The sequence below is a fragment of the Siphonobacter aquaeclarae genome, assembly GCF_900103285.1.
Classification (GTDB): Bacteria; Bacteroidota; Bacteroidia; order Cytophagales; family Spirosomataceae; genus Siphonobacter; species Siphonobacter aquaeclarae.
The window spans coordinates 401,629-445,819 of record NZ_FNGS01000006.1 but is presented as its reverse complement, the minus strand read 5'-3'; the positions used below and the strand labels follow the sequence as shown (position 1 = coordinate 445,819).

At 54.2% G+C, this 44,191-nt stretch carries 43 protein-coding genes, 1 tRNA gene and 1 pseudogene (1 of these 45 cut by a window edge); 27 read left to right on the top strand and 18 right to left on the bottom strand.

Annotation, left to right across the window (positions count from 1 at the left end; translation table 11 throughout):
- Positions 1-374: pseudogene (locus BLR09_RS17900) on the bottom strand (hypothetical protein); the annotation flags it as partial.
- A 265-nt stretch (positions 375-639) separates the two neighbouring features.
- Positions 640-713: transfer RNA gene (locus BLR09_RS17895), tRNA-Ala, on the bottom strand.
- 233 nt (positions 714-946) lie between these two features.
- Here BLR09_RS17895 and BLR09_RS17890 point away from each other — a divergent pair.
- The 6 genes from BLR09_RS17890 (at position 947) to BLR09_RS17865 (ending at position 6,744) form a co-directional block, all read left to right on the top strand.
- Positions 947-1,582 carry a peroxiredoxin gene (locus tag BLR09_RS17890; RefSeq protein WP_093205310.1) on the top strand — a complete coding sequence of 212 codons (636 nt, stop codon included), beginning with the start codon at positions 947-949 and terminating at the stop codon, positions 1,580-1,582.
- Between the two features lie 136 nt (positions 1,583-1,718).
- Positions 1,719-2,498 carry a glycoside hydrolase family 25 protein gene (locus tag BLR09_RS17885; protein WP_143011149.1) on the top strand — a complete coding sequence of 260 codons (780 nt, stop codon included), beginning with the start codon at positions 1,719-1,721 and terminating at the stop codon, positions 2,496-2,498.
- A 45-nt stretch (positions 2,499-2,543) separates the two neighbouring features.
- Positions 2,544-3,131 carry a nitroreductase family protein gene (locus tag BLR09_RS17880; protein WP_093205305.1) on the top strand — a complete coding sequence of 196 codons (588 nt, stop codon included), beginning with the start codon at positions 2,544-2,546 and terminating at the stop codon, positions 3,129-3,131.
- Between the two features lie 122 nt (positions 3,132-3,253).
- Positions 3,254-4,900, top strand: coding sequence for a glucose-6-phosphate isomerase (pgi, locus tag BLR09_RS17875; RefSeq protein ID WP_093205374.1), 1,647 nt, complete (start codon positions 3,254-3,256; stop codon positions 4,898-4,900).
- A gap of 140 nt (positions 4,901-5,040) precedes the next feature.
- Positions 5,041-5,886 (top strand): hypothetical protein, encoded by an 846-nt coding sequence (locus BLR09_RS17870; protein WP_093205302.1) that lies wholly within the window; start codon positions 5,041-5,043, stop codon positions 5,884-5,886.
- Between the two features lie 75 nt (positions 5,887-5,961).
- Entirely contained in the window at positions 5,962-6,744 is a 783-nt protein-coding gene (locus BLR09_RS17865; RefSeq protein WP_093205300.1) for a hypothetical protein, read from the top strand.
- Here the strand turns inward: BLR09_RS17865 and hisS are convergent.
- Positions 6,741-8,102: a histidine--tRNA ligase gene (gene hisS, locus BLR09_RS17860; RefSeq protein WP_093205372.1), complete on the bottom strand. Its 1,362-nt coding sequence runs from the start codon at positions 8,100-8,102 to the stop codon at positions 6,741-6,743. The genes BLR09_RS17865 and hisS overlap by 4 nt on opposite strands.
- Positions 8,103-8,394: 292 nt before the next feature.
- Between hisS and BLR09_RS25555 the strand changes: the two genes are divergently transcribed.
- Positions 8,395-8,541 (top strand): hypothetical protein, encoded by a 147-nt coding sequence (locus BLR09_RS25555; RefSeq protein WP_176785597.1) that lies wholly within the window; start codon positions 8,395-8,397, stop codon positions 8,539-8,541.
- A 40-nt stretch (positions 8,542-8,581) separates the two neighbouring features.
- On the opposite strand, the gene BLR09_RS17850 is transcribed toward BLR09_RS25555, so the two are convergent.
- On the bottom strand, positions 8,582-8,974 hold the full coding sequence (locus BLR09_RS17850; protein WP_093205295.1) for a hypothetical protein: 393 nt from the start codon (positions 8,972-8,974) through the stop codon (positions 8,582-8,584).
- A 221-nt stretch (positions 8,975-9,195) separates the two neighbouring features.
- Here BLR09_RS17850 and BLR09_RS17845 point away from each other — a divergent pair, with 221 nt between their 5' ends.
- The 3 genes from BLR09_RS17845 (at position 9,196) to BLR09_RS17835 (ending at position 12,220) form a co-directional block, all read left to right on the top strand.
- Complete coding sequence (locus BLR09_RS17845; RefSeq protein ID WP_093205292.1) at positions 9,196-9,972, top strand: 3-keto-disaccharide hydrolase; 777 nt, start codon at positions 9,196-9,198, stop codon at positions 9,970-9,972.
- Between the two features lie 145 nt (positions 9,973-10,117).
- Entirely contained in the window at positions 10,118-10,882 is a 765-nt protein-coding gene (locus BLR09_RS17840; RefSeq protein ID WP_093205290.1) for a class I SAM-dependent methyltransferase, read from the top strand.
- 48 nt (positions 10,883-10,930) lie between these two features.
- Positions 10,931-12,220 carry an aminopeptidase P N-terminal domain-containing protein gene (locus tag BLR09_RS17835; protein WP_093205287.1) on the top strand — a complete coding sequence of 430 codons (1,290 nt, stop codon included), beginning with the start codon at positions 10,931-10,933 and terminating at the stop codon, positions 12,218-12,220.
- Positions 12,221-12,341: 121 nt separating this feature from the next.
- Here BLR09_RS17835 and BLR09_RS17830 read toward each other — a convergent pair whose 3' ends face one another.
- A complete protein-coding gene (locus tag BLR09_RS17830) occupies positions 12,342-12,836 on the bottom strand; it encodes a DUF1003 domain-containing protein (RefSeq protein ID WP_093205285.1) in 495 nt (164 codons plus the stop codon).
- Positions 12,837-12,840: 4 nt separating this feature from the next.
- Complete coding sequence (gene dacB / locus BLR09_RS17825) at positions 12,841-14,304, bottom strand: D-alanyl-D-alanine carboxypeptidase/D-alanyl-D-alanine endopeptidase (protein ID WP_093205282.1); 1,464 nt, start codon at positions 14,302-14,304, stop codon at positions 12,841-12,843.
- 230 nt (positions 14,305-14,534) lie between these two features.
- Here dacB and BLR09_RS17820 point away from each other — a divergent pair, with 230 nt between their 5' ends.
- From BLR09_RS17820 to BLR09_RS17790, 7 genes are all read left to right on the top strand, one after another.
- The gene (locus BLR09_RS17820) at positions 14,535-15,953 is read left to right on the top strand and encodes an MBL fold metallo-hydrolase RNA specificity domain-containing protein (RefSeq protein WP_093205280.1); all 1,419 of its coding nucleotides are present in this window, start codon (positions 14,535-14,537) and stop codon (positions 15,951-15,953) included.
- Between the two features lie 101 nt (positions 15,954-16,054).
- Positions 16,055-17,008, top strand: a complete 954-nt coding sequence (locus tag BLR09_RS17815; RefSeq protein WP_093205277.1) for an acetyl-CoA carboxylase carboxyltransferase subunit alpha — start codon at positions 16,055-16,057, stop codon at positions 17,006-17,008.
- A gap of 4 nt (positions 17,009-17,012) precedes the next feature.
- Positions 17,013-17,621 (top strand): HAD family hydrolase, encoded by a 609-nt coding sequence (locus BLR09_RS17810; protein ID WP_093205275.1) that lies wholly within the window; start codon positions 17,013-17,015, stop codon positions 17,619-17,621.
- 27 nt (positions 17,622-17,648) lie between these two features.
- On the top strand, positions 17,649-18,797 hold the full coding sequence (locus BLR09_RS17805; protein WP_093205272.1) for a site-2 protease family protein: 1,149 nt from the start codon (positions 17,649-17,651) through the stop codon (positions 18,795-18,797).
- A 63-nt stretch (positions 18,798-18,860) separates the two neighbouring features.
- Positions 18,861-19,421 (top strand): 1-acyl-sn-glycerol-3-phosphate acyltransferase, encoded by a 561-nt coding sequence (locus BLR09_RS17800; protein WP_093205270.1) that lies wholly within the window; start codon positions 18,861-18,863, stop codon positions 19,419-19,421.
- Positions 19,422-19,563: 142 nt separating this feature from the next.
- Complete coding sequence (locus tag BLR09_RS17795; protein WP_093205267.1) at positions 19,564-20,109, top strand: SRPBCC family protein; 546 nt, start codon at positions 19,564-19,566, stop codon at positions 20,107-20,109.
- A gap of 21 nt (positions 20,110-20,130) precedes the next feature.
- Positions 20,131-20,526 carry a VOC family protein gene (locus BLR09_RS17790; protein ID WP_093205265.1) on the top strand — a complete coding sequence of 132 codons (396 nt, stop codon included), beginning with the start codon at positions 20,131-20,133 and terminating at the stop codon, positions 20,524-20,526.
- A gap of 107 nt (positions 20,527-20,633) precedes the next feature.
- Here BLR09_RS17790 and lpxB read toward each other — a convergent pair whose 3' ends face one another.
- The gene (lpxB, locus tag BLR09_RS17785; protein ID WP_093205262.1) at positions 20,634-21,731 is read right to left on the bottom strand and encodes a lipid-A-disaccharide synthase; all 1,098 of its coding nucleotides are present in this window, start codon (positions 21,729-21,731) and stop codon (positions 20,634-20,636) included.
- Between the two features lie 36 nt (positions 21,732-21,767).
- Positions 21,768-22,190 carry a 6-pyruvoyl trahydropterin synthase family protein gene (locus BLR09_RS17780; RefSeq protein WP_093205259.1) on the bottom strand — a complete coding sequence of 141 codons (423 nt, stop codon included), beginning with the start codon at positions 22,188-22,190 and terminating at the stop codon, positions 21,768-21,770.
- Between the two features lie 320 nt (positions 22,191-22,510).
- On the opposite strand from BLR09_RS17780, the gene rfaD reads away from it, so the two are divergent.
- Together rfaD and nspC are read left to right on the top strand one after the other, a co-directional pair.
- Positions 22,511-23,476 (top strand): ADP-glyceromanno-heptose 6-epimerase, encoded by a 966-nt coding sequence (gene rfaD, locus BLR09_RS17775; RefSeq protein WP_093205257.1) that lies wholly within the window; start codon positions 22,511-22,513, stop codon positions 23,474-23,476.
- A 361-nt stretch (positions 23,477-23,837) separates the two neighbouring features.
- Positions 23,838-24,971 (top strand): carboxynorspermidine decarboxylase, encoded by a 1,134-nt coding sequence (gene nspC, locus BLR09_RS17770; protein ID WP_093205253.1) that lies wholly within the window; start codon positions 23,838-23,840, stop codon positions 24,969-24,971.
- A 65-nt stretch (positions 24,972-25,036) separates the two neighbouring features.
- On the opposite strand, the gene BLR09_RS17765 is transcribed toward nspC, so the two are convergent.
- From BLR09_RS17765 to lepA, 5 genes are all read right to left on the bottom strand, one after another.
- Entirely contained in the window at positions 25,037-25,417 is a 381-nt protein-coding gene (locus BLR09_RS17765; protein ID WP_143011148.1) for a hypothetical protein, read from the bottom strand.
- 51 nt (positions 25,418-25,468) lie between these two features.
- On the bottom strand, positions 25,469-26,008 hold the full coding sequence (gene hslV, locus BLR09_RS17760) for an ATP-dependent protease subunit HslV (RefSeq protein ID WP_093205248.1): 540 nt from the start codon (positions 26,006-26,008) through the stop codon (positions 25,469-25,471).
- 161 nt (positions 26,009-26,169) lie between these two features.
- Complete coding sequence (locus BLR09_RS17755; protein ID WP_093205245.1) at positions 26,170-27,810, bottom strand: pyruvate dehydrogenase complex dihydrolipoamide acetyltransferase; 1,641 nt, start codon at positions 27,808-27,810, stop codon at positions 26,170-26,172.
- Positions 27,811-27,989: 179 nt separating this feature from the next.
- Complete coding sequence (locus BLR09_RS17750; RefSeq protein WP_093205243.1) at positions 27,990-29,126, bottom strand: fatty acid desaturase family protein; 1,137 nt, start codon at positions 29,124-29,126, stop codon at positions 27,990-27,992.
- 200 nt (positions 29,127-29,326) lie between these two features.
- Positions 29,327-31,117: a translation elongation factor 4 gene (lepA, locus tag BLR09_RS17745; RefSeq protein ID WP_093205369.1), complete on the bottom strand. Its 1,791-nt coding sequence runs from the start codon at positions 31,115-31,117 to the stop codon at positions 29,327-29,329.
- Between the two features lie 258 nt (positions 31,118-31,375).
- Here lepA and BLR09_RS17740 point away from each other — a divergent pair, with 258 nt between their 5' ends.
- The 5 genes from BLR09_RS17740 to BLR09_RS17720 all read left to right on the top strand — a co-directional run bounded on the left by BLR09_RS17740 (position 31,376) and on the right by BLR09_RS17720 (position 35,368).
- The gene (locus BLR09_RS17740; protein WP_093205240.1) at positions 31,376-31,870 is read left to right on the top strand and encodes a hypothetical protein; all 495 of its coding nucleotides are present in this window, start codon (positions 31,376-31,378) and stop codon (positions 31,868-31,870) included.
- Between the two features lie 250 nt (positions 31,871-32,120).
- Positions 32,121-33,989 (top strand): CocE/NonD family hydrolase, encoded by a 1,869-nt coding sequence (locus BLR09_RS17735; RefSeq protein WP_093205238.1) that lies wholly within the window; start codon positions 32,121-32,123, stop codon positions 33,987-33,989.
- Positions 33,990-34,341: 352 nt separating this feature from the next.
- Positions 34,342-34,593, top strand: a complete 252-nt coding sequence (locus BLR09_RS25340; protein ID WP_143011147.1) for a hypothetical protein — start codon at positions 34,342-34,344, stop codon at positions 34,591-34,593.
- A complete protein-coding gene (locus BLR09_RS17725) occupies positions 34,565-34,834 on the top strand; it encodes a Txe/YoeB family addiction module toxin (RefSeq protein ID WP_218126685.1) in 270 nt (89 codons plus the stop codon). Before BLR09_RS25340 ends, BLR09_RS17725 begins: the two co-directional genes overlap by 29 nt.
- A gap of 144 nt (positions 34,835-34,978) precedes the next feature.
- Positions 34,979-35,368, top strand: a complete 390-nt coding sequence (locus tag BLR09_RS17720; RefSeq protein WP_093205234.1) for a hypothetical protein — start codon at positions 34,979-34,981, stop codon at positions 35,366-35,368.
- Positions 35,369-35,446: 78 nt separating this feature from the next.
- Here the strand turns inward: BLR09_RS17720 and BLR09_RS17715 are convergent, their stop codons facing one another.
- The gene (locus BLR09_RS17715) at positions 35,447-36,589 is read right to left on the bottom strand and encodes a DEAD/DEAH box helicase (protein WP_093205364.1); all 1,143 of its coding nucleotides are present in this window, start codon (positions 36,587-36,589) and stop codon (positions 35,447-35,449) included.
- A gap of 231 nt (positions 36,590-36,820) precedes the next feature.
- On the opposite strand from BLR09_RS17715, the gene BLR09_RS17710 reads away from it, so the two are divergent.
- Complete coding sequence (locus BLR09_RS17710) at positions 36,821-38,038, top strand: saccharopine dehydrogenase family protein (RefSeq protein WP_093205231.1); 1,218 nt, start codon at positions 36,821-36,823, stop codon at positions 38,036-38,038.
- A 156-nt stretch (positions 38,039-38,194) separates the two neighbouring features.
- Positions 38,195-38,755 (top strand): DUF4082 domain-containing protein, encoded by a 561-nt coding sequence (locus BLR09_RS17705; RefSeq protein WP_093205228.1) that lies wholly within the window; start codon positions 38,195-38,197, stop codon positions 38,753-38,755.
- Between the two features lie 3 nt (positions 38,756-38,758).
- On the opposite strand, the gene BLR09_RS17700 is transcribed toward BLR09_RS17705, so the two are convergent.
- From BLR09_RS17700 to BLR09_RS17685, 4 genes are all read right to left on the bottom strand, one after another.
- The gene (locus BLR09_RS17700) at positions 38,759-39,826 is read right to left on the bottom strand and encodes a class I fructose-bisphosphate aldolase (protein ID WP_093205225.1); all 1,068 of its coding nucleotides are present in this window, start codon (positions 39,824-39,826) and stop codon (positions 38,759-38,761) included.
- Between the two features lie 72 nt (positions 39,827-39,898).
- On the bottom strand, positions 39,899-40,108 hold the full coding sequence (locus BLR09_RS17695; protein WP_093205223.1) for a heavy-metal-associated domain-containing protein: 210 nt from the start codon (positions 40,106-40,108) through the stop codon (positions 39,899-39,901).
- Between the two features lie 14 nt (positions 40,109-40,122).
- Positions 40,123-42,330, bottom strand: coding sequence for a heavy metal translocating P-type ATPase (locus BLR09_RS17690; protein ID WP_093205220.1), 2,208 nt, complete (start codon positions 42,328-42,330; stop codon positions 40,123-40,125).
- Between the two features lie 74 nt (positions 42,331-42,404).
- On the bottom strand, positions 42,405-42,731 hold the full coding sequence (locus tag BLR09_RS17685) for a hypothetical protein (protein WP_093205218.1): 327 nt from the start codon (positions 42,729-42,731) through the stop codon (positions 42,405-42,407).
- A gap of 307 nt (positions 42,732-43,038) precedes the next feature.
- Between BLR09_RS17685 and BLR09_RS17680 the strand changes: the two genes are divergently transcribed.
- Positions 43,039-44,191, top strand: partial view of a CTP synthase gene (locus BLR09_RS17680; RefSeq protein ID WP_093205216.1) — the 5' portion only. It continues 494 nt past the right edge of the window; only the first 1,153 of its 1,647 coding nucleotides appear in the window; the start codon lies at positions 43,039-43,041; the stop codon falls past the right edge of the window.

Genomic DNA, 44,191 nt, shown 5'->3' with positions numbered 1-44,191 from the left:
GGGCCGTCGTCATAGGCTTTGACAGAAAAAAGGTAATACTGCCCCTCCCGGCCCGGAAAGGGAACGATGAGTGCAGACTGGGTGGAGGTCGGACTTCCTTTCAGACCAGTTCCGTTGGGAAGTAACTGATGGTCTTTTCCCCAGACACTTACGCCGTCGGAGTAAAAGAGGAGCTGCCCGCTTTGCGCATCCGAAACAACGGCGCTTCCTTCCAGTTGCCGCATCCGGCTTGCTTCTCCGGCCTGAGACAATCCGGACCCGAAGCGAAAGAAGGCGTAGTTACCGCATGCCCAGTGATCGGTTTCGTGCTGGGCAAAGCAGGGACTGCTCACCGACAGCCAACAGGCGCCTGCGAGGAATAAAAACTGCTTCATAGAGAGATTTGGTTGGTAATTTCGGTAGAAAACAGCACTGCCCGAACGGATGCAACGCCGACAGAGTAGCTTCTGGAAAACAATGGGACAAGATCTTCACGAGGGTTGGTCGTTTCGGACAGAAAGATACCAATCAACAGGTAAACACAAAGCAAAAAAGCTTATTTTTTACCTATATCAGCAGCAGGGAAATTAGTATCCGGTAAGACAACCCGGATCGACCGGAAACAAAAACGCCTCCGGTGAAAACCGGAGGCGTTTGAAGTGGAGAAGATCGGGCTCGAACCGACGACCTCTTGCATGCCATGCAAGCGCTCTAGCCAACTGAGCTACATCCCCGTCTGAAATGTGGGTGCAAAGATGGTGTTTCAAAGTACCGTTGTCAAGCAGCGGGGCTGAAAAATTTTGTATTTCTTTTCAGGAAAATGTCTTTTCCGATCCAGTAAACTGATAATCAGTCCCCGGGAAAATTTAATAGAAGTCTGGTAAACTTATAGACTATTCGGTTTGTTAATCCAGTTCAAACGTCCAAACTTTGCGGACGTACGTATAACCTTAAACTTTTTACGATTATGTCCTTACGGCTTGGAGACATCGCACCCGACTTTTCCGCAGATACTACTCAGGGTCCTATTCATTTTCACGAATGGCTCGGCAACAGCTGGGGTCTGCTTTTCTCGCACCCGGCTGATTTTACGCCGGTCTGCACCACGGAACTCGGAAAAACGGCACTTCTCAAGGGCGATTTCGAACGCCGCGGCGTGAAGGTGATCGCTATTTCGGTGGACGACCTCGATTCCCACAACCGGTGGACGCCCGATATCAAGGACGTGACCGGCACGGAAGTCAACTTTCCGATCATCGCCGATCCCGAACGGAAAGTCGCCGAACTCTACGACATGATTCACCCCAACGCCAGCGAAAAAGCAACGGTGCGGTCGGTATTCATCATCGGTCCCGATAAAAAAATCAAACTGACACTCACCTACCCGGCTTCAACCGGCCGGAACTTCACGGAGCTCCTCCGCGTCGTGGATTCCCTGCAACTGACCGCCAACTACCAGGTGGCAACGCCGGCCGACTGGAAAGACGGCGACGACGTAATCGTGACGCCGGCCGTTCCGAACGAGGCCCTCGCCGAGAAATTCCCGAAAGGCGTCACGCATGTGAAGCCGTACCTCCGGGTGACGCCGCAGCCAAATAAGTAGGTTTGCTGTTTTCAGTTTTCAGTTGGAGAACTGACCAATCACGGCGGCCCCCAACTGAAAACCGAAAACAGCAAACTGAAAACTGTAGACAATTTTTCCACGCTTGCCGGGTATTTTTGCCCGGCAAGTCTGGTTTATGGCCCGAAAAACAACTACTCTTTCTCCCAAAGCCCTGGTGACGGTCGGCGTGATTCTGGCCGGGTTTATCGCTGTCGCGGTCTGGTACAAGTATCGGCGCGGACAGGGTATCGACTGGAGCTATAGCCTCGACGCAGGCATTCGCCTTCCGACCGAATACGCCGTTCACGGCATCGACGTCTCCAAACACCAGGGCAGTATCCGCTGGGAAAGCATCCGGCAAACCGGCCTGCCCGGGGACGCACACCTCGAATTCGCCTACCTCAAGGCAACGGAGGGTATCTCCATTCAGGACAAGAAATTCAAAGCCAATTATACCGCCGCCCGCCAGGCTAACCTGAAAGTTGGCGCATACCACTTCTTTATTCCCTGGCGGGATCCGGTGCAACAGGCTACCAACTTCGTCAATACCGTGAAGCTCCGGTCGGGAGATCTCCCCCCTGTTCTCGACGTCGAATCGTCTCACGCCCTCAAGTCCGACGAGCAAACGATACGCGATATCGATACCTGGCTACAGCTGGTTGAAAAACACTATGGCGTCCGTCCTGTTGTCTATACCAACCGTCGCTTTTACCAGCGGTTTATCCGGGGGCATTTCGATGAATATCCCCTCTGGCTCGCCGATTACTCCTCTTCCGAAATCGCCGGAGATATTTCCGGCAAGCTCTGGTTCTGGCAATATTCCGAGACCGGCAAGGTCCGCGGCATCAAAGGCAAGGTAGATTACAATGCTTTCATGGGAGATTTGGATGAACTGGAACAAATCTGCCTGCCGTGAGGTTTATTTGTATGTATCTACATATAAATTCAACTTCCCTGAACCATGAGCATTAAAGTTCCGGCAACCGAACACCCTGTCAGCGATCTCGTACGCAACCGGTGGAGCCCCCGGGCATTTTCGCCGAAATCCATTGAACCTGCCGTTTTGAAGACGATTCTCGAAGCGGCTTCCTGGGCGCCAAGCGCCAATAACCTCCAGCCCTGGTCGTATGTCTATGCCACGAAGGAAAATACAGAGCAATTCGAAAAACTGAAGAGTATCCTCCTGCCCGGCAACCACCTCTGGGCGCAGCACGCGGATGTACTGATCCTCGCGTCAGCCATCACCGCATACGGCCCTGACAATACCCCGAACGCATATGCCTGGTATGATCTCGGTGCTGCCAATGCTACGTTGTTGCTGGAAGCCCGTCAGCACGACGTATTCGGGCACGTAATGGGTGGTTTCGACCGGAAAAAAGCAAAAGAAGTATTCCATTTTCCGGAGCACGTAGAGCCGGTGGTGGTCATCGCGCTGGGTCACCTGGGTGAAGCCGGTCAGCTCGACGAACCTTTTTATACCCGGGAAGTCACGCCGCGAAGCCGCAAGGCGCTCGGTGAGTTTGCATTTGCGGGCGACTTTCCTTCGTAACGTTTTGCCGGCCAATCCGGCGTATGGTATTTCTTCCTGTTGAAAAACTCCGGCCCGGACCTTCCTTCCGAACGGAGTTTTTTTCATTTTTGCCTCAAACTTTCCTTTTGGAGCTTATTCTCATGCTGAAATCGATCCCATTTAACCGGACGCTTGCCTACCAAAAGCTTCTCGCTCATTTCGAAACGGTTCAAACCGCCCAGATCAAAGACCTGTTTCAGGAAGATCCTGCCCGTTTCGAGCAATTTTCCCTTCGTTTCGAAGACATCCTGCTTGATTATTCCAAAAACCGCATCACGGGTGAAACCCGCCGGTTACTGCTGGAACTCGCGCAGGAGTGCGAACTGAGCGACGCCATCGGCAAACTGTTTTCAGGAGACAAAATCAACGCGACGGAAGACCGTGCCGTATTGCACGTTGCCCTTCGTAACCGCTCCAATACCCCGATCGACGTAGACGGCGAAGACGTCATGCCCCTCGTCAACGGTGTGCTGGAAAAAGCGCGTGTATTTTCGGAGAAAGTGATTTCGGGCGACTGGAAAGGCTACTCCGGCAAAGCCATTACGGACGTCGTCAACATCGGCATCGGCGGATCGGACCTCGGTCCGGTGATGGTTACGGAAGCCCTCAAGGCCTATAAAAATCACCTGAACCTGCATTTCGTCTCTAACGTCGACGGAACGCATATCGCCGAAACGCTGAAGGGCCTCGACCCCGAAACGACGCTCTTCCTGATCGCATCGAAAACCTTCACGACTCAGGAAACGATGGCCAACGCGCACTCCGCGCGCGACTGGTTCCTCAAAAGTGCAGCGGATGAGTCGGCAGTGGCGAAGCACTTCGTCGCACTCTCCACCAATGCAAAGGAGGTCGCCAAATTCGGCATCGATACCAACAACATGTTCGAATTCTGGGATTGGGTCGGCGGTCGCTACTCGCTCTGGTCTGCGATCGGTCTGTCCATCATTCTCAGCATCGGATTCGACAATTTTGTGCAACTGCTCGAAGGCGCACACGCGATGGACAACCACTTCCGTGAAACGCCTTTTGAACAGAATATTCCGGTAATCCTGGCCCTCGTCGGCATCTGGTACAACAATTTCTTCGGTGCGGAAAGCCACGTCATCCTCCCCTACGATCAGTACCTGCACCGGTTTGCCGCCTACTTCCAGCAGGGAGACATGGAATCGAACGGCAAGTATGTTTCCCGCGGGGGAGAGAAAGTTGACTACCAGACCGGCCCGATTATCTGGGGCGAGCCGGGTACCAACGGGCAGCATGCCTTCTACCAGCTGATTCACCAGGGTACCAAGCTGATTCCGGCAGACTTTATCGCTCCGGCCATCAGCCATAACCCGCTGGGCGACCACCACAAAATGCTTCTCTCGAACTTCTTCGCGCAGACAGAGGCCCTGATGAACGGGAAATCCCGGGAAGAGGTGATCGCCGAGTTTGAAGCGAAAGGAGTATCACCTGAGGTTTACGAACCGCTCGTGGCCTTCAAGGTATTCGAGGGTAATCGCCCGACCAACTCCATCCTCGTGAAGGAAGTTACGCCGCGGACGCTCGGCAGCCTGATCGCCGCCTATGAACACAAGATTTTCGTTCAGGGCGTGATCTGGAACATCTACAGCTTCGACCAATGGGGCGTGGAGCTCGGCAAGCAGCTTGCCAGCAAAATCTATCCGGAGCTTCAGGGAAGCGAAGCCGTTTCGAGCCATGACGGGTCGACCAACGGCCTGATCAATGCTTATAAAGCCTGGCGGTAACCCTGCCCCGCCGGTTTCTGACAGCCCCGGTTTCGAACCGGGGCTGTTCTTTTTCCGGAAATACTGAAAAAGGTAGCGGGGCGGTGAAACGCCGGCTTACCTTCGTGCGTAACGGTGAGTAACGTTTTCTCCCCTCTGACATGAAGTACCTTTTCCTATTCTTTTGCGTATTGGCCGGCTTTTCCTGCGCCGCCCAGGAAGTTCCGGAGATTCCCGAGTACTATTCCCCCGTCAAAAGCCAGCGGCTGAAAGCGCCGCGTATGGAAGAGGAAGTACTGCATCGCTGGTATGTCAATGCCGAAGGATTCATCCGAACCGACAACAGTACCCTGAGCAATACCTTCAATGACCTGATTTCATCGGGCTCCGTTAATAAATCCGGGTGGGGCGTACTGGTAGGTTATTCGTTTCGGGAAGTATGGGCGGCGGAAGCGGGTTATTCGCCCTCTCCGATCCATAATCAATTGACGATCAGCAACTCTCCCCGGGATTTTGTCTTCACCTATAAAAACGACTCCCGCGCGATTATCGGACGGGTAAAACGACAGCTTTTTTCAACAGGGCGCGTCAAAAACCGCTCCGGCTTCTGGATTTCCGGCGGCGCCTGGCTGATTCCGAATGCGGGCACGACGGTAGACGGCTTCGAAATCGACGGATACCTGTACAAACGCGGACAGCAGCACCCGGATACTGTCCAGATCACGTCGCTCACCAAAACTGCCACCTCCATGACCGCACTGCTGGAACTAGGCCTGGAGTACAACGTCCGGCTTTCCAACCGCCTGGGCCTCGGATTTTACTACCGGCATCTGTGGGGCATGGGAAATTCGATGTCTACGCACCTGACCTATACCGTTAATCACGCCAACACAACCACCTCCGATATCAAGGCTGACGGCAGCGGCTGGAGCCTCGGACTTTCCCTGCGGTATACCTATTCGCTGAAGCGGGATATCCGTGGCGCATACGGCGGGCGATCGGACTGATTTTTTTCAATTTCCGGCAGAAGAGAATTGAAAAACAAGCGGTAACTTTCTGATACAGCGTCAACCGGACCGGCTATGAAGCACGCCTACCTGTTTTTCGTTTTGCTCTGTTCTCTGACGGCAACCGCCCAGGTACACTATCCTGACGGGCCGTCGTCTCTCCGTAACGTCATCATCCGGGAAAAACGGGTATACATCGGCTTCGACCTCGGGGGCGGGTACCGCAATCAGGTACTGGTCCGGGACCGTACCGGGCGGCTTACCGCTTCGGGGCATGGTCCGGAGTTGGTGCCGGGCATTGTTGCCGGTTTTCAGCGCGGAAGCTGGTCATACGAAACCGGGATCTATAACCTACCCAGCACCATCGCCTATTCACTGGCATTCCAGCCTTCCCAGCGGGGCAGCGGTAGTCTGGGGATTCAGTATGCTCAGGTGCCTCTTCGCGTCCGGAAGAACCTTTTCGGCCCCGGGCAGCGCCTCAACATCGGACTATCGGGCGGAGTAGCCGCGCTTTTTAACTACAACTTACCCAAGGGAGTGATTCAGCTTCGGCAGGTACAGACGTCGCCGGATACGAGTGTGCTGCTGGTCGACCGCAGCAAGCTCTTCCGTAATTTCTCCGTTCTGCTGGAAATAGGCGGTGAAGTTTCGTACCGCCTGCATAAAAGCCTGTATGTATCCGGGTACTTGCGCCAGTTAATCGGCGTGGAAAGACTCTGGGGAAAGGAATTCAGCTCCGTACAGTATCCGGAGTATGGGACGACAACCGCCGAGACGCGGGCGTCAGGCCTGACGGCGGGAGTAGGACTCCGGTACCACTTCACCATCGGGAAGTCGTACCGGAGTATATTTGATTAAGCCAGTTTGGCCAGAATCTGATCGGCGGTGAGCTTTTCCTGCTCGCCGGTTGTCATATTCTTCAATGTGAGTAATCCCGATTCCATTTCTTCCGAACCGATCAGAACGACAAACGGAATACGCTTGCGGTCGGCATAATCCAGCTGCTTTTTCAGTTTGCTGCTTTCGGGAAATAGTTCGGCATTGATACCCGCCGCGCGCGCTTTCTGAAGCAGCGACAGGGAAAACTCCTCGGCCTGTGCATCGAAGTTTGTAAAAAGCAATCGCGTGGTCGTACCCGAATCAGACGGAAAGAGGTTGAGTTCTTCCATGACATCGTAAATCCGGTCGACGCCCAGCGAAATACCCACACCTGACAGGTTCGGCACGCCAAACGCAGCCGTGAGGTTGTCATAGCGGCCTCCGCCGGAGATCGAGCCGATCTGAACGCCGTTGGCCTTGACTTCAAAAATTGCACCGGTGTAGTAGCTCAGTCCCCGTGCCAGGGTAATGTCGAGCTGGAGTTTCTTTTCCGGAATACCCATGGTCCGGATGTACTTCCAGACCTGCTCGAGTTCCTGCACACCCTTCATCCCTACCTGGGAGTTCTGGAGCCAGTCTTTCAGGTTTTCGAATGCTTCCCGGTTAGACGTCGGCGCGCCGAAGAGCGGCTGGAGTTTTTTGATGGAAGCCTCGGACAGGCCTTTTTCCCGCAGTTCTTCCTCAACTTTTTCCTTTCCGATTTTGTCGAGTTTGTCGATCGCCACAAACAGCGCAGACTCCATACCGGCCACGCCGATTACCTCGGCAATACCGCTGAGGATTTTCCGGTTGTTGATTTTGATCGTGAAATCGCCGATACCGAGGCCGCCGAAGATTTCATGGAGCATGGCCACGATTTCGGCTTCACAGATCAGGGAAGTTGTTCCGACAACGTCGGCGTCGCACTGGTAAAACTCCCGATAGCGTCCTTTCTGGGGGCGGTCGGCCCGCCATACCGGTTGCAGCTGATACCGCTTGAACGGAAATGTCAGTTCGCCCCGGTTCATGACCACATACCGGGCAAAGGGCACGGTCAGGTCATACCGAAGGCCTTTTTCAGCGATTTTCGGCGTCAGTTTTTTGTAGCCTTCGTCGATATCGGCAGGTTGCAAACCATCCAGGAAGTTGCCGGAATTGAGGACTTTAAACAGCAGCTGGTCTCCTTCTTCTCCATACTTGCCCATCAGGACGGACAGGTTTTCAATCGTCGGGGTTTCCAGGGGCTGAAAACCATATTTCTGAAAGGTCCGCCGGATGGTGTCGAAAATGAAGTTCCGTTTCACCATTTGCTCGGGACCGAAATCGCGCGTGCCTCTGGGTAGTGTCGGTTTCTGTATACTCATCAGATGTGTATGTTCACGGGATGCCGCGGGGGAAGCGGCTATGCCCTTCTTCGCAAAACGAGCCGCAAAAATAGCATTCTAAACGCGAAGAGCGGGCAAAAACCCGAAAACAAGGCCGGTTTCTGCCGCTTTTCTTCTGCCATTATCTTTTTCGTGAATTTTGACCGGCCGACTATTGGATTTTACGCAAGGGAGGGCTATTTTTGCGGCTCAATTTCTGAAATTCCGGGTAATGTTATCAGGTTCGAGTAGTTCCTGAGTTACTCGAACCAAACTACCGAAAATCATGGGTGTATCACAACTGAAGCGCAAGGACCGGAGAAACAAGGCCGTTGCCAACAACCGGATCGCTACCATCAAGCGTCTGACTCTGAAGCCTACTATCAAGAAAGTAGACGTAGAAGCGATCAAAGCTTCTTTCGAAAAGAAATAAGGCGAAACGCGGTGAGATTCACCGCGTTTTCCGTACCCCGTCAGGCCTGAGGTCCGGCGGGGTTTTCTTTTTCCCTGCCTTTGGGAGATTGTTTTTTGCCGGGGGTATTTTCCTTTTTCGGCGCGAAGAGCCGGCGGTTTTTCCGGACAAAGCGCCGCAGCTCCCGCCGGAAGTCCATCTGCAGGCGGATACGCAGGGCATTGGCGAACAGCATCAGGCCGCCGAGGAGCAGAATCAGCGCATAGCCGCCCGTCAGCACCCACTTCACCGTCGGCTCGCCCGAGCCGTACAGCCAGATCGCCCGGCCGTAAACCGTCAGGCCATAGGCAATCATCAGCAGCGAAAAGAGCGTCAGCAGGATCCACTTGGTCCGCTGGTCCATCCGCTTGATCAACTGCCTTCCCGGGGCTTTTTTATTTTCAACAATTTTCATAGTCTTTTTGGGGAGAAGAGGGGTTGTATTGAGGAGTTCAAAGTTTAGTGTTTAGAGTTTAGTGTTCAGATCTGTTGGGAAGAGTCCTGTCCACCAACTCTAAACACTAAACTCTAAACTTCGAAACCTGCCGCCGCACTTTTTTCTCACAAAAAAATACACCTCCGCCCTGTTTCCGCTAATTTCACCCGCAATCTAAATCTCAAATTTTGCTTTGACCAATGCAAACAGCTCAAAAGCTTACGCTCTCCCTCTGTTTAAGCCTTGCGGCGCTGGGTTTTGCCTCTGCCCAGGACGGCCGCGCCGTGAAGAAAAACTACCTCGTCAAGCCGGATGAAACCGAATTCTGGGATCCTGAAGTACCCACCGTAACGCCCGGTAAAGAGTACGGCGCCGCTCCTTCGGACGCCATCATCCTCTTCGACGGTAAAAACCTCGACAACTGGGTAACAGTCAAAGACGGCTCTCCGGCGAAATGGGAAGTCAAAGACGGTGCGATGACGGTCGTCAAAGGCGCCGGCAATATCTCCACCAAGCAGGACTTCGGCGATTACCAGCTCCACATCGAGTGGCGCTCTCCCAACGAACCCGAAACCCTGAAAAGCCAGGGCAAAGGCAACAGCGGTATCTTCATGCAGGGCATGTATGAGGTGCAGGTACTCAACAGCTATCAGAACCGCACCTATCGCAACGGACAAGCCGGCTCCATTTACAAGCAATCGGCTCCGATGATCAACCCGATCCGTCCGATGGGTGAATGGAACACCTACGACATCATCTATACGGCGCCGCGCTTTAACCAGAACGGCGGTGTTGAAACACCTCCGTACGTGACCGTTATCTTCAACGGTATCATCGTACAAAACCATACCAAAATCCAGGGCTCAACTGAATACATCGGCGCACCGAAAAACCTGCCGCATGGCAAAGGACCCATCAGCCTGCAGGATCACGGCAACCTGGTGAGCTTCCGGAACATCTGGATCCGCGAGTTGTAGCGATTGGTTACCATTAAAAAAGCCGGGCAGCGACGCTGCCCGGCTTTTTTAATGGTAACCAATCTTGCACGGGGCACGGGGCATGGGGAAAAGCTCATGGCTGTATGCTCTTTGCCCTTTGCGCGTAATTGCTCAACTTTGCCGCATGAAACGTCTTATTTCTTTTGTTCTGCGTACCGTACCCCGCCCTGTACTCCAACGGGTTAGCTATATTCCCCTCAAAATCACTGCCCTTTTTCTGACCGGTAACGACAAGGAATGCCCCGTTTGCGGCAAGACGTTCCGCCGGTTTTTGCCATACGGTCGCCTGCAATCGCGCGCCAACGCGCTCTGCCCGAACTGCCTGGCACTGGAGCGTCACCGGCTGATGTACCTGTACCTCAGGGAAAAGACGGACTTTTTCCAATCAAAGAAGATGGTACTGCACGTCGCTCCGGAACACTGTTTTATGGAACGGTTTGAAAAAGTTCACGGCGACGGTTACATCACCGCTGATATCGAAAGTCCGCTGGCGAAGGTGAAAATGGATATCCACCAGATTCCCTTCCCCGACAATCATTTTGACGTTGCATTCTGTAACCACGTACTTGAACACGTGGACGATTACCACCAGGCTACCCGCGAACTATACCGGGTACTGAAACCCGGCGGCTGGGCCATTATTCAGTCGCCGCAGGACTGGAGCAAACCGCATACCTTCGAAGACCCGACCATCACCGACCCGAAAGAGCGGGAGCGTATTTTCTGGCAAAACGACCACCTGCGGCTCTTCGGACAGGATTACGGACAGGAACTCGCCAAAGGCGGCTTCCGGGTAACGGAAGACCGGTTTGTCCTCGAAATGCCCCGGGAGCGCGTCGAACGCTTCGCCCTACCCAGCAAGGAAATCATCTACCTCTGCCGGAAGTAACACCTCTTCATCAATAACCGGGACGCTACGCCCCCTTTTGTACCGCTTATGAAATACCAGCCGATTCCGAACGCCCTCTTTACCCGCAACCGGCAGCGCCTGGCCGGATTGCTGAAGCCTAAATCGATCGCGGTCCTGAACGCGAACGATGTACTGCCGACCAATGCCGACGGCACCCTCCGCTTCAAGCAAAACAGCGACCTGTTTTACCTTACCGGAATCGATCAGGAAGAGACCATTCTGCTGCTCTTTCCGGACGCGCCGGACGAAAAACACCGGGAAATTCTTTTTCTCCGGGAAACGAACGACCACATCGCTGTCTGGGAAGGCTACAAATACACCAAGGAGCACGCCCGGGAAGTTTCCGGTATCAAGACAGTCTACTGGACCCGCCAGTTCGAATCGGTCCTCCGGACGCTGATTTTCGAAGCCGAGCACCTGTATCTGAATACGAACGAGCATACCCGTGCCGACGTCGTTGTCGAAAGCCGCGACGCGCGCTTCATCCGTGATTTCCAGTCCCGGTTCCCGCTTCACAAATACGAGCGACTCGCGCCGCTGATGCACTACCTCCGGGCGATCAAGCAGCCGGAGGAAATCCCCTTGCTCGATGAAGCCATCCGGATTACGGAAGACGGCTTCCGCCGCCTCCTCGGATTCGTCAAACCCGGTGTGTGGGAGTATGAGATTGAGGCAGAATTACTGCATGAATTTGTTCGCCAACGGTCGCGCGGGTTTGCCTATGAGCCCATCATTGCGAGCGGCCCGAGTGCCTGCGTGCTTCACTACATTGAAAACAGCAAGCAATGCAAGGCTGGAGATGTCATCCTGCTCGACGTGGCAGCGGAATATGCAAATTATAACGCTGATCTGACCCGCTCGATTCCGGTTTCCGGACGTTATTCCGAACGCCAGCGCCAGGTGTACGATGCCGTACTCCGCGTCATGAACGAAGCGAAAGCCATGCTCGTACCGGGTGGTTTGTGGGACGAATACCACAAGGAAGTAGGCCTCATCATGGGAAGCGAGCTGAAAGGACTGGGGCTGATTACCCAGCAGGATATTGATAATCAGGACCCTGACTGGCCGGCATACAAGAAGTACTTCATGCACGGGACGTCTCACTTCCTCGGACTCGATGTGCACGACGTAGGCAGCAAGTACCGCCGCTTTGAGCCGGGTATGGTATTCACATGCGAGCCGGGCATTTACATTCCGGAAGAAGGGCTCGGTATCCGTCTCGAAAACAATATCCTGATTACTGAAAACGGGAATACGGATATGATGGCGGGTATTCCGATTGAGGCGGAGGAGATTGAGTCGTTGATGAATTCCTGAGTCTGTGAAGTCTGTGAAGTCTGTGAGAAAAAAGGCTCACAGACTTCACAGACTTCACAGACTTCACAGACAAAAAATGCAACAAAAAGGCCGTTCCGGAGTCGGGGCGGCCTTTGCTGTCTTAATGCGCATTTCGCTGCCGCAGTTCAGCCACTTCATTAATCAGTATATCCAGCTTTTCGTGCAGGCACTGGATTTCGATTTCGGATTTGAGGTTAACCGCGTAGTCGTTTCGCGCCCGTTGCCGGTCTTTGGCCTCCTGCCGGTTCTGGCTCATCATGATAATCGGCGCCTGCACCGCTGCCAGACAGGACAAAATCAAGTTGAGCAAAATGAACGGAAAGGGATCAAACCGAAGCAGCCAGGCGACAGAATTAAAGACAATCCAGACAAACAGAAATCCGGAAAACAACAGGATGAATTTCCAGCTGCCGCCGAATTCAGCTACCCGGTCGGCGAGCCGGTTTCCGAACGTAATGTCCGTATCCGTTTCTGTCTCGACGATGCGGCGGGTGATGAGCGACTCATCCACAATCGTCTGATGCACAACCTGGTGCACTTCACGATAAGGACTATCTTCCAGCAAACTATTGGTGAGTTTATGGTGCTTTTTCATCGATTCAGAAGTCAACCAGTTGGACCATTAATTTCTCCATGACTTTTGCCGGAGAGCCAAAATCGGCGTCATAGTTTTCCATGTAAAAGGCAAAGGCATACTTCTCTCCGTTTTTTGCGGTGAAATACCCGGCATACCCGCGTACTCCGCCGATGGTACCGCTTTTGGCCCGGACATTGCCGGCGGCGCGGGTTTTCTTTCCGAGGTTCCGCAGCGTTCCATCCCGACCCAGTACGGCGATACTTTCATAAAAAGCAGGAAAGTAGGGTTCGTTCGAAACGCGTGCCAGCAGGTCTGTCATCGCTTCTGCGGTAACGGTCGTCTGTGGGGAAAGGCCGCACCCGTCCTTCATCCGTAACCCCGGAAATACCAGTTGTTTTGCAGCCCATACCTTCTTCAGTGCATCGATTCCGGCGTGAGTATCGTTGCCTTCGTTGAGTACCACGGCGACGGTCTTCAGAAATGCCTCCGCGTAGAGGTTGATGCTGTAGTAATTACACTCCCGGGCGAGGTCCTTCAGCGGCGGAGACTTCAGTACGAGCAGCGTATCCCGCCGGGCGGTATCTGCCGGAGTAGCCAGCGACGGACCTCCCGCAACGCCTATTCCATTCTGTATCAATGTATTCCGCAACGAAAGCGCCGCAAACCGCGCCGGATCTGGAATACTTCCTTTTACCGGAAATTCTGCTTTCCCTTTCGGAACCGTTCCGTTCAGAAAAAAGGTATTGCCCAGGGGTGTTACATTGATGTTGACCTGATCGCCGGAACCCGCTTCACGTGTGGTTACGCGGTTGACAACTGAAACCGCCGGGAGCTCGGGCTCCAGGCGCAATACTTCCGTCGGGTCTCCGATGGTGGCGCCAGGGCGGAAGACAAACCGGGCGATGTTTTCGTCAATGTTCAAACCGCTGACGCCGGCGCCGTAATAGTTGCCCAGGTCTTCCCACATCCAGCCGTCGGGAATGGTATTGGAGTCGAAGATACCGGCGTCGGCGACAACCGCTCCGGTCACATACCGGATGCCTTTTTTGCGAACAGCAGCGAGGCATTCCTGAAAAACCCCTGCCCGGTCCGGGTAGCCTTTGAAGCGCCCGCTGCCGAGGGAAGGGTCTCCCGACCCACGGAAGTATACATTTCCAATGAGTGTATCCCCGCGGATGATGCCGTCGGTTTCGAGGACTGTCGCATAGGTGTAATTTTCGTTGAGGACGGCCATTGCCGTCGCCGTCGTCAGTAACTTAATCGTGGACGCCGAGGGAAAAGCCTTGCGCTGGCGCCAGTTGAGAACGGTCTCACCGGTCTTGCAAGCCTTGATCGAACCGGAGATACGGCCGTGTTGGAGAAAAAGACTATTTTCCAGGGAATCGAGCCGGCGGAGAAACCGGTCGCGGACGAGGGTGTCGGGAACCTGTGCCAGGATGCCCGTGTTGGCAAATAAACTGACAACCAGCAGGGTAATTTTATTCATACACGTTTGATCACTCAATCATTGCCCAACTTACTAATTCTTTTGGTAGCTTTGTCCGGATTGACCAATCGGTTACGATTTCTGCCTGTTCCGGAATCGCATTTCCGCCAACCCGCCGGTATCTTTCTTACCCGATTATCCCGGCGAAAATTTTCCGGTCTCACAGTACCTGCTTTCCCCCGGGGAAATGACAAGGAGAAAGTGTCCGCAACAGCGGCTTACGATATACAATGAAACTAACGTTTTGGGGTGCTGCCCGACAAGTGACGGGCAGTATGTATTTACTGGAATTGGAGGATGGCTACCGCATTCTGATCGACTGCGGTACCGACATGGAGCGGAATATTGAGGAAGAAGACGAAAACCGTCGCTTTTTTCCCTTCGATCCCGCCACTGTCAACCTCGTTCTGCTCACCCACGCTCACATCGATCACTCCGGCAATATTCCCAACCTCTTCCGGGACGGATACGAAGGACAAATACTCTGTACCTCAGCCACGTATGATCTGACACGTCTACTCTTACTCGATGCTGCCCACCTCAACCAGCGCAAGCTGCAACGGGCCGTCGGCGATTCGAACAAGAAGAAAAAGCGCATGGCCCGCCTCGAAAAGAAGGGGGATCTTTACCTCGACAAGCAGGTGGAAGACGCGCTCGACAACTTCGTCCCGATCGCCTTCAGTCAGAAGTTTCAGGTTCGGGAAGGTATCTGGGTAAACTTTATCCCTGCCGGCCACCTCCTCGGAGCGGCGCATATTGTCCTCGAAATCGCGGAAAACGGGCGGAAGAAGTCCATCTGCTTCTCCGGCGACCTCGGCCGGAAGAACTACCCGCTGCACGAAGAGCCCCATCCGGTGCCGGAAGTGGACTACCTCGTCTGCGAAACGACCTACGGCAGCCGTCTCCACGAAGACGAGCGCACACCGGAAGAAGCGCTATCAGACGTCATCCGGCGGACCTGCATCAACATACCGGGCCGGCTCATTATCCCTGCGTTTTCGGTCGGCCGCACCCAGGCTTTGCTCTTCACCCTCAACCGGTTATACAGCGAGCAGGGGTTCAAGCCGATCCGGGTTTTCAGCGACAGCCCCCTCGCTCATTCGACGACGCGGGTGTACGAAAAAAACGTCAAACTGCTGAATGCCGATGCCCAGGCTTTTCGCCAAAAGCACGGTTCGCTGTTTGATTTTCAGAACCTGACGTTCATCGAAAGCGAAAAGGCGAGCCGTGCCATTTCCAATCACCGCGAGCCCTGTATCATTATTTCGGCTTCCGGGATGATTTCCGGAGGACGGGTGGAACAGCACGTTGCCGCCAATATCAGCAACCCCTACTGCACCATTCTGCTCGTCGGATATGCCGCGGAAGGCACGCTCGGCTGGCGCCTGATGAACGGGCAGAATACCCTGAAAATCAAGGACCGGGAGATGAACGTCATGGCCAAGATCGAGAAGATCGACATTTTCAGCGGTCATGGCGACCAGCACGATCTCCTGCGGTTTGTCAAGGCACAGTCTCCCGAAAAACTGAAACAGGTATTCCTGATACACGGAGAAGAAGGATCCATGCAGGTATTTGCCAATCTGTTGAATGAAAACGGTTACCGGCACGTCGAAATCCCGGAAAAGGGCCAGACCTACGAGCTCTGACCCTGCAGAAACTACCGGCAGATTGCCTGCATTCTGTCTATCTGTTATTACTTTTGCCCGACCGGCCGTGACGTTGGATCACGAAAAGGAAAAACCACTTTATGCGAACATTACTCGACTTTGAACGCCCTATCGCCGAACTGGAGGCCCGGATTGAAGAAATGAAACGGTTGGCCGCCGAAAAAGACCTTGATGTGTCCTCGGCGACGGCGGTTCTGGAAGAACAGCTCATCGACTTAAAGAAGGAAACGTTCCGGAACCTCACCCGCTGGCAGCGCGTACAGCTCTCCCGGCACCCGGACCGCCCCTACTCCCTCGATTATATTCAGCGTATCTGCGACGATTTTATTGAAATTCACGGGGATCGCCAGGTTGGCGACGACAAGGCTATCGTGGGCGGTTTCGCCAAGATCGACGGTCGCCCGGTGATGATCATCGGCCAGCAGAAAGGCCGCAATACCAAAGACCGTCAGTTCCGCAACTTCGGGATGCCCAATCCCGAGGGTTACCGCAAAGCCCTCCGGCTCATGAAAATGGCCGAGAAATTCGGCGTTCCGGTGATTTCCCTCATCGACACCCCGGGCGCTTATCCCGGTCTCGAAGCCGAAGAGCGCGGACAGGGTGAAGCCATTGCCCGCAACCTCCGGGAAATGTTCGTACTTCAGGTTCCGGTTATCTGTGTGGTGATCGGGGAAGGCGCTTCCGGCGGGGCACTCGGTATCGCGATCGGCGATCAGGTACTGATGCTCGAAAACACCTGGTACTCGGTCATTTCGCCTGAATCCTGCTCATCCATCCTCTGGAGGAGCTGGGATTACAAGGAGCAGGCGGCCGAAGCCCTGAAGCTGACCGCTTCTGACATGATGGGTAACGGACTGGTAGACGGTATTATCCCCGAACCCCTGGGCGGCGCGCACCTCGATTACGATGCGGCCTCCGAAATCCTCAAGGCAGAAATCCTCCTCCAACTGGACAAACTGGAAGCCATTCCGGCCGAACGACGGATCGATCAGCGGATTGAGAAGTTTTCCGGCATGGGTGTCTTCGTGGAATAGCCCGATGGTCAAAAACCTGATCTTCGATATGGGGAATGTCATCATCGACATTGACATTCCCCGTACCTATAATGCCTTCGCCGGCCTGGCCGGTATCTCTTCGGAAGAGGCAACCCGTCTTTTCCACGAAAAGGCCTTCTTTCACCAATACGAAATCGGGAAGGTCAGCGATGCCGAATTCCGCGACCTGATGCGTCGGGAGTTTTCGGCCAGCTGGTCTGACGCCGACATCGATACGGCCTGGTGCGCGCTCCTTCTCGACATGCCGGTGGAACGCCTCGCCCGCATCCGGGCCCTGCAACAGCAGTACAACGTCTTCCTGCTGAGCAATACCAATGCCATTCACGTAAGGGAAATATGCCGGCGGGCCGAAGCCCTCGGATATGATTTCCTGAGCCTTTTCCGGATTCCGTTCCTGTCGTATGAAATGGGTTTCATGAAGCCCGACAGCGGATTCTACGAAGAAGCGCTCCGGCGTGGCAACCTGCTTGCCGAAGAAAGTTTGTTTATCGACGACAACGCCGACAATATCCGGGCGGCCTCTTCCGTAGGTATTCAGACAATATGGCTGAACCCCATCGGAAGTCTGCTCGACAAAGTCGCGCACCTCTGATCCACGGGTCGCCCAACCTGTGTACGCATGACGCCACGCCTTCGATTGTACCTGATTCAGGCAGGGCTTTTCCTGATTACTATTCTGACTACTACCATTGCCGGCACCGAATGGCTGAACGGCGAGTCGCTGTTTGCAGGCGAGTACTGGCCTTCTCTCCGCGACCTCGGGAAGGGCCTGGCTTTTTCGCTGCCGTTTCTGGCAGTCCTGACGGTGCACGAGTTCGGGCACTACTTTACCGCCCGGAAAAACCGCGTCAGCGTTACCCTGCCATACTTTCTGCCGCTCTGGCTCGGCCCGTATACCACTATCGGTACGATGGGCGCGTTTATCCGCCTGAAAAGCCGGGTACGGTCCAACATCCAGTACTTTGATATTGGTATCGCCGGGCCGCTGGCAGGCTTCGCCGCCGCGCTGGTACTGCTCTGGTACGGGTTTACGCATCTTCCCCCGGCAGGGTATGTCTTCGCACTTCATCCTGAATGGAAGGCCCTTGGCGAGCAGTATGCTTCTTATGTATACACGCCGGAAGCCCTGAGCGAGCGCGGAGCCGTTGGGTTAGGGGATAATCTCCTGCTGCTTTTTTTTAAGAAATACGTGGCGACTGGAGCAGTACCGTCCAGTTTCGACATGGCACATTACCCTTTTCTGTTTGCAGGCTACCTGTCGTTGTTTTTCACAGCGCTGAACCTGTTTCCAATCGGGCAGCTCGATGGCGGGCATATTCTGTACGGATTGATCGGCGAGCGCGGGCATCGTGTCGTTTCTCCGCTGATTTTCATCGCATTTCTGTTCTACGCCGGGCTGGGTTGGTTTCGCTACCAGGATTTTATTCTGGCCGACCCGATGGATTTCGCCATTCAGTCGGGCTATCTCCTTGGCTATGCCGGATTACTGTTCTGGTGCCTGAGCCGGCTCGACGCGTCGAATTGGACCATCGCTGCGATTGCGCTCGGCATTGTCCTTGTTCAATTGGGTCTTACCTGGTTTTTCCCGGAGATTGACGGCTACCGAGGTTTCCTCCCGTTTGCAGTCATGCTGGGGCGTTTTCTGGGAATCTATCACCCGCCGGCCGAGATCGACGTACCCATCGGCTGGAAGCGGAAGGTACTGGGCTGGTTTTCACTGCTGGTCTTCGTGCTTTGCTTCAGCCCGACGCCGTTTGTGATTTATTAGCGGGCAGAATGTTTTGTTTCCGTGAAAAAAAGGGACTAATTCGGCCCTGAAAGCACCTTGACTATGTTACGCAGGCTGGCCGCATGGCTTTTTCGTCTGGCTGGCTGGACCGTTTCCGGCCCCGTTCCCCACAACTTACCGAAGTTTGTTTTGTTTGTGGCGCCACATGCAACGTCAAACGACTTCTACGTCGGCGTAGGCGCGCGGGCCTATATCAATATCTGGATTTACTACCTGGCGAAGAAGGAGTTATTCCGGCCGGCGCCGGTGTCGTGGTTTTTGAAGAAGATGGGGGGCTATCCGGTGGATCGGAGCCGGCACCTCAATTTTGTCGACAGTGTAGTGGCCCTGTTCAACGAGCACGAGGAATTCCGGATCTGCGTGACACCTGAAGGAACGCGAAAGGATGTATCCGAACTCAAAACCGGATTTTATTACATGGCACTTGGCGCGCAGGTGCCGATTGTTTTCTGCGGGTTTGACTATGGGCGGAAAGCGGTTCTTTTCGGAGAACCCTTCTACCCTACCGGCAACTGGGACGCCGACAAAAAGGTAATGGCGGCTTTCTTCAATCAGGTTCAGGGAACGCGCAAGTCCTGGATCCGGAACTACCTGAATACCTGACGATTTCCCCCGTAGCTTCTTTCTTTTTTTCCCTTTTTTCCATTTCTTTCCGAAGGAATCCATTCTCCTGTTTACCGCCTTCCTGACAGCCTTTTCCGGCTGAATAATTGACCTATTATCAACCTTAACAACTTCTCCTGACATGAAAAAAATTCTGTTGTTCATCGGCGGTCTGCTGGTGCTCGTCATCGGCTTTTTCCTGATTGCCGGCCTCTTCATTTCCAAGGAATACCACTTCGAACGGACGATCTCCATCCATGCGCCTCAGGCAGTGGTCTGGGAAAATGTCAGCAAGTTTGCCAACCACGAAAAATGGAGTCCCTGGAAAGATCACGATCCGAACATGAAGGTGAAAATCGACGGACAGGACGGCACCGTCGGCGCGGTCTACAGCTGGGAAGGAAACAAGGAAGTGGGCAGCGGCAGCCAGACGATGAAAGTGCTGACGCCGCAGTCGCGCGTGGAAACCCTCCTTCTCTTCAAAGAGCCGCAGGAAAGCGAAGCGAATGCCTTCATCGCGTTGAAGCCGCAGGGACCAAACACCACGGATGTTACCTGGGGGTTCGATTCCGAATTTCCGTATCCCTTCAATGCCGTCTTCAAACTGTGTATGGACATGGATGCGATGATGGATCAGGATTTTTCCAAAGGTTTGCAGAAACTCAAAACCCTCTCGGAGGGCAAGTAATTACCCAAAACCGGCATACACATGGAAAAACTCAGCGCTGCTACCAACGCCCTCAACTGGTTTGAGATCCCGGTCACGGACACCGCCCGGGCAAAGGCATTTTATGAAAAACTGTTTGATATTTCCATGCATAGTATGGATATGATGGGCATGGAGATGACGTTCTTCCCGGGATCGGAGGAAACGAACGGAAAAGTTTCAGGAGCATTGGTGAAGGGAGATATGCACAAGCCCTCGATGGACGGCGTCGTGATTTACCTCAATGCCAATCCGCATATCCAGGTGGTCCTGGACCGCGTCGAACCCAATGGCGGGAAGATCCTGATGCCTAAGACCGCTATCGGCGATGACATGGGCTATATGGCGTTTTTTGTTGATCCGGAAGGAAACCGGATGGCGTTGCATGCGAATGGGTAGGGGTTTCTCACAGAAAGCACAGAATACACAGAAAATAAGAGATCCTTTGCTTCGGCGAAACAACTGGAACCTGCTTCTGTGTATTCTGTGCTTTCTGTGAGAAAAAACTACTTATCAGTCAAATACCTCACCATCAACGCCCCCGCCCGCTCCGAAGCTCCGGGGCCGCCGACTTTCTCCTGCACCTCCCGGTATCCAACCAGCATTGCCTCACGGTCGGGACCATCTATGATTTTCTTCAGTTCAGACGTTACTTTTTCCACCGAGAAATCCTGCTGAATCAATTCCCGGACGACTTCCTTATCGGCAATCAGGTTAACGAGCGAGATATACGGGACCTTCACCAGGCGTTTGGCGATCTGATATGTCAGGCCGTTCATGCTGAAGCAAACGACCTGCGGTACGTTGAACAGCGCTGTCTCAAGCGTGGCGGTACCCGACGTTACGAGCGCCGCGTGCGCCACGGAAAGCAGGTCGTATGAAGCATCGGTAACGCTTTTTACCTCTGCGGGAATCTCCGCGTATAGTTCATCCGGCAGGTTGGATACCCGGGCGACCACGATCTGGTATCCCGGGAAATTCCGGGCGGCAGCGAGCATCGTCGGGAGCATTTTTTTCACCTCGCTGGTACGGCTGCCGGGGAGCAGGGCGATCACGGGGCGGCTATCGAGCTGACTGCGGAAAGCCGGGGCCGGCCGGAATGCCGTAATGGCGTCCATGAGCGGATTACCAACGTAATCGGTCTCATAATCAAACTTCCGGAAGAAATCGACTTCAAACGGAAAAATGCAAAACAGCCGGTCCACAACCCGCTTGATCTTCCAGGCCCTTTTCTGGTTCCAGGCCCATACTTTGGGAGAAATGTAATAGAAGGTCCGGATGCCGTGCTTTTTCGCGAATTCGGCCATGCGGAGATTGAATCCGGCATAGTCGATCAGGATGAGTACGTCGGGGCGAAACGCGAGGATATCCCGCCTGCACTCCGCCATCTGACGGCGGATGGTACCGATATTCCGGGCTACTTCGACAAAACCCATGAAAGCCGAGTCCCTGTAGTGATGCAGGAGGCGCGCACCGGCCTCTTCCATGCGTTCACCGCCCCAGGCCTGTATGTCGGCCGAAGCATCGTGTTCCCGGATTCCCCGGATGAGGTTGGAACCGTGCAGGTCGCCGGAGCGCTCGCCCGCGATCAGAAAGTACTTCATAGTCAGACAAGAGGAGCAGGTCTCCCTGCTCCTCTTTTACTCGCCGAAATAGTCGACAAAATTCTTCGGTGTCTCGATCAGCCGGAGCGAGTGCAATGTGCTTCGCCCGTTGGTCAGCGCCGTCACCTGTGGCGCCAGAATAGTCCAGAACTCCATGATCATCACCTCGCAGGTAGGAATTTTTCCTTCCAGGAAGGGAACTTCGATGTTCAGGTTGCGGTGGTCGACCTTATCGACGATCTCGCGCTTGACGAGATCTCCGAGCTGTTTCATGTCCACCACAAAACCGGTTTCCGGATCGGGTTTACCTTTGACCGTGACGATCAGTTCAAAATTGTGCCCGTGGTAATACGGGTTCGCGCAGGGGCCGAATACCTCCTGGTTTCGTTCGTCGCTCCAGTTGGGGTTGTAAACCCGGTGAGCGGCGTTGAAATGTTCTTTACGTGAAATGTAGACCATCGTTCAGTGAATTTTCCTCTTTCTACCCTCCCCGGTGGGAACGACGTAGCACCGGTTGAAATAGGCCGCAAAGGTAGTTCTTTTCCTTCTCCGTCCCAAAGGAAAACAGCGGAAAACAGTCGTATCCAGGAGAAGACCAATCCCCTGATTTACACTATTCTACCTGCCGCCTGATTTCGCTATTCGCACTTTCATCTTTCCATAATACAATTTATTCTCCAAATCTTGTATAGGTTATTGTTTACCGGCGCTGTACCTTTGTTTACTTTACGCAAAGTGAAGAGGTTGCATCAAACTACTCATTCCACTGAGAGTATCTTATGATTGTCGTTACCGGGGCCGCAGGCTTTATTGGCAGTAACCTGATTCAGCGGTTGAACCAGGACAAGTTTAGCTTTATCATTGCCGTCGATGATTTTTCCGATCCGGAAAAACGGAAGAATCTGGAAGGCAAGCAGATTCAGGAGTATGTCGACCGGGAGCAGTTCTTCACCTGGCTCGACCAGAATTACCACGAAATCGAGTTTATCTTCCACATCGGCGCCCGCACCGATACCACGGAGTTCGACTACGCCATTTTTGACCATCTCAACGTCAATTATTCGAAGCAGATCTGGCAAAAATGCGTCGCCTACCAGATTCCTCTGGTCTATGCCTCTTCGGCGGCGACGTATGGTCTCGGCGAACTGGGATACGATGACAACGAAGCGCTCATTCCGCAGCTCAAGCCGCTCAATCCCTACGGCGAATCCAAAAACCAGTTTGATATCTGGGCCCTGGAACAGGAAGAAAAGCCCTTCTTCTGGGCTGGTTTGAAGTTTTTTAACGTCTACGGACCGAACGAATACCACAAGGGGCGGATGGCGTCGGTTATCCTCCACGCGCACCGGCAGATTACCCAGACCGGGAAAATGAAACTCTTCCGGTCACACAATCCGGAGTACCGCGACGGCGAGCAAATGCGTGATTTTGTCTATGTCCGCGACGTGGTCGATGTCTGCCTCTTCCTGATGTACAGCCGCAAGCATTCCGGCATCTACAACCTCGGAAGCGGCAAAGCCCGTACTTTCCTCGACCTGGCCACCAATACCTTCCGGGCCATGAACCTCGAGCCGGATATTTCCTTCATCGATACCCCGGAAGACATCCGCGATAAATACCAGTACTTCACCGAAGCCAACATGAGCAAACTCCGGGCGATCGGCTACGAAAAGCCGTTTCATACCCTGGAAGAAGGCATTGCCGATTATGTCGGGAATTATTTGAAGCTGGGGAGGTATCTGTAGGCGTTGGGCGATAAGCTATAGGCAATAGGCTTTAAGCAAGAGTTGGCTGCAGCCTTAGTACAGAAATAGCAAAAAGGATGTTTCACTTGTTGAAACATCCTTTTTGTTTCTATCAATACAGCTATCGCCCACAGCATACTGCCTACAGCCTATTGCTTAAAGCCTGTCGCTCATTACCACAGCCTATTCCCTTCCGGATCTTTCTTTCCGGTTTTTTAGTTACCTGCCCCGGGGAATAGTCTATTTTTGTCCCGTCTTTTAATCCGGACGCTGCCGCTGGCTAAGAGCCTATGGCCTACTGCTTAAAGCCTGGCGCTCACAGCCGCAACCTCCCAATCAGCACTCCCAACAACAACCATACATGAATTACGATCTCATCCCGTCCCCGTGCTTCGTCCTCGAAGAGGCGAAACTGAAACGCAACCTGCAGCTTCTGCGGGACGTTCAGGACCAGGCCGGAGTGGAAATCATCTGCGCGCTGAAAGGCTACGCGATGTTCAGTACCTTTCCCATTCTCAAAAACTACCTCGCAGGCGCCACCGCCAGCAGCGTTCATGAAGCGCGCCTCATCAACGAAGAGTGGGGTACCAAAGCGCATAGCTACGTTCCTGCCATCCGGGAAGACGAAATCGACGAACTCATCGATCGTTCCGCCTACCTGACGTTCAACTCCTGGCGGCAGTTTGAGAAGTTCGGCGCCAAAGCCGCCGCAGCCGGCGTATCCGTTGGCATCCGGATCAATCCGCAATATTCAGAAGTAGCGACCGATCTGTACAACCCCTGCGTACCCGGCTCACGCCTCGGCGTAATCCGCGCAGGACTCCCCGATCAGCTGCCGGCCGAAATCGAAGGATTGCATTTTCATACGCTGTGCGAGAACGATTCGCACACGCTCGAACGTACCCTGGAGCATGTCGAGCAGCGCTTCTCCGACCTGCTGATGCAGGTCAAATGGCTCAACATGGGCGGCGGGCACCTCATTACGCGGGCCGACTATGACCCGGCCCATCTCGTGCAGGTACTGAAGAATTTCAAAGCCAAATTCCCGCATCTGAAGATAACCCTTGAACCGGGCTCGGCGGTTGGCTGGCAGACCGGCGTGCTGGTCTCTACCGTCCTCGACGTTATCGACGCGCAGGGTATTCCGGTAGCCATGCTCGATACCTCCTTCGCGGCACATATGCCCGACACGCTCGAAATGCCCTATAAGCCGCGCATTCTCGGCGCAGACCAGGATCCGGTTCCGGGCAAGCCGACCTACCGCATGGGCGGCACCACCTGCCTGGCCGGAGATTACATGGGGGATTACAGTTTTGATCGGGAGCTTCAGGAAGGAGACAGGATCATTCTCGACGACATGATCCACTATACCATGGTGAAGACGACGACCTTCAACGGCGTCAACCTGCCTTCCATCGGCATCTGGCGCGAAGACGATACGTTCGAGCTCATCCGGAGTTACGGGTACGAAAGCTATCGCGATCGCTTGTCATAGGCATAGGGCGGAGGGCATGGAGCATAGGGTAGCTCACGTTTACACCCCATGCTCCATGCCCTCTGCTACCTCACCCGAACGTACGCCGAATGGCACCCCTCGTAACACGGAGGGTGGATAGTCAGCGTATCGCCGGAGATTTTATACCGCACAGTGCCGTTCTGGAAGGAAAGCGTCGAGTCTGTATACAAATACTGTCCCGACGAAGATTTATTGCGGATGTTGCTTTCCCAGGTACCGTTTTCCCGGAACCAAAGCATCTGCGCCGGGTTAGCCGGAATTTTAGTGATATAGTAACCAGCACCCGGAGAGCTTCCTTCCTCGAAAAGCTGCCAGTTACCCACCAGCCCTTCTCCCGAAACGCGGTCGTACAGTTGCTTGTCACTATCCTTCTTGCAGGAAGCGAGGACCGGCAGGATCGCCAGAAAGAGTACCAGTCGTTTCATAGTATTCTTTTTTTCCGGAGACACCGCAGCCCGCTCCCACGTTGGAATGCCTCAGGAAACCTTCTCTACCACCAGGTTATGGTTTGTATAGATGCAGATATCCGCAGCGATGTGAAGGCTTTCACGGACCATTTCCTCGGCCGAAAGATTCGGCGCATGTTTCTTCAGCGCAATAGCGGCAGCCTGGGCAAAATTGGACCCTGAACCAATCGCGGCGATGCCGTTTTCAGGCTCCAGTACGTCGCCCGTACCGGAAATAATCAGCAATTCCTCTGCATTGGCCACGATGAGCATGGCTTCCAGCTTGCGCAGGTAGCGGTCGGTCCGCCAGTCCTTCGCCAGCTCGATTGCCGCGCGCTTCATGTTCTGACCGTATCCGTTGAGTTTTTCTTCGAAACGTTCGATCAGCGTAAAAGCATCGGCGGTACTGCCGGCAAACCCGGCGACAATCTTTCCTCCGGCAAGCTTCCGAATCTTGCGGACATTTGATTTGGCAACGGTATTGCCCATGGTTGCCTGCCCATCGGCGCCGACAACCACTTCTCCGTTATGTACAACACCGAGTACGGTGGTGGAATGGACTTCTGTCATGGATGAAAAGCTGTTTTTGGTTTACCGTTTTCAGTTGGAAACCCGGTCCAACCTGAAAATAGTATAGCGTACCCTTTCTAAAAAATTACGGTTTCCAACTGGCCCCAATCCTGCGGACGACGACCAACTGAAAACCGTAAACACAAAAACTGCAAACCGACTTAGACAAGCATCCGCATCGGATCTTCCAGCAACTGCTTAAACGTCTGGAGGAAAGCGGCTCCGGTAGCGCCGTCGACGGAGCGGTGGTCACAGGCCAGGGTCACTTTCATGATATTGGTGGCATAGAATTCACCGGCATCATTCACAGCTACGGTTTTCTTGATTCCGCCCACAGCGAGAATACAGGAATCCGGCGAGTTGATGATCGGGTTGAACTCTTCGATGCCGAACATACCCAGGTTGGAGATACTGAAGGTTGAGCCTTCCATATCCTTCGGCTGGAGTTTTTTGTTCTTGGCTTTGCCGGCGTAGTCTTTCACCTCGGTGGAGATGGTCGACAGCGTCTTCTGATCAGCATTCCGGACAACGGGTACCACGAGGCCATCCTCTACCGCTACTGCCACACCGATGTTGATGTAGTGGTACCGGCGGATCTTGTCGCCCAGCCAGGAAGCATTCACCGCGGGGTGTTGCTTCAGCGCCAGTGCGGCAGCCTTGATGGTGAAATCGTTGAAGGAAATCTTCGCGGAAGCAACTTCGTTGAGTTGCGTACGCAGCTGGATGGCCTTGTCCATCGTGATTTCCATCGTCAGATAGAAGTGCGGAGCCGTGTACAAGGACTCTGCGAGACGACGGGCGATGGTCTTGCGCATTTGCGAAACCGGCAGGTCCTCGAACTCGCCGGCAGGCGCCGGAACAGCCACGGGCGCAGCAACCGGAGCCGGTGCTGCGGCAGGTGCAGATGCAGCCGGAGCAGCAGCAGGTTTCGGGGTAAAACTGTCGAGATCGCGCTTAACGATACGACCGTTTTCACCGCTGCCCGTTACGTCAGACAGGTTGATACCCTTGTCTTTCGCAATGGATTTAGCCAGCGGGGAGGCCTTCACGCGGCCGTCGGCGTCAGCTATAGCCTGTCCGTTGCCGGAAGCGGCAGGGGAAGCAGCCGGAGCGGCGGCAGGTTCGGCAGCAGCGGGAGCCGCTACGCCGTTTTCTGCGTCGAGAATCGCCTGGAAATTGGCGCCTTCTTCACCGACAATCGCGATGATCTGGTTTACCTTGGCGGCAGCGCCGGCTTCTACACCGATGTAGAGCAGCGTACCGTCTTCGTAGTTTTCGAGCTCCATGGTGGCTTTGTCGGTCTCGACTTCCGCCAGGATGTCTCCGTTTTTCACCTTGTCTCCTACCTTTTTGACCCAGTTGGCGATGACGCCTTCGGTCATGGTATCGCTGAGGAGCGGCATGCGGATCGCCGTTGCCTTCACAGTAGAGAGGTCTACTGCCGGTTTGGCGGCCGCCGGAGCCGGTGCAGCAGGAGCTTCCGGAGCTTTTTCTTCTTTTACTTCAGGGGCCGCTTCAGCTTTGGGAGCAGCGCCTCCGTTGAGGAGCGCCTGGTAATCTTCTCCGGGCTGACCCACTACTGCCAGTACGCCGTTTACGGCAATCGCCTGGCCTTTCTCGGCGGCTACGTACAGCAGGGTGCCGTCCGCGTAGTTTTCCAGTTCCATCGTAGCCTTGTCGGTTTCAACTTCAGCCAGGATATCTCCGGATTTAACGGTATCGCCCACTTTTTTGAGCCACTCGGCGATGACCCCTTCAGTCATCGTGTCACTCAAAAGGGGCATACGAATTACTTCTGCCATGTGTAAACAAACGGAAAGGGTTTAGAACAGAATTGCGATTCAAAAATACGCCCGATTCTCACATTTCGGCACCTCTTCCGGGGAAGATTTACGATTTGCCTGATTATCAGGAGGCGCGCAGTGATGGAAACAGCCGCCTCCGGCTATTAGGTTCCGCTTCCTGCGCGATGGGTCTGAAATCAGATATTTCCGGCTACCGGCGCAGGAACGGCCGTTTTAGCCGCCTGCTGCAGGAGGTACTCTTCCCGCCCGTAGCGCAGCAGCACGCGGTAGTGCGACTGAAGTGCCGTCCAGAACGTCCGGTTTTCGATGTAGGGAATGCCGTGATCGGCTGCAGTCTGCCGGACAATGCGGGAAATCGCCGGATAATGTATGTGGCAGATTTTGGGAAAGAGGTGGTGCTCTACCTGAAAGTTGAGCCCGCCGCAAAGGAAGGCCGCCAGCTTGCTGTCGACCGAAAAGTTGGCCGTCGTCTGCATCTGGTGTACCGCCCAGGCTTCTTCGATATTTCCGTCGCCGTTGGGTTCCGGAAACTCTGTATGTTCAACAATATGCGCCAGCTGAAATACCAGGCCGAGGGTCAGTCCTTCAAAAAAATGCATGACCAGAAAACCGATCACAAACTGCCACCAGGTAATCGACAAAAACACCAGCGGAAAAACAATGAACAGGGTGTAGTAAATGGCCTTGAAGAAGAACAGGTTGAAATACTCCTTCCGCGGGTGGTGCCGGTTGCAGGTCTTCCCGATATCGTTTTTGAAGAATTTCAGGTAGTCTTTCCGGAGTACCCAGCTGAGTGAAGCCAGCCCGTACAGCAAAAAGGAATAGATATGCTGAAAACGGTGTACGAAAGTCACCGGCTCCTCGTCGCCGATCCGGATCAGACCCGGCGCGATTTCCAGGTCTTCGTCGTGCCCGGGAATATTGGTATACGTATGGTGAACGATATTATGCGTGATACTCCAGACATACGGGTTTCCTCCGATCAGGTTAAACGTCAGGCCGAGGCGCCTGTTCAGTTTCGAATCCGAAGTGAAGGACCCGTGCACGGCGTCGTGGCAGATATTAAACCCGATAAACGCGCAGGTCATCCCCAACGCAATAGCCAGTACCAGCATCACCCAGACGTTGAACTGATCCGAGATTATCAGCCCGTACAACAACGCGAACAGACCCAGAAAAAAGAAGGTCTTATTCCACATAGCCTGATTGGCCTGTTTGGGTAGCTGATTTTCTTCGAAATAGGCATCTACTCGCTGGCGGACATCGGAAAAGAAAGTTGATCGGCGTTTGTCGAGGAAACGAAGTTTGGTCATTCAAGAAGATAGGTGAAACTGAAGAGGATTAATCGCCAGCAGGTTTAACTAGTGGAAAGGTACAATTCATCAAACATACATCTTTAGAACGGTTCTTTTGGGAGAATCCATATAAAAAACACGGGTCCGTTTTGCGGACCCGTGCTGATTGTCGACCAAACCGGCTCTTCCGGCGGTCTGGGGCATCTTTTTGGCTATGGTCAGCTTTCGAGTTTGAGAACAGCCATGAATGCTTCCTGTGGAATTTCGACGTTCCCGACCTGGCGCATCCGCTTCTTCCCTTTCTTCTGCTTTTCGAGGAGCTTCCGTTTCCGGCTGATATCACCGCCGTAGCATTTTGCCAATACGTCTTTCCGCAGGGCCTTCACGGTTTCCCGGGCGATGATCTTCTGCCCGATAGCCGCCTGGATCGCAATTTCAAATTGCTGACGCGGGAGCAGTTCGCGGAGCTTTTCGCAGAGGCGCTTGCCCCATTCGTACGCCTTGTCGCGGTGCACAATAGCGGAAAGGGCGTCTACCCGCTCTCCGTTGAGCATGATATCGAGCTTGACCATGTCCCCTTCCTTGAAGCCGAGGTACTGGTAATCCAGCGACGCATACCCGCGTGAAATCGTCTTAAGGCGGTCAAAAAAGTCGAATACTACCTCCGACAACGGCATCTCGAACTGAAGCTCGATCCGGTCGGCGGTCAGGTATACCTGATTTTTCAGGACGCCGCGCTTGTCCATACACAGCTTCATGACGGTCCCGACGTACTCGGCCTTCGTGATGATCTGTGCGGCAATAATCGGCTCCTCGATGTAGTCGATGTGGTTCGGTTCCGGCATTTCGGACGGCGCCGATACTTTCAGGATTTCGTCCCGCGTGGTTTTGACGTTGAACTGCACGGATGGTACCGTCGTGATTACCGTCATGTCAAATTCCCGCTCGAGGCGCTCCTGCACGATTTCCATGTGCAGCATACCGAGGAAGCCGCAACGGAACCCGAAGCCGAGAGCTGCGGAGGTTTCCGGTTCCCAGATGAGGGCTGCGTCGTTGAGCTGCAGCTTTTCCATGGCTTCGCGGAGCTCTTCGAACTCGCTGGTATCGACGGGGTAAATCCCGGCGAATACCATGGGTTTGACGTCTTCGAACCCTTTGATCGCTTCCGCTGCCTGGCGGTCGCTCCGGGTGATGGTATCCCCTACCTTGACTTCCTTCGCGGTTTTGATACCGGAAATGAGGTAGCCTACGTCGCCGGTTTTGATGACGTCGCGGGGTTCCTTGTCGAGGCGCAGTACGCCTACTTCGTCCGCATAATATTCGCGGCCAGTAGCCATGAACCTGACCTTGTCGCCCTTCCGGATTTCGCCGTTGTATACCCGGAAAATGACTTCAATACCCCGGTAGGAGTTGAAAACGGAGTCAAAGATGAGCCCTTGCAGCGGACCGTCCGACTGTCCTTTCGGCGCCGGAATACGGTGTACAATAGCATGCAGAATATCGTCGATTCCGATTCCTTCCTTCGCGGAGGCGTGGATGATCTCGGAGCGTTCGCAGCCGATGAGGTCGACGATCTGGTCCGAAACTTCTTCCGGCATCGCGCCGGGAAGGTCAATTTTGTTGAGGATAGGAATGATTTCGAGGTCATGCCCGAGCGCCAGGTACAGGTTACTGATCGTCTGGGCTTCAATACCCTGAGACGCATCGACAACCAGGAGCGCCCCTTCACAGGCGGCGATCGACCGGCTTACTTCGTAACTGAAGTCGACGTGCCCCGGCGTATCAATAAGGTTGAGAACGTAGGCCTGCCCGTCGAGACGGTAGTCCATCTGAATGGCGTGGGACTTGATGGTAATGCCCCGCTCCCGTTCCAGATCCATGTCGTCGAGCAGCTGGTTTTGCATCTGCCGCGACGAAACAGTCTGGGTCCGTTCGATCAGACGGTCCGCCAGGGTACTTTTTCCGTGGTCAATGTGTGCAATAATGCAGAAATTGCGAATGTGATTCACGTGCCAAATATCGGTTAAATAGCTGTCTGTCAGCCCGAAGTGCCAGGTTTCAGGGATGCGAATTGGTCCCGTCGGAGGGCAGCCGGAAAAGACATCCGGATACCCGGAAACGCCCGGTTTCCGCGAACAACTGGCAAAAATACGTTCATTCCTCCGAAAACCCTCGGCTATGCGCCCGAAAGGCATGTATTCAGGCAGAAATCGATCTGAAAACCGTTTCTTCCGCCGATATTGCGCCGGTACATCAGCCAGTCACACATGAAACAGCTTTTTCTTCTCATCACTGCCTTGTTTTTCTTCTTTTCCGCCGGCGGCCAGACACAAGCCGATTTCCGGAGCGACAGTATCCGCCGGGTCTATGAGCGGGAAACGATTTTTATGATGGGAAACGGAAGCCGGTATGTGAAAGGCGGCCGGGCCTATTTATCGGGATGGAACCAGGTCAATCTCCGGCGTGAATTCGAGCTCTCGCCCGAAGGCTCCGCGGAGTTTAACCGCTACCGCAAACTCAAAACGATTTCCTCGATTCTGCAGGTCGTTTCGCTGGGCACCACTATTTATGGCCTGGCGACGATCAATAAACGCGGCGGCAACGAATACTGGACATGGTGGGGAATCGGCCTCGCCGTCAGCCTCGGAGGAGCAGTCGTCAATGGGCAGGCGCAAAACCGCCTGCAATATGCGCTCTGGCTCCGTAACCGGGACGCTATGTCGCGGCCACAGGACCGGGGTACGCTTTACGTTCCGCGGTAACTACCTGCCTGTTTTTTCGCAAAGCCTCTTCCGGTCGCCGGAAGAGGCTTTTGTTTTGTATCCGAAAAGAACGTACCTGTCGCAAAGCGTGGGTTTGGCGGGGAAAAATGAACCTCCTTTTAACGTACGTCGAAGAATTCTTTCCCATTTTTGAAAGAAATAAAACGGACGACTTCGTCAACAGTTCCGGCATACGGCGGCTTAGTACCTGCGCCTGCTGCTTCTGCCCTCCGATCGTTTCATCAGTCCTATGAAAAAACTACTACTCGCGTCGTTTCTCCTGGCCGGTACCCTTCCCTTGTCGGCCCAGGTCAGTACCAGCAAAGCGGACTCGGTTTATGTCCGGGAGCATTATACCAAAATCGAGCGGATGATCCCTATGCGCGACGGTGTGAAGCTTTTTACCTCGATTTATGTACCGAAGGACGCTTCGCAGAAGTATCCCGTTTTGTTAGACCGGACGCCGTACAGCGTCGCGCCTTATGGGGAGGAGAAGTACAAGGCCAGTATCGGTCCGTCGATGCTGTTCGCGCGGGAAGGGTATATCATTGTCTATCAGGATGTTCGCGGGAAGTATATGTCGGAAGGTACGTTTGTCGCCGTCCGCCCCTTTATCCCCAAGAAAACCAAACCAACCGATATCGACGAAAGCTCTGATACCTACGACACCATTGAATGGCTCCTCAAAAACATTCCGACGAATAACGGAAAAGTAGGTACCTGGGGCATCTCTGCGCCGGGTTTCTATACGACGATGACGGCGATTGACGCCCACCCGGCGTTGAAAGCCGCTTCGCCGCAGGCTCCGGTGACGGACTGGTATATGGGCGACGACCGGCACCACAACGGCGCGTTTTTTCTGATGGGTACGTTTGCCTTCCTCTCGTCGTACGGGATGCCGCGACCGGAACCGACAACGCAGTCCTTTCCCTCCTACAGCGCCTACGGCACGCCGGATTCCTATGAATTTTACAGGAAGATCGGGCCGGTTAAGAACATCGACGAGAAGATTTTCAAAGGACGTAACATCGTCTGGAACCAGATGATGCAGAACGAAACGTACAACGAATTCTGGCAGGCCCGTACCCCGGTACCGCACCTGAAAAACATCCGCCCGGCGGTGATGACCGTCGGCGGCTGGTTTGACCAGGAAGATTTGTACGGACCGCTGAAAACCTTCGCCGGAATCGAAAACCACGGTCCGGTTTCACCAAACTACCTCGTGATGGGGCCCTGGATTCACGGCGGCTGGTCGCGCTCGAAAGGTGACGCTCTCGGCAATATCCGGTTCGACGCCGAAACGGCGCCTTTTTACCGCGAAACCATCGAACTCGCCTTTTTCAATCACTACCTGAAAGACAAGGCCGACCCGCAGCTGCCCAAGGCGTATATCTTCGAGACCGGCTCGAACCGTTGGAAAAAATACGACGCATGGCCTCCGAAACAGTCGACCGAAGCGAAGCTCTATTTCCACTCCAATGGCAAGCTTTCGTTCGAAGCCCCCGCGAAAGGCGGATTCCGCGAGTACCTGAGCGATCCGGATAAGCCGGTTCCGTTTACGAACGAAATCCGGATTATCCGCGGAAGCGATTTTATGTACGAAGACCAGCGCTTCGCCGCTACCCGACCGGATGTGCTGGTGTATGAGTCGGATGTATTGACGGAAGACGTCATAATCTCGGGTAACGTCGCGGCCGATCTGTTTGTCTCGACGACGGGGACCGACGCCGATTTTGTTGTCAAGCTCATCGACGTCTATCCCGGCGATGCGCCGAACAACAGTCCCATTGCCGGCACGAAAATGGGCGGTTTTCAGCTCATGGTACGCGGCGAAGTGATGCGCGCCAAGTTCCGGAACAGCTTCTCGAAACCCGAGCCGCTTGTTCCCAACAAAGTCTCCGAGGTGAAATTCGACATGCAGGACGCCGCCCACTGCTTCAAAAAAGGCCACAAAATCATGGTACAGGTGCAGAGCTCCTGGTTCCCGCTGGTGGACCGTAACCCGCAGAAATTCGTGAACATCTACCAGGCGAACGAATCCGATTTCCAGAAAGCCACCCACCGCGTCTATAGCGGACCGGCGCAGGCGTCGCACGTAAACGTCCGAATCGTAAAATAACAGGATAGCAAGCCGTTCCGGACCGGCCGGCGCCCTGGCGGACAGGGTCGCCGGCCGGTCCGTTTTTCTATGAAATCAATTTTGTGAGGAAACCCTTCGGCGGGAATCGGAATACCGTGTTCTGTCCGGCAAATTCGGCCAAAAAAGCGATTCGAACGTTTCCGAATCGAGCTGATAAGTCACTACATTTGTGAAAACAGGTATCCGTCCGAAAAAACACCCTGTCCGACTCGTTTCACCGAGACATTTTTCCAACCTCCCCTCGAATAATTGAACCGGAAAAAGCCCTTTTACGGGCCTGAGTCTGAATTTCCCAAGCGTAACCTAACACCGAACCGCTAACGAAGGATCAATGAAAACAACGTTTGATCTGCACGAATCCGAGCTGGACGAAAAGCTGCTGAAAAGCCTCAAGGATCTTTTCAGGGGCAAGCACCTCCGCCTGGTAGTGGAGACCGTCCACCCGGCCCAGGCTGACATCCCCCCTATTCCCATCAGCTCCGACCGCCTCAGCGCTGCCGTGGAGCATGTACGAAAAGGCGAAAATGTTAAAGTTCTAACTTTCGAAGACCTCCATGAAATTGAAAAGAAAATTGGTCTTTGATAACGAGGCCTACGAAGATTTTCTCGCCTGGGCGCATGTCGACCGAAAGAACTTTTACAAGATCAACGACCTGCTCCGGACGATCCAGCAACTCCCGTTTGACGGGAAAGGCCGGCCCCAACCGCTCAACGAATCGCTGAAGGGGTTCTGGTCCCGGCAGATTTCCGATGGTCACCGCCTGATTTACGAGGTTACCGACCAGGAGATCCGCGTCATCGCCTGCAAGGATTACGTTGCCTGATATTGCCTCCCCCAAAACTATACCTGAACCGGAAAAGCCCGACCGTCTGGCCGGGCTTTCACTTTTATTAATGGTCATTTAATACCAATCGGGCCTCGGAAGCCGTTAATTTGCCCGAAAACAACCTAAAAGAATACAGTATCCATGAAAAAAGTAATCGTACTGGCGATCGCCGCTACCTGCCTTCAAACTGCTGCTTACTCACAAGGTATTCTCGAAAAAGCGGAGAAAGCCGTTGCCGGCGCTTCTTCCTCTAACGGAGCCGGAGCCATTCTCCAGACGCTGACTTCCAAGCTGGGCCTTTCCACAGCGCAGAAGCCGCAGGTAGCCGATATCGTCGGCCAATTCCTGACGCAGAAATCCGCCCTGAGCGGTACCGAAGAGCAGAAGAAAACCAAATTCGGCCAGCTCTTCGCCGGATTGAAAACCAAGCTCGCTGCTGTCCTCACAGCTGTTCAGCTCCAGAAGCTTCTCTCCCTGAAACCCGCCGCAGGCGATACATCGAATCCGTTGAGCAAGCTGTTTAACTTGTAACCTTCGGATTGCCTGTTAACAGAAGAAGAGGCTGTCGCACGACAGCCTCTTCTTTGTGTTTCCCCCCTGCCCTATGCTCTAATACCCATGCAAATTCACCTCCTCCGTCGGCTGCAGGGATACCCGCCTCTTCATTTTCTTCAGAATAACTTTAAAGTGATGTTCTTCTTCCGGCGTTACGAGTGAAATGGCTTCACCGGTAGCTTCCGCCCGGCCCGTCCGCCCGATACGGTGAATGTAATCTTTCGGTGAACGGGGCAGTTCGAAGTTAATTACGAACGGAAGCTCCTGAATATCAATCCCCCGGGCGATGAGATCCGTCGCCACGAGTACCGTCAGCTGCCCGGCTTTGAAGCGCTTCAGTGCCTCTACCCGTGCTCCCTGGCTTTTCTGACCGTGCATGGCATAGGCCTGAATACCGTTTTTATTGAGTTTGACGACGAGGTTATCGGCGGCGCGGGTCGACGATACAAACACGAGTACCTGTTTCATCTCTTTCGATTTAATAAGGTACCGGAGAAAAGGTCCTTTCCGTTCCGGCGAGATCGCATAAGCCGATTGCCGGATCAGGTCCAGGTTTTCGGGCTCGTCAGGAATACCGGCCACGACCGGATCGGCGAGCAGGGTTTGCCGGATCGTCTCCACTTCGTCGGCCAGGGTAGCTGAAAACAGCAGGTTCTGCCTGCGGGCGGGCAAGAGGGCAAACAGCTCCTTCATTTCGTCACCGAACCCCATCGACAGCATCTTGTCGGCTTCGTCGAGAACGAGCGTGGTTACTTTTTCGAGAGACAAAGCCTTTTGCCCGATAAGATCGAGCAGGCGCCCCGGCGTCGCGATGACGATATCGGCGCCGTGAAGGGCCATCATCTGCGGGTTGGCGGAAACGCCGCCATAGACCGCGACCGGCTTCACCCGTCTGGGCAGGCCTGCGCTAAACTGCCGTACCACATCCAGTATCTGCAACGCCAGCTCCCGGGTCGGTACCAGTATGAGTACGTCCGGAAAACGGGATTTGCGGGGCTCCTTTTGTTGCAACTGTTCCAGAATGGGCAATACAAATGCGGCCGTTTTGCCCGATCCGGTTTTGGCCATGCCCAGTACATCCCGCCCGGCCAGCACCACCGGAATAACGGCTTCCTGGATGGGATACGGGTTGGTAAATTGTTCGCGGGCGATAGCCTCCAGAAGCGGCCTGCTCAGGCCCAGTGCAGAAAAGGACATAGGATGTTTCATGCCGGTCAGTAACGGCGAAGGCGCAAATATACGCATACGATGGGCGGAACCGGCCGGATACCCATACCGGGGTGAGGCTATCATCCCCTGCTTTCTTCACAATAACTTCAAGAACGGGAGCATTCAAATTCTGAGGAGAATGCTATTTTTGCGAGCTGAACGCGGCCGGCACGTTCGTTCCGAACAGCCGCCGCCCGTGATTTTTCCATACAACTGAAGATGAGCAAGAAAGTACTTATTATCGGAGCCGGCGGTGTCGGAAACGTCGTCGCGAAGAAAGTCGCCATGAACCCTGATTCATTCGGCGAGATTCTCCTGGCTTCCCGGACGAAGTCCAAATGCGACAAGATCGCCGCAGAAGCCCGCGAACACGGCCTTCCGACGGAAATTCAGACCGCAGCCGTCGACGCCGATAACGTAGCCGAACTTTCCGCCCTGATCCGCGACTTCCAGCCGTACATGGTGATCAACGTGGCGCTTCCCTATCAGGACCTTCCGATTATGGATGCCTGCCTGGCGACCGGCGTACACTACCTCGACACGGCGAATTACGAGCCAAAGGACGTAGCCAAGTTCGAATACTCCTGGCAATGGGCCTACCAGCAGCGGTACAAGGATGCCGGTCTGATGGCGCTGCTCGGCTGCGGATTCGACCCGGGTGTCACCCAGGTCTACACCTCCTATGCCAACAAGCATCATTTTTCCGAAATGCAGTACCTCGATATCGTGGACTGCAACGCCGGAGATCACGGCAAAGCCTTTGCCACCAATTTTAACCCCGAAATCAATATCCGGGAAATTACCCAGCCGGGTCGTTACTGGGAAAACGGCGAGTGGGTGGAAATTCCGGCGATGAGCATTCACAAGCCCATCGAATACCCGAACGTTGGCGCGAAGGAAAGCTACGTGCTGTACCACGAAGAGCTGGAATCTCTCGTGAAGCACTTCCCGACGCTGAAGCGCGCCCGCTTCTGGATGACCTTCGGACAGCAGTACATCACGCACCTTCAGGTATTGCAGAACGTGGGGATGACAAGCATCGCTCCCGTGAAATTCCAGGGTATGGACATTGTACCGCTCGAATTCCTCAAAGCGGTTCTTCCGGAACCCGGTACCCTCGGCGAAAACTATACCGGCGAAACGTCGATCGGTTGCCAGATTCGCGGTCTGGGTAAAGACGGAAACGAACTGACCTACTTCGTCTGGAACAACTGCAAGCACCAGGACGCGTACAAGGATACGCAGGCGCAGGGCGTCAGCTACACCACCGGCGTACCGGCGATGATCGGCGCGAAGCTCATGTGCGACGGCATCTGGATGCAACCCGGTGTCTGGAACTGCGAACAGCTCGATCCGGATCCGTTCATGGCGTTGCTCAATCAGCATGGTCTGCCCTGGCACGAAGCCATCAATCAGCCGCTTTCGGTAGAAGCCTGATCAGATTGACATAGCTTACGCGAAAAGGCAGCCAGTCGGCTGCCTTTTCGCGTATTTACCCGTAATCGCTGCTAAAAAACAGGTAGTTTTTGCACAGGAATATCCTAAACTATCTATCTTTCGTATATATCCGCGGACATCAACCATCCGAAATCCATGAAAACACTTGTAGCCTGCCTGGGAATTCTGCTTGCTGTCGGCAATTGTTCCGACAACAAAGAAGACGTCAAACCTTCCGAAACCCCTATTTCCGCTTTGGTCAATGAGGAAACGGACAACCCGTCGGTTGGAAACTTCGGGTATTTCGAAGGCGGGCACATCTTTCAGCCCGTTGTCAACGGAACGATCAACCGCCTGCTTTGTAAACTGCCTCAGGCCGGTTCGTATCGTATCTGCCTCTGGGATGTTTCGGCGAAAAAGATCCTCGCGCAGGTTGTTGTGCAGCAAACTGCCGCCGCGACCCTCAGCGGAGCAGAGATTCCCGCCGTGAAGGTATCCGCCTCCGGTACGTATGCGATTTCGATGCTTCGGAATAACTATTACTGCTATTCCTACAAAGCAGGTCCGCTCTTCAAGTACCCTGTCAAAAAAGGAAATATCCGTATTCTCTCCTACGTCAATTCCAAATCGTCCGAAAATGCCGCACCGTTGTTTTCGGAAGAAGAAAATACGGGAAATTTCTGCGGCTATGCCGACTTTTCATTCATCCCCGACTGATTGTCAGGCGATTGTCACCTCAGGCATCAGGTATACATCCTGAATCGAGTGGAGTAGTTTTACCCCTTCTTCAAACGGGCGCTGAAAAGCCTTCCGTCCGGAAATCAGTCCCGTACCTCCTGCCCGCTTATTAATGACGGCCGTCCGGGCCGCTTCGGCGAAGTCATTGGCGCCGGAAGCGCCTCCTGAGTTAATCAGCCCCGCTCTTCCCGCGAAGCCGTTCAATACCTGATACCGGCAAAGGTCAATCGGGTGATCGCTGGCCAGCTGCGTATACATCCGCTCGTCGAGCTTGCCATAGCTGCTCTGACCGAGGTTGAGCATCTTATACCCCCCGTTCGTTTCCGGGAGTTTTTGCTTGACAATATCGGCTTGAATGGTAACGCCCAGGTGGTTGGCCTGACCGGTCAGATCAGCCGCCAGGTGGTAATCGGTACCTGCCTTAAACGCGTCATTCCGGAGATAGCACCAGAGGATCGTCGCCATACCCAGCCGGTGGGCTTCGTCAAACGCTTTGGCTATTTCCACGATTTGCCGGCCCGATTCCGGAGAGCCGAAATAGATCGTCGCCCCGACTGCCGCCGCACCCAGGTTCCAGGCTTCCTGAACGGTACCGAAGAGAATCTGGTCCGACTTGTTGGGGTAGGTCAGCAGTTCGTTGTGGTTGATCTTGACGATAAACGGAATCTTGTGGGCATACTTCCGCGCCACGAATCCCAGCGCGCCGAAGGTAGTCGCTACGGCATTACACCCGCCTTCAATGGCCAGGCGGACAATATTCTCCGGATCGAAATACAGCGGATTTGCGGCAAACGACGCCCCGGCGCTGTGCTCAATTCCCTGATCGATCGGGAGAATGGACAGATAGCCGGTCCCGCCCAGACGACCCGCGCCGAACAGGTTACCGAGGCTGCGGAGCACCTGCGGATTCCGGTCCGACGGCCCGTATACCGAATCGATAAACTGCGGAGAAGGAAGATGGAGCCAGTCCTTCGGAACGGCCTTGCTTTCGTGAGAGAGGAGACTGTCCGCCTCGCGGCCCAGCATCCCGATAAGCTGATCGAGATTCATGTGGTACAGGTTTATCGGCTATGAACGGAAAGAACCCTGCCAGCGCGGCAGGGTTCCGGTACATCAATCGGCTCAGGCTTCCTTCGCAGAAAAGCCGGCTTTTTCGACTGTTTCAATGATGACTTCGGGGTCGAGGTCATCTCCTTCGACGGTCAGGATTTTTTCAGGATTGTCGGTATCGACCTTCCAGGTATCAATCGAGTCTTCCTGATTGAGAAAAGGAGAGACTTTGGCGACACAATTTGAGCAATTGATGTTGGTCTTGAACTGAAGCGTTTCCATGGAATGTAAGTTAGTTATAGTTTACGGTATTTAAGACGAAGACTGTTGGAGACGACGGAAACCGAACTCAGGGCCATCGCCGCCCCCGCAATCATGGGGTTGAGCAGGAAACCGTTAACCGGGTAGAGTACCCCCGCTGCAATCGGAATCCCGATGATGTTGTAAATAAAAGCCCAGAACAGGTTCTGGCGTATGGCGCCTACCGTCATTGACGAGAGGTGAAACGCGCGGGGTAATAGTTGCAAGTCACTGGAAATCAGGGTCATTTTCGCCACGTTCATCGCAATATCCGAACCATGCCCCATGGCTACGCTGACGTCGGCCTGAGCCAGTGCCTGGGAGTCGTTGATGCCGTCGCCGACCATCGCAACTACCTTTCCCTGCTGCTGAAGCTCTTTCACGACGGCGGCCTTGTCCTGCGGCATGACTTCCGCCCGGACGTCGGTGATCCCGACCTGTCCGGCGACGAACGCGGCGGTCTGGCGGTTGTCGCCCGTCAGCATCGTCACGCCGATACCTTGTTTTTTCAGTTGGCGAACCGCTTCAGCCGAGGTTTCCTTGACGGGATCGGAAATGGCCAGGGCGGCGCGGACTTTCACATCGTCCGCCAGCAGAATCACCGTTTGTGCCTGTTGCTGCCAGGTTTTGACCGGCCATTCGTCCATCGACAGGCCGAGGGCCGTCATCCAGCCAGGACTGCCGGCATAGAACGTCTGACCGGCGTATACGGCCTGCATACCTTTACCCGGAACGGCGTCGACCCGTTCCATTGCGATCGGCCTGGCATTTTGTTCTTTCAGGTACCGGACCACTGCTTCTGCCAGCGGGTGCGTCGATTGTCCCTCAATCCCCATCAGTACACTCCGGAAGAAATCGCTTTCCCAACGGGCATCGGTGACATCCGGCTTTCCCTGCGTGATGGTACCGGTTTTGTCGAGGATGACGTGGTTGACCTGGTAGGCCTTTTCGAGGCTTTCGGCGTCTTTGATGAGGATACCGCTTTCGGCGCCTTTGCCTACGCCGACCATAATAGCCGTCGGCGTAGCCAGTCCCAGCGCACAGGGACAGGCGATAACCAGCACCGTCACGGCATTGAGAAGCCCGTAGGTCAGCGCATTGTCTCCACCGAGTACCCACCAGGCGGCAAACGTCAGGGCAGCGATGATGATCACGACGGGTACGAATATGCCGGCGATTTTGTCGACCAGGCGCTGCACCGGCGCCTTGCTACCCTGAGCTTCCTGTACCAGGCGGATCAGCTGGGCCAGGAGTGTCTCCCCGCCTACTTTCGCCGCGATCAGGTGAAAGCTACCCTGCTGGTTGACGGTACCGGCGAATACAGAAGTACCTTTTGTTTTTTCGACGGGAACCGGTTCTCCGGAGATCATGCTTTCATCGACAAAAGAGTGCCCCGATTTGACTTTCCCGTCGACCGGAATCTTATCTCCCGGCCGAACCAGAATCCGGTCGCCAACTTTCACCTCCGCGAGGGATATCTCCTTTTCTTCTCCGTTGAGTACCAGTATAACCGACTGAGGCTGAAGGCCCATCAGCTTCTTAATCGCAGAAGAAGTAGTAGACTTGGCTCGTTCTTCCAGCCATTTTCCGAGGAGGATAAACGCGACGACTACCGCTGCCGCTTCGAAGTACACGTGCGGATGCAGGCCGCGGCGGTGCCAGAATTCCGGATTGAGCGTATTGAAGACACTGAAGGCGTAGGCGATCCCGGTACTCATCGCAACGAGGGTATCCATCGACGTCTGCCCGAACCGGGCCTGCTTCCAGGCATTGACGAAGAACTTTTTCCCGAAAACGAACAGCACCGGCGTACTCAGCACCCACATGATGTAGTTGGCGGGCGGCCAGTCCATGAACGCCATGCCGAGTACAACGACAGGTACCGTCAGAATAGAAGCCCGGATGAGGTTGCGCTGTAGTTCGCGCAGTTTGTTTTCCTTGTATTCCGCCTGTTTTTCTTCGGCGTTTTCGGTATCAAGAATCAGGTTGTATCCGATGCTTTGAACAACCTGCTGAAGGCGCTCCAGCGACGTTTCATCGGGGTGAAAAGTAATGCGGGCCGATTCGTCGGCGAAATTGACCGAAGTAGCGTCTACGCCGGACTGCCGCGAAAGGACGGTCTGGATGCTCAGGGCACAGGCGGCACAGCTCATGCCTGTGACCGGCACCCGGATTGTTTCGACCGCTGTATCAATGGTTTCCATATCCTTGTCTTGCGATTTCGGATACAAAGATCGGACTGCAAGGCGCCGGCCGATTACACAGTTGCGGAACAAACTTATATAATTCCGCGGCGGCGGGGGAAGTCGTCCATTTCCACGGTCGGAAGCACCGGATTGAGTACCTGCCGGGCAATGGTCACGCGGAAAAATTTCACACCACTCACTTCATAATCCTGAAAGAACTTATCCCGGAGTTGCAGGTTCCGATAGATTGTCGAGTAGCTCAGGCGGGGCTCCCAGCCGTGTATCTGCAGCGAAGTCAGCAGAAATTCCACCGTTTTTTTTAAGTTGGAAAAGTATACCTGTGACGCCTCCCGCCGGCGCTGCTCAGGCAGGGCGGGATACGGCTGGATGGTCAGTTCATAAATCGGTTGCTGCGTCATTTTCTGAAAAATTATCTCCTTATTTTTCCAATGCCGCAATATTACAGCAGGGGATGCCGTTTTGATATTAGTTTTCGATTAGAGAATTCAGCCCCGTGATACCGGGGCTTTTTTGTCTCTTTTTCTTTCCGGCCGGCACTTCCTTCGTACCGGCCCGTTTTTGCTTTTTTTGCACTTTTTTAGGGGTTTCAACTGCCTGACGACCATATTCTTAGCCCGAAACCCCGCAAAAACTGTCGAAACCACCTGCCGATCTCTTCAAAGAAACAGCTATCTTTGTATCCCGTACACAAATCACAACGTCGTCATGTCCACGGCCAAACCGACGAAATACATCTTTGTTACGGGCGGGGTTGCTTCCTCACTCGGCAAGGGCATAGTCGCCTCCTCGTTAGCCAAACTTCTGCAGTCCAGAGGTCTTTCCGTTACCATCCAGAAATTCGATCCCTACATCAACGTCGATCCCGGTACACTCAATCCGTATGAACACGGCGAGTGCTATGTCACCGACGACGGCGCTGAAACTGACCTGGACCTTGGTCACTACGAGCGCTTTCTCAACGTACCTACGTCTCAGGACAACAACGTGACGACCGGTCGTATCTATTACGATGTCATCATGGCTGAGCGGGAAGGAAAATACCTCGGTAAAACTGTTCAGGTTGTTCCTCATATCACGGACGAAATCAAGCGCCGGATGACGGCTCTCGGCCGTAACGGCAAGTTCGATATCGTCATTACCGAAATCGGTGGTTGCGTTGGTGATATCGAGTCACTGCCCTTCATCGAAGCGGCACGTCAGCTCAAGTATGAACTCGGCGAACACAATACCCTGTTCATTCACCTGACGCTGATCCCGTACCTGAGCTCGGCCGGCGAGCTGAAGACCAAGCCGACCCAGCACTCGGTCCGTACCCTTTCCGAATCAGGTATTCAGGCGGATATCCTTGTTTGCCGGACGGAGCACCCGATCCCGGCAGATATGCGCCGTAAGATCGCGCTGTTCTGTAACGTACAGCCCAACGACGTCATCGAATCCATCGATGCGGAAACAATCTACGACGTTCCCCTCCTCATGAAGCAGGAGAAGCTGGACCAGCGCACGCTGTACAAGCTCGACCTGTATAATGATCAGGAACCGAACCTCGATTCCTGGAAAGACTTCCTCGGAAAATTCAAGAACCCGACCGAGCAGATCACCGTTGGCCTCGTTGGGAAATACGTCGAACTGAAAGACGCCTACAAGTCCATCGCGGAAGCTTTCATCCACGCCGGTGCTGTCAACGAATGCAAGGTAAAAGTGGAGTGGATTTCGTCCGAAACACTTGACCAGGAGGAAGTTATCCAGCAGCTGCTCAACCTCGACGGCATCCTGGTCGCCCCGGGTTTCGGCGAGCGCGGTCTGGAAGGCAAAATCCATGCGGTTCAGCTCGCACGGGAAAACAAGATTCCGTTCTTCG

What these genes read in the sequence shown, in the direction of transcription:
- BLR09_RS17890 (WP_093205310.1), top strand. Translation starts at nt 947, where the DNA reads ATGTCCTTACGGCTTGGAGACATCGCACCCGACTTTTCCGCAGATACT.
- BLR09_RS17885 (WP_143011149.1), top strand. Translation starts at nt 1,719, where the DNA reads ATGGCCCGAAAAACAACTACTCTTTCTCCCAAAGCCCTGGTGACGGTC.
- BLR09_RS17880 (WP_093205305.1), top strand. Translation starts at nt 2,544, where the DNA reads ATGAGCATTAAAGTTCCGGCAACCGAACACCCTGTCAGCGATCTCGTA.
- pgi (WP_093205374.1), top strand. Translation starts at nt 3,254, where the DNA reads ATGCTGAAATCGATCCCATTTAACCGGACGCTTGCCTACCAAAAGCTT.
- BLR09_RS17870 (WP_093205302.1), top strand. Translation starts at nt 5,041, where the DNA reads ATGAAGTACCTTTTCCTATTCTTTTGCGTATTGGCCGGCTTTTCCTGC.
- BLR09_RS17865 (WP_093205300.1), top strand. Translation starts at nt 5,962, where the DNA reads ATGAAGCACGCCTACCTGTTTTTCGTTTTGCTCTGTTCTCTGACGGCA.
- BLR09_RS25555 (WP_176785597.1), top strand. Translation starts at nt 8,395, where the DNA reads ATGGGTGTATCACAACTGAAGCGCAAGGACCGGAGAAACAAGGCCGTT.
- BLR09_RS17850 (WP_093205295.1), bottom strand. Translation starts at nt 8,974, where the DNA reads ATGAAAATTGTTGAAAATAAAAAAGCCCCGGGAAGGCAGTTGATCAAG.
- BLR09_RS17845 (WP_093205292.1), top strand. Translation starts at nt 9,196, where the DNA reads ATGCAAACAGCTCAAAAGCTTACGCTCTCCCTCTGTTTAAGCCTTGCG.
- BLR09_RS17840 (WP_093205290.1), top strand. Translation starts at nt 10,118, where the DNA reads ATGAAACGTCTTATTTCTTTTGTTCTGCGTACCGTACCCCGCCCTGTA.
- BLR09_RS17835 (WP_093205287.1), top strand. Translation starts at nt 10,931, where the DNA reads ATGAAATACCAGCCGATTCCGAACGCCCTCTTTACCCGCAACCGGCAG.
- BLR09_RS17830 (WP_093205285.1), bottom strand. Translation starts at nt 12,836, where the DNA reads ATGAAAAAGCACCATAAACTCACCAATAGTTTGCTGGAAGATAGTCCT.
- dacB (WP_093205282.1), bottom strand. Translation starts at nt 14,304, where the DNA reads ATGAATAAAATTACCCTGCTGGTTGTCAGTTTATTTGCCAACACGGGC.
- BLR09_RS17820 (WP_093205280.1), top strand. Translation starts at nt 14,535, where the DNA reads ATGAAACTAACGTTTTGGGGTGCTGCCCGACAAGTGACGGGCAGTATG.
- BLR09_RS17815 (WP_093205277.1), top strand. Translation starts at nt 16,055, where the DNA reads ATGCGAACATTACTCGACTTTGAACGCCCTATCGCCGAACTGGAGGCC.
- BLR09_RS17810 (WP_093205275.1), top strand. Translation starts at nt 17,013, where the DNA reads ATGGTCAAAAACCTGATCTTCGATATGGGGAATGTCATCATCGACATT.
- BLR09_RS17805 (WP_093205272.1), top strand. Translation starts at nt 17,649, where the DNA reads ATGACGCCACGCCTTCGATTGTACCTGATTCAGGCAGGGCTTTTCCTG.
- BLR09_RS17800 (WP_093205270.1), top strand. Translation starts at nt 18,861, where the DNA reads ATGTTACGCAGGCTGGCCGCATGGCTTTTTCGTCTGGCTGGCTGGACC.
- BLR09_RS17795 (WP_093205267.1), top strand. Translation starts at nt 19,564, where the DNA reads ATGAAAAAAATTCTGTTGTTCATCGGCGGTCTGCTGGTGCTCGTCATC.
- BLR09_RS17790 (WP_093205265.1), top strand. Translation starts at nt 20,131, where the DNA reads ATGGAAAAACTCAGCGCTGCTACCAACGCCCTCAACTGGTTTGAGATC.
- lpxB (WP_093205262.1), bottom strand. Translation starts at nt 21,731, where the DNA reads ATGAAGTACTTTCTGATCGCGGGCGAGCGCTCCGGCGACCTGCACGGT.
- BLR09_RS17780 (WP_093205259.1), bottom strand. Translation starts at nt 22,190, where the DNA reads ATGGTCTACATTTCACGTAAAGAACATTTCAACGCCGCTCACCGGGTT.
- rfaD (WP_093205257.1), top strand. Translation starts at nt 22,511, where the DNA reads ATGATTGTCGTTACCGGGGCCGCAGGCTTTATTGGCAGTAACCTGATT.
- nspC (WP_093205253.1), top strand. Translation starts at nt 23,838, where the DNA reads ATGAATTACGATCTCATCCCGTCCCCGTGCTTCGTCCTCGAAGAGGCG.
- BLR09_RS17765 (WP_143011148.1), bottom strand. Translation starts at nt 25,417, where the DNA reads ATGAAACGACTGGTACTCTTTCTGGCGATCCTGCCGGTCCTCGCTTCC.
- hslV (WP_093205248.1), bottom strand. Translation starts at nt 26,008, where the DNA reads ATGACAGAAGTCCATTCCACCACCGTACTCGGTGTTGTACATAACGGA.
- BLR09_RS17755 (WP_093205245.1), bottom strand. Translation starts at nt 27,810, where the DNA reads ATGGCAGAAGTAATTCGTATGCCCCTTTTGAGTGACACGATGACTGAA.
- BLR09_RS17750 (WP_093205243.1), bottom strand. Translation starts at nt 29,126, where the DNA reads ATGACCAAACTTCGTTTCCTCGACAAACGCCGATCAACTTTCTTTTCC.
- BLR09_RS17740 (WP_093205240.1), top strand. Translation starts at nt 31,376, where the DNA reads ATGAAACAGCTTTTTCTTCTCATCACTGCCTTGTTTTTCTTCTTTTCC.
- BLR09_RS17735 (WP_093205238.1), top strand. Translation starts at nt 32,121, where the DNA reads ATGAAAAAACTACTACTCGCGTCGTTTCTCCTGGCCGGTACCCTTCCC.
- BLR09_RS25340 (WP_143011147.1), top strand. Translation starts at nt 34,342, where the DNA reads ATGAAAACAACGTTTGATCTGCACGAATCCGAGCTGGACGAAAAGCTG.
- BLR09_RS17725 (WP_218126685.1), top strand. Translation starts at nt 34,565, where the DNA reads ATGAAATTGAAAAGAAAATTGGTCTTTGATAACGAGGCCTACGAAGAT.
- BLR09_RS17720 (WP_093205234.1), top strand. Translation starts at nt 34,979, where the DNA reads ATGAAAAAAGTAATCGTACTGGCGATCGCCGCTACCTGCCTTCAAACT.
- BLR09_RS17715 (WP_093205364.1), bottom strand. Translation starts at nt 36,589, where the DNA reads ATGTCCTTTTCTGCACTGGGCCTGAGCAGGCCGCTTCTGGAGGCTATC.
- BLR09_RS17710 (WP_093205231.1), top strand. Translation starts at nt 36,821, where the DNA reads ATGAGCAAGAAAGTACTTATTATCGGAGCCGGCGGTGTCGGAAACGTC.
- BLR09_RS17705 (WP_093205228.1), top strand. Translation starts at nt 38,195, where the DNA reads ATGAAAACACTTGTAGCCTGCCTGGGAATTCTGCTTGCTGTCGGCAAT.
- BLR09_RS17700 (WP_093205225.1), bottom strand. Translation starts at nt 39,826, where the DNA reads ATGAATCTCGATCAGCTTATCGGGATGCTGGGCCGCGAGGCGGACAGT.
- BLR09_RS17695 (WP_093205223.1), bottom strand. Translation starts at nt 40,108, where the DNA reads ATGGAAACGCTTCAGTTCAAGACCAACATCAATTGCTCAAATTGTGTC.
- BLR09_RS17690 (WP_093205220.1), bottom strand. Translation starts at nt 42,330, where the DNA reads ATGGAAACCATTGATACAGCGGTCGAAACAATCCGGGTGCCGGTCACA.
- BLR09_RS17685 (WP_093205218.1), bottom strand. Translation starts at nt 42,731, where the DNA reads ATGACGCAGCAACCGATTTATGAACTGACCATCCAGCCGTATCCCGCC.